The following is a 56,054-nucleotide window of genomic DNA, read 5'->3' as shown; positions in this document are numbered from 1 at the left end:
ATGCGGCGATGGCCGCGTACCGCTCGCTCGTGTACGAGACGCCCGGCTTCACCGACTACTTCTTCTCGTCCACGCCGATCACCGAAATCGCCGAGCTGAACATCGGCAGCCGGCCCGCGTCGCGCAAGCTCCAGGACCCGGCGAACCGCAAGATCGAAGATCTGCGCGCGATTCCCTGGGGCTTCTCGTGGGGCCAGTGCCGCCTGCTGCTCACGGGCTGGTACGGCTTCGGCAGCGCCGTGACGTCGTATCTGGACGCTGCGGGCAGCCAGGCCGAGCGCACGCGCCGCCTCGCGATGTTCAAGAAGATGTACAAGGACTGGCCGTTCTTCTCGAACCTGCTGTCGAACATGGACATGACGCTCGCGAAGACGGACCTCGCGGTGGCGTCGCGCTACGCGCAGCTCGTGACCGACAAGAAGTTGCGCAAGCATGTATTCGAGCGCATCGTCGCGGAATGGGAGCGCACGACGCGCGTGCTCAACGAGATCACGGGGGCAAGCGGCCGTCTCGCCGATAACCCGCTGCTCGCGCGTTCGATCAAGAACCGCTTCCCGTATCTCGATCCGCTCAATCACCTCCAGGTGGAACTGATCAAGCGCTATCGCGCGGGCGACCCGAGCCCGCGCGTGCGGCGCGGCATTCACCTGACCATCAACGGGATCGCGGCGGGCCTGCGCAATACGGGCTGAGCCCTTAAAGCCCGGCTCTCTGCGTCATGAAAAACGGCGTCGTGCCTTCGCGGGCACGACGCCGTTTTTGTCGGTACGAAACACAGAACGCCGCGATGCCTCAATCCCGCCGTGTCGCCTCGATCATCAGCGCGTCGAGCTTGAAGGAGCCATCGCCCTGCACATCGAAATAGTGGCGCACCTCATCGGGCGCGCGTTCCCACATCGAGCGGATCGCGGTGACGCGCTCGGGCGGCGTGCGCATGCGCGCGACCCAAGAATCGAATTCCAGCGCGATCCGCCAGCGCTGCGTCACGCCGGCCGCAAAGCCCGCACGATCGAGCATGGCGATCCACTCGTCGGCGCGATAGTCGCGGATATGCGATGCGTCGCGCAGCACCTCGATCGCCTGGATGTGCGTGTCGTAAAGCGGGTCGTCGATCCCCGCAATATCGATGAACTTCAGCCGCCCGCCCGGCTTGAGCACGCGATGCACCTCGGCCAGCGCGCGCGGCACGTCGCGCCAGTGATGCGCGCTCATGCGGCTGATCGCCCAGTCGAACGTGGCATCGGGAAACGGCAGCGTTTCCGCCGCGCCCTGCTGCGTGCGGATCGTGGCGAGCCCGCGCTCGCGGGCGGCGGCGGCAACCGTGTCGAGCATGGGCTGCGCGATGTCGTAGGCCACCACCTCGCGCACGTGCGGCGCCACGGCGAAGCTCGCGTGGCCCGCGCCGCAGCCCATGTCCAGCACCGTCGCGTGGCCGTTGGTCGCCGCGAACGTGGCGGCGAGATGCTCCAGATCAGCCCCGGTCGCGTGGACCTGGCTCGTGAGATAAGCGGCGGCGCTCGTGCCGAACGCGTCGGCGACCTGGTCGTGGTGCTTCATCGAATGCTCCTCATGGCTTGCGGCTGTATTGTGGGACGCCAGCGCGCGTCAGCAAGCGCGGGGACGCACGGTGGCACTCGGTGGCACCCGGCGACATCTCGCCGAGCGTCTGACGCGGCGGGCCTTTCATCACATCAGACGCTACAATAGAGGCCCGTTTGTACCAGTACAAGTTAAGCGGATATTCTGGTATCGCCAGCACCCGTTCCAGCTTATGAGTCTCGACGCCCCCGAAGCCGCCAGCAGCCGAACCCTCGACGCCACGCCCGCGCAAGCGCTCGGCGAGTTCATCCGCGCCCATCGCGAGCGCCTGTCGCCGCAGGCCGTGGGGCTGCCGCCCGGCCCGCGCCGCCGCACGCCGGGCCTGCGCCGCGAGGAAGTCGCCCAGCTGTGCGGCGTGAGTCCCACCTGGTACACGTGGATCGAGCAAGGCAGGCCCGTGTCGGCGTCGGCGGACGCGCTCGCGCGCATCGCCGTTGCGCTGCAGCTCTCGCGCGCGGAACGCGCCTATCTGTTCGAACTCGCCGCGCAGCGCGATCCCGCCGAGCCCGATCCGGCCAACGCCGCCGACGCGCCCGCCACGCTCCTGCAGACCGTTCAACTCGTGAACGCGCCCGCGTACGTGCTCGACCGCCAGTGGACGGCGCTCGCCTGGAACGGCCACGCGGCGGACCTGTTCACGGGCTGGCTCGACGGCGACCACGACCGCAACCTGCTGCGCTTCACGTTCACCGAGCCGCTCGCGCGCGAGCTGATCGTCGACTGGGCCACGCGCGCCCGGCGGCTCGCCGCCGAATTCCGCGCCGATTCGATCCGGCACCTGAACGACGCGCCCACGCACGCGCTGATCGAGTCGCTGATCGCCGCGAGCGACGAATTCTCGCGCTTCTGGGCCTCGCAGGACGTGTTCGAGCGCGAGGGCGGGCGGCGCGAGTTCAATCACCCGCGCCACGGCCGCGTCGCCTATGACCAGATCACGTTCAAGCCCGCGCACCGGGAAGATCTGAAGCTCGTGGTGCTGGTCCGGCTCTGAGCGCCGCCAGCCGGCGTCACCGGAAGCGCCAGCCGCGCCAGCGGCGCCAGTCCGTCAGCCGCCGATGGTAAAATCGCGCTTTTCCCCGCCGCGCGCCGCCGGCACGCGACAAGCCGCCACGCCGCGGGGCTCGCCATCCCACCGCTCATCGCTCAACACCATGACGTCCCAACTGCACAAAAAAGGCGAAGCCTGGTCGGCTCGCTTCTCCGAACCCATGTCGGAGCTGGTCAAGCGCTATACGTCGTCGGTCTTCTTCGACAAGCGCCTCGCGATCGTCGATATCGAGGGCTCGCTCGCGCACGCGTCGATGCTGGCCGCGCAGAAGATCATCGCCGCCGACGACCTCGCCGCGATCCAGCGCGGCATGGCGCAGATCAAGGGCGAAATCGAGCGCGGCGAGTTCGAGTGGCAACTGGACCTCGAAGACGTTCACCTGAACATCGAAGCGCGCCTGACCGCGCTGATCGGCGATGCGGGCAAGCGCCTGCACACGGGCCGCTCGCGCAACGACCAGGTCGCGACCGACATCCGCCTGTGGCTGCGCGGCGAGATCGACCGCATCGGCGGCCTGCTCGGCGACTTGCGCGCCGCCCTCCTCGACCTCGCGGAACAGCACGCGGACACGATCATGCCCGGCTTCACGCACCTCCAGGTGGCGCAGCCGGTCACGTTCGGCCATCACCTGCTCGCCTACGTCGAGATGTTCACGCGCGACAGCGAGCGCATGGTCGATTGCCGCAAACGCGTGAACCGCCTGCCGCTCGGCGCGGCGGCGCTTGCGGGCACGAGCTACCCGATCGACCGCTTCGCGGTGGCGAAGACGCTCGGCTTCGACGGCATCTGCGCGAACTCGCTCGACGCCGTTTCGGACCGCGACTTCGCGATCGAATTCACGGCTGCCGCGGCGCTCGTCATGACGCACGTCTCGCGCTTCTCGGAAGAACTCGTGCTGTGGATGAGCCCGCGCGTCGGCTTCATCGATCTGGCCGACCGCTTCTGCACCGGTTCGTCGATCATGCCGCAGAAGAAGAACCCCGATGTGCCCGAACTCGCGCGCGGCAAGACGGGCCGCGTGAACGGCCATCTGATGGCGCTCCTCACGCTGATGAAGGGCCAGCCGCTCGCCTACAACAAGGACAACCAGGAAGACAAGGAGCCGCTGTTCGATACCGTCGATACGGTCGCGGACACGCTGCGCATCTTCGCCGAAATGGTGGCGGGCATCGCCGTGAAGGCGCAGTCGATGCGCGCGGCGGCGCTGCAAGGCTTCTCGACGGCCACCGACCTCGCCGACTACCTCGTCAAGCGCGGCCTGCCGTTCCGCGACGCGCACGAAGCAGTCGCGCACGCGGTGCGCATCTGCGTGGACCGCAACTGCGATCTCGCGGACCTCACGCTCGACGAAATGCGCCGCGAGCTGCCCGCCGTGTCGCATCTGCTCGGCGACGACGTGTTCGCCGTGCTGACGCTCGACGGCTCGGTCGCGGCGCGCAACCATCCGGGCGGCACCGCGCCGGAGCAGGTCCGCGCGGCCATCGCAGCGGCGCGCGCCGCGCTCGTCAAGTGACGCGTCGAGCAACACGTCGAGCAACACGTCGAGCAACGCGTCATGTAACGCCTGCACGCCTGCGTGCATGACGCACGGCGCGGCAGCCTGTGCCGCGCCCCGTGCGTCCCGGCCGGCTCCGCCGGCCTTGTTCCCCTGCCTTTTGTTTTCCAATGATCGTCCGTCCCAACCTGCACTGGTTCAGGATGCTGCTCGCGTGGCGCGGCTCCGTGCTGCCCGAGCTGCTGCCCCGGCTCTTCCTCGTGCTGTGCGTGTCGATCGTCGCGGTGGCTTCGCACGATCACCTCATCAAAGTCACCGTCAATCTGAGCACCGTGCCCTTCTCGCTGATGGGCATCGCGCTCGCGGTGTTCCTCGGCTTTCGCAACAACGCGAGCTATGACCGCTACTGGGAAGGCCGCAAGCTCTGGGGCCTGCTCCTCAACGAGTCGCGCTCGCTCACGCGCCAGGCGCTGACGCTCGCGAACGACGAAGACCCTCGCCCGCGTACGCGCGAACTCGTCACGCTGCTCTGCGCGCTGCCGCACGCGTTGCGCCATCAATTGCGCAACACCGACCCGCATGACGATCTCAAGACGCATCTGCCGCCCGCGCTGTTCGAACGCGTGATGGCTTCGCGCTTTCGTCCGGCCACGCTGTTGATGTGCGCATCGGAATGGATGCGCCGGGAAGCGCGCGAAGGCGGTCTCGACGGCTGGGCCGTGCTCGCATTCGAGCGCAATCTGAATGCCCTTTCGGATGTGATCGGCGGCTGCGAACGCATCGCCTCGACGCCGCTGCCGTTCGCGTACACCGTGATGATCCATCGCACCGTGTACTTCTTCTGCGCGATGCTGCCGTTCGGCCTCGTGGACAGCATTGGCGCGGCGACGCCGATTTTCGCGGTGTTCGTTGCCTACGCATTCATGGCGCACGAAACGATTGCCGCGCAGATCGAAGACCCGTTCGGCACCGAAGACAACGACCTCGCGCTCACGACGATGTCGACGCAGATCGGGGTCGCGCTGCACGACCTCCTCGGCGATCCCACGACTGTGCCTGTGCGCACGCCCGAAGAATTCCTCATCGACTGAGCGCCGCGTCGGCGGCGTGCTGCCACCACAACCACCTGCTAGCGATTGCCCACGGTCTCCGAGAGCCGCTTGAGCGTCGCGAGCCGCGCCCCCAGAAAATCGAGCCGCGCGTGTTCGTCGAGGAGCGGCGTGGTCGCGTCGCTATAGGCGCGCCATGCGGCCTGCGCACGCGCGACCGTGGGCCGTCCGTGCGCGGGCATGCGAGCGTAGAGCTTGCGGTAATAGCGGTTCAGATCGTAGTTCACGTGCTCGCAGCGCGCGTCCGCCGAACACGCGCGCGCGCGCGGCATCGGCTGGCCCGCAAGCGCGCGCGCTTCGGCGCGCAGCGTGAGCGCGCGGTCGCGCACCGGCTGCAGCCGCATATCCGCTTCGTAGAGCTTGTAGGACGAGCCGCTCGACGTATCGAACGCCGCGGCGAGCATGATGTCCTCGGCGTCGCGCCACGCCACCCAGCGCGTTTCGCTCAGTTGCCAGCGCACGCGTCGCGCGGGCGGCAGCTTCGCGAGCAGTTGCATGAACGCGCTGTCGGCGGCGCTGCGCCACGCGGTGCGCGAGTCGTCCATGCACTGCACCTGCCCCGCCGCCGACGAACGGTCCGCGCGCGCAAGACACGTGCGCATGGCCGTATCGATCGGATCGGCGGCGCCCACTTCGGCATGCGCGTGGCCCGCGAAGAGCAGCCACGCCGCCATCGTCAGCGATGCAGCGCGCAAACCGGCGCCCAGCCGCGCGACGCGCATCGTCTTGCCTTTCCTCATCGCAATCAGTTGCGCACGCAATCGACGAAATACTCGATGCGCCCGTTGATCATCTCGCCGACCAGACCGTGGATGTCCGTGTGGAATCCCGGGAATCGCTCGTTGAATTCGCGCGCGAACTTCAGGTAGTTCACGATCGTCCTGTTGAAGCGCTCGCCCGGAATCAGGAGCGGAATGCCCGGCGGATACGGCGTGAGCAGGATCGACGTGACGCGGCCTTCGAGTTCGTCGATGGCCACGCGTTCCACTTCGCGGTGCGCGAGCTTCGCGAACGCGTCGGACGGCTTCATCGCGGGCTCCATGTCCGAGAGGTACATCTCGGTCGTGAGGCGCGCGATGTCGTTGGCGCGATAGACGCTGTGGATCTGCTGGCACAGGTCGCGCAGGCCGATGCGCTCGTACGCCGGATGCTGCGCGACGAACTCGGGCAGCACGCGCCAGAGCGGCTGGTTGTTGTCGTAGTCGTCCTTGAACTGCTGCAGTTCGGTGACCATCGAATTCCAGCGGCCCTTCGTGATGCCGATCGTGAACATGATGAAGAACGAGTACAGACCCGTCTTCTCCACGATGATGCCGTGCTCGGCCAGGTACTTTGTCACGATCGCGGCCGGAATGCCGGTCTCGCCGAATTCGCCGTCCACGTCGAGGCCCGGCGTGACAATGGTCGCCTTGATCGGGTCGAGCATGTTGAAGCCTTCGGCGAGCGCGCCGAAGCCATGCCAGTGATCGTTCGGGCGCAGCATCCAGTCCTCGCGCGAGCCGATGCCCTCTTCGGCCAGCTCGTCCGGGCCCCAGACCTGGAAGAACCAGTCGTCGCCGTATTCGGCGTCCACCTTGCGCATGGCGCGGCGGAAGTCGAGCGCCTCGGCGATCGATTCCTCCACGAGCGCCGGGCCGCCCGGCGGCTCCATCATCGCGGCGGCCACGTCGCACGACGCGATGATCGCGTACTGCGGGCTCGTCGACGTATGCATCAGATACGCTTCGTTGAAGCGGTGACGGTCGAACACGCTGTTCTCCGAATCCTGCACGACGATCTGCGAAGCCTGCGAAATGCCCGCGAGCAGCTTGTGCGTGGAGTGCGTCGCGAACACGAGCGCGCCCGTGCGCGGGCGGCCCGCGCCGATGGCGTGCATGTCCTGGTAGAAGTCGTGGAATTCGGCGTGCGGCAGCCATGCTTCGTCGAAGTGCAGCGTGTCGAGCATGTCGCCGAGCAGATCCTTGATCATCTCGACGTTGTAGATCACGCCGTCGTAGGTGCTCTGCGTGATCGTGAGGATGCGCGGCTTGAGATTCGGATTCTTCGCGAGCGCCTCGCGTGCGAACGGATTCGCCTCGATCTTCCGGCGGATATTTTCCGGCTTGAATTCGTCGCGCGGAATCGGACCGATGATGCCGAAGTTGTTGCGCGTCGGCGTGAGGAACACGGGGATCGCGCCCGTCATCGTGATCGAATGCAGGATCGACTTGTGGCAGTTGCGGTCCACGAGCACGACGTCGCCCGGCGCGACCGTTGCGTGCCAGACGATCTTGTTCGAGGTGGACGTGCCGTTGGTGACGAAGAACACGTGGTCCGCGCTGAAGATGCGCGCCGCGTTGCGCTCCGAGGCCGCGACCGGGCCCGTGTGGTCGAGCAGCTGGCCGAGCTCGTCGACGGCGTTGCAGACGTCGGCACGCAGCATGTTTTCGCCGAAGAACTGGTGGAACATCTGGCCGAGCGGGTTCTTCAGGAACGCCACGCCGCCCGAGTGACCCGGGCAGTGCCACGAGTACGAGCCTTCGTCCGCGTACTTGACAAGCTCCTTGAAGAACGGCGGCGCGAGCGCGTCGAGATAGACCTTCGCCTCGCGGATGATGTGGCGCGCAACGAACTCCGGCGTGTCCTCGAACATGTGGATGAAGCCGTGCAGCTCGCGCAGGATGTCGTTGGGCAGATGGCGCGAGGTGCGCGTCTCGCCGTACAGGAAGATCGGGATGTCCGCGTTGCGGCGGCGCACGGCTTCCATGAACGCGCGCAGCGCGATGATCGCGGGCGCGTGCTCGGGCGCTTCCTCGCCGCCGCCTTCGACGTACGGCAGCAATTCGTCGTCGTCGATCGACAGGATGAAGCACGAGGCACGGCTCGACTGCTGCGCGAACGACGTCAGGTCGCCATAGCTCGTCAGCCCGAGGACTTCCGCGCCCTCTTTCTCGATCGCTTCGGCGAGTGCACGGATGCCGGAACCCGAGATGTTCTCGGAGCGGAAATCTTCGTCGATGATGACGACGGGAAAACGAAACTTCATGGGCGATTCTCCAAAAGAAACGACCGCTGCATGTGTTGCACAGCGGTCCCCGTATTTCGTATGAGCGGTGAGTTCAGGCCCACATCGATGCCGGATCAGGTTTTCGGCAGCGTGACCCCGTGCTGCCCCTGGTACTTGCCGCCGCGATCCGCGTAAGACACGTCGCAGATCTCGTCGCTCTCGAAGAAGAGCACCTGCGCGACGCCCTCGTTCGCGTAGATTTTCGCAGGCAAAGGTGTCGTATTTGAGAATTCGAGCGTCACGTAGCCTTCCCATTCCGGCTCGAACGGCGTGACGTTCACGATGATCCCGCAGCGCGCGTACGTGGACTTGCCGAGGCACACGGTCAGCACGTTGCGCGGGATGCGGAAATACTCGACCGTGCGCGCGAGCGCAAACGAATTCGGCGGGATGATGCACACGTCGCCCCGGAAATCGACGAACGACTTTTCGTCGAAGTTCTTCGGGTCGACGATCGTCGAATTGATGTTCGTGAAGATCTTGAATTCGTCGGCGCAGCGAATGTCGTAGCCGTAGCTCGACGTGCCGTAGCTCACGATCTTGCGGCCGTCCTCGGACGTGCGGATCTGGTCGGGCACGAACGGCTCGATCATCTTGTGCTCTGCGGCCATGCGCCGGATCCACTTGTCGGATTTGATTGCCATATTGGGTCGCTGCGTGCCAGCTAAAAGACGAAAGGCGCTTATTTTACGCGATGTGGATTGGCATGCCGGAATGCGCGCCGGCAACGCGTGGCAGCCGTGCATCCGCGCAACACGTGCAGCCCCTGCACCCCGTGCGCACCACGCCCGGCACAGCCGTCCCAAACCTGCCCGAACCTGGTCGAAGCCCGCCCTGCCGCCGCGCCGCGGGGCGCAGCGCGACAAAAGAGCACGCTCACTGGGCGCGGATCACGCCGCATGCGAGCGCCGTGCCGGTGCCGTGCTGCGGGTAGGCGTAGGGGTCGATCGGTTCGCGGTGGACCAGCACGGCGCGCTGGAGCACCGAGCGCACGCCGTCGAGCGAAACATCGGGTGCGACGATGAAGCCGGAGGCAACGCCGTTCGAATCGGCGTGAATGTTGCCGAGATCGCCCTCCACGCGTACGCCGGGCTTCAGGCGGTCGGCGGCGGGCGCGAAGACAGGGCCCGCGCTCGATGCATCGGCGGCATTGCAGTCGCCGCGTTCGTGGACCTGCAGGGCGTGATCGCTGTTGTTCGGCAGACCGGCGAGGTTGTAATTGACCTGCACGCCGTCCGAACGTTCGACGAACGAAACCGTGCCGCGCACCTGGCTACCCATTGTGGGCAGCAGCTGCGCGGTCGCGCGCTTGTCCTGCTGCCCCATGAAACCGGCGCAGCCGCTCAGCAGCACGCAGCCGGCGACTACCGGTACGACATATGCAAAACGCGAGGCGACCCCAGCGACAAACCGCGCTGCACATCCCGCTAGCCAGTCGTTTCCTTTTCCCATGCAATCCTCCTGGCAACCGGGAGCCGCCCCTGCGGTCATCGTACCGGACCCGATGGAGCCACATGATACCCGCACGCGCGCCGAAAAGGCGCGCTCAGGCCCACGCAGCAAGGGCGCACGGGTTACGTGTTCTGCACGACGATACTCGGAAACTTCGACGTCATGTCGCGTGCGCGCTCGGCGATCTGGATTGCGACGCGCCGCGCGATGGCGCGATACGTTTCGCCGATGCGGCCATTCGGATCGGCGACGACGGTGGGGTTGCCCGAGTCGGCCTGCTCGCGGATCGCGATGTCGAGCGGCAGGCTGCCGAGCACCTCGACGCCGTATTGCTGCGCCATGCGCTCGCCGCCGCCCGCGCCGAAAACATGCTCGGCGTGCCCGCAGTTCGAGCAGACGTGCACGGCCATGTTCTCAACGATGCCGAGAATCGGAATGCCGACCTTTTCGAACATCTTGAGGCCCTTTTTGGCATCGAGCAGCGCGATGTCCTGCGGCGTCGTGACGATCACGGCGCCCGTCACGGGCACGCGCTGCGAGAGCGTGAGCTGGATGTCGCCGGTGCCCGGCGGCATGTCGACGACGAGATAGTCGAGATCGCGCCAGTTGGTCTGGCGCAGCAGCTGGTCGAGGGCCGACGTGGCCATCGGGCCGCGCCACACCATCGGGTTGTCTTCCTCGATCAGGAAGCCGATCGAGTTCGCCTGCACGCCGTGGCCTTCGAGCGGGTTCATCGACTGGCCGTCCGGAGATTCGGGGCGGCCGTGGATGCCGAGCATCATCGGCAGCGACGGGCCGTAGATATCGGCGTCGAGCACGCCCACCGAGGCGCCTTCGGCTGCGAGCGCGAGCGCGAGGTTCACGGCCGTCGTGCTCTTGCCGACACCGCCCTTGCCCGACGCGACCGCCACGATGTTCTTCACGTTCGGCAGCAGCTTCACGCCGCGCTGAACGGCGTGCGCGGCGATCTCGGTGCGCACCGCGACGCGGCTCGACCTGACGCCCGGCACGGCGGCGAGCGCCGCCTCGACCTGCGCGCGGATCGCGTCGGCCTGGCTCTTCGCCGGATAGCCGAGCACGATTTCCACGCCGACACCATCGCCCTCGACGGTGACATTACGCACGCCCTTACCCGTCGAATACGGGTGACCCGTGTTCGGATCCGTGAGGGCCGCGAGCGCGGCGTCGACCAAAGCCCGATCTATGCTCATTGCTACTCCGTGAAAACGCAGGCCGCCGCGCGTGAACCGCCTAGCCGCGCTGGCACCAAAATTCGAAAGAAATTGTTAAGCTGGATTGCGATATTTCTGCCGGCAAGGCACGCTTCGCGACGTCGGATTCGAAGCCGCGAAGCTCGCGATACAGGCCTTCAAGCCGCCATTGTAGTAGCTGCCGACTCGCGCCGCCCGAAGACCCTGACTCCAGCCGGGGCCTGCGAGCCGTCCGCCCGACGTCGGCGGCAGTCTTGTCCCACTCAAGAGAGGAATCAAAATGAACACAAGAATCATGACTCGCCTGTCCGTATTCGTCGTCGCCGGAGCACTCGTCGCCGGCTGCGCAACCCAGCAGGGCACGAACACGGCTGTCGGCACGGGCGTCGGCGCCGGTACCGGCGCGGCGCTCGGCGCCATCTTCGGCGGCGGCAAGGGGGCGGCGATCGGCGCCGGCGCCGGCGCGCTGGTCGGCGGCATCACCGGCTACAACTGGTCGGCCATCCGCAACCGGCTCTCCGGCGCGACCAAGGGCACGGGCACGCAGATCACCGAGCAGCCGGACGGCTCGCTCAAGCTCAACATCCCGAGCAACGTGACGTTCGACACGAACAGCTACGCGATCAGGCCGACGTTCGCGCCCGTGCTCGACCAGGTCGCGCAGACGCTGCAGCAGAACCCGGAAGTCGTCGCCCAGGTCGTCGGCCATACCGACAGCACGGGCCAGCCCGCGTTCAACCAGACGCTGTCGGTCAACCGTGCACAGAGCGTCGTGAATTATCTGACGTCGCGCGGCATCCCGATGCAGCGCCTCGCGGCTGAGGGCCGCGGCGACACCCAGCCGATCGCGAACAACAACACCGAGGCAGGCCGTGCAGCCAACCGGCGCGTGGAGATCTATCTGCGCGCGACGGCGCAGCATCAAGGCTAACGGCAGGACGACCGCCGGGCCGGGCGAGGCCTCGCCCGGCGGCAGCGGCGAGAGAATCGAAAAAACTTCGAACTCTCCCGCCCAACGGCGGTCTGTATTGACGGTACGTGGCTGGCGAAGCCGCCGCGTCACCATTCTCCTCTTGTCGTTGTTGCTCCGGGGCTATCGCGCCCCGGTTTTTTTTGCCCGCTGATTCTGTCGGCGGTCTGCCCGCGGGTTGTCCTCGGCCTGCCCGGACGCCGCGCGCATCACTCCCGGCCCGGAATGCGCACTCCGACAGCCCTGCTAAAATCGCAGTTTCGACCTCCCGCATCACCGGACTCCCTCCCTATGTCAGCACCCGCCACCGACCTCAGTGCCGCCGGCACACACCAGGCTCAGCAGGCCCGCCGCCAGATTCTCGTCACGTCCGCCCTGCCCTACGCCAACGGGCAAATCCACATCGGCCACCTGGTCGAGTACATCCAGACGGACATCTGGGTTCGCGCGCTGCGAATGCATGGCCACGAGGTCTACTACGTCGGTGCCGACGACACGCACGGCACGCCCGTCATGCTGCGCGCCGAGAAGGAAGGCCTCACGCCGCAGCAGCTGATCGCGCGCGTCTGGCAGGAGCACAAGCGCGACTTCGACAGCTTCGGCATTTCGTTCGACAACTACTACTCGACGGACTCCGAAGAAAACCGCGCGCTCTCCGAGTCGGTGTATCTGGCGCTCAAGGAAGCCGGTCTGATCGACACGCGCGACATCGAGCAGGCCTACGACCCGGTCAAGAACATGTTCCTGCCGGATCGCTTCATCAAGGGCGAGTGCCCGAAATGCGGCGCCAAGGACCAGTACGGCGACAGCTGCGAAGTGTGCGGCTCCACCTACGCGCCGACCGATCTGAAGAATCCGTACTCGGTCGTCTCGGGCGCGACGCCCGTGCGCAAGACCTCGACGCATTACTTCTTCCGCCTCTCCGACCCGCGCTGCGAGCAGTTCCTGCGCAGCTGGGTGAGCGGCCTCGCGCAGCCCGAAGCCACCAACAAGATGCGCGAGTGGCTGGGCGAAGCGGGCGAATCGAAGCTCGCCGACTGGGACATCTCGCGCGACGCGCCGTACTTCGGCTTCGAGATTCCGGGCGCGCCGGGCAAGTACTTCTACGTGTGGCTCGACGCGCCGATCGGCTACTACGCGAGCTTCAAGAACCTGTGCGAGCAGCGCGGCCTCGACTTCGACGCGTGGGTGAAGCCCGGCGCGAAGACCGAGCAGTATCACTTCATCGGCAAGGACATCCTGTACTTCCACACGCTGTTCTGGCCGGCGATGCTCGAATTCTCGGGCCATCGCACGCCGACCAACGTGTTCGCGCACGGCTTTCTCACGGTGGACGGCGCGAAGATGTCGAAGTCGCGCGGCACTTTCATCACGGCCGAAAGCTACGTCACGACGGGCCTGAATCCCGAGTGGCTGCGCTACTACTTCGCGGCCAAGCTCAACGGCACGATGGAAGACCTCGACCTGAACCTCGAGGACTTCCTTGCGCGCGTGAACAGCGACCTCGTCGGCAAGTACATCAACATCGCGAGCCGCGCGGCGGGCTTTCTCATCAAGCGTTTCGACGGCCGCGTGAACGACAGCGCGATGCAGCATCCGCTGGTGGCGCAACTGCGCGATGCGATCCCGCAGATCGCCGCGCACTACGAGTCGCGCGACTACGGCCGCGCGCTGCGCCACACGATGGAACTCGCCGACGCCGTCAACGCCTATGTCGATACTGCGAAGCCGTGGGAACAGGCGAAGGATCCGGCCAACTCCGCCGCGCTGCACGAAACGTGCAGCGTGAGCCTCGAAGCGTTCCGTCTGCTCTCGCTCGCGCTCAAGCCGGTGCTGCCGACGCTCGCCGCAGGCGTGGAAAGCTTCCTGTCGATCGCGCCGCTCGTCTGGGCCGACGCGACGCAGCCGCTCTCGTCGGCCAAGCCGATCAACGCGTACAAGCACCTCATGACGCGCGTCGATCCGAAGCAGATCGAAGCATTGCTCGCCGCGAACCGCGATTCGCTGCAGGCCGCCGAAGCGCCCGCCGCCGCTGCCGCTGCCGCTGCAAAGCAGAAGTCGAAGGCCTCGAAGGAAGCAGGCAAGGAAGCCGCCAGGGCCGAACCGGAAACGCCCGAAATCATCTCGATCGACGACTTCGCGAAGATCGACCTGCGCATCGCGCTGATCGTCGATTGCGCGGTTGTCGAGGGCTCGGACAAGCTCCTGCAACTGACGCTCGACGTGGGCGAAGAGCGCACGCGCAACGTGTTCTCGGGCATCCGCTCGGCCTACAAGCCGGAGGACCTCAAGGGCAAGTTCACGGTGATGGTCGCGAACCTCGCGCCGCGCAAGATGAAGTTCGGCCTGTCCGAAGGAATGGTGCTCGCGGCTTCGTCGGCCAACGAGAAGGCCGAACCCGGCCTCTACATTCTCGAGCCGCACAGCGGCGCGAAACCGGGGATGCGCGTGCGCTGACGCGCTGCGTTTCTGCCGCCACACGAGCACGCCTGCGGGCGTGCTTTTTTTTTGGTTCATCGCGGGCCCGGCGGACTACCACCGGATGCGGTCGAAGCGCCGCGTGTAATTGACATCGGAGCCATAGAACGTGCCGCCATATGCGGACACCGACCAGTAGCGCGTGAGGTTCACGGTCGCCTTGACCGCGTTCGCCGCCGACTGCAGACCCTGCTCGAAGCCGATCACGAACCATTCGTTGATCGCCTTCGCAATCATCACCACCTGCGGGTCGGTCAGGCCCACCTCGCTGCGCCCGATCGAGAATTCGTCGAGCCCCACCGACTGCGCGATGCGCTTGCCGCTCGCGCTGCCGAGCAACGCCAGCGCCGTCGTCATCGCGCTCTGCTGGCCAACGTTGTTGCCCTGGTCGGTGCCGTGGCCGAACAGCAGCCACGAGAGCTTTTCGTTGTCGACCACGTTCGGCTCGGAAACGAGCTTCACGACCGGCGCCTGGATCGTGCCCGTGACCTGCACGCCCGCCTCGACCTGCTGGTTGCGCCGCATCGCGAGGATGTTGATACCCGGATTCGCCACTGGCCCGTTGAACGTGAAAAAGCCGTTCTCGATCGCGAGCTTGCGGCCGAACGCCGTGTACGTCGAGCCTTCCGTCACGCGCACGTTGCCCACCGCGCGCAGCGGCACGGACGGCTCGCTCATCGCCGTGATCGTGCCCGCGAGGCCGAGATCCGCGCCCCGTCCGCTGAAGCGGAAGTCGTGGCCGAGGTCGATGTCGATGTGCGCGCGCGGCGCAAAACGCGGCGCGGGCCGCGTGCCGGCCTTCTGGGCCTGCGCTTCGAGCGGCGGCGGCCCGCCGCGCGTCGTGCCGTCGGGACGCAGGATCACCACGTCGTCGCCCAGTTCCGGCGCGGGCGATTCGGGCATGTCGAAGCGCGCGTGATCGACGGTGAACTTGCCGTCGATCTCCATGTCGCCGAGATGCCCGCCGTTCGCAATGCTCGCGCTGCCCGAGAGCGACAGGCGGCGATCCGGCGCGGCGAACAGTTCGAGCTTGTCGGCGACGAGGCTCGCCGTGAGATCGGGCTCGTCGTTGTCGAGGCGAACGCGGCCCGTCGCCCGCAGCGTGCCGCTCGCGCCGTGAAACTCCACCTGCTGGAATTCGACGAGGTTTTGCGAAAGCATCACCCGGATCACGCCGTCCTTGAGCTGCATGCCCTGATCGACGAGCGTCGCGGAAATCCCGTCGCCGACGAGCGGCCCCGAAACGTTCGGCCGCGCGAGCGTACCGGCGAGCGCCAGTTGCAGCGAGAGACGGCCATCGAGCAGATAGCCGGGGCCGAACAGGCCGCCGGTAGTCTTGAGCGACGGCACATTCGCCTTGATCGTGCCGCCGACCGGCGCTTCGTTGGTGAGCGTGAGGACGCCGTCGCGCGGCGTGAGCGTCGTGTACACATCGACGTCGAGCACGCCCACGCGGCTCGCCTGCGCGCGCGCCGTCACGCCGAGCCGGTTGCCGCCGCTGAAAACCGCGCGCGCATTGAGATCGCCGATGCCGAGCGATGCCACGCCGCGCCCGACCTCGGCCGTGATGTCGCCCGAGCGGCGCTTGATCTGCAGATAACCCGTCGCGCTCTGGCCAATCGAGAAGTTCCAGTCGCCGTCGAAGACCAGATCGGTCCTGAGATTCGACTGCACGCCCGTGAACTGCTGGCGCAGTTGCATCACGCGTGCGAGCGAGACGTTCGTGAGCGAGCCCGACGAGCGGATACGGCCATGATCGAAATCGAATGACTTGAGTTCGAGCGACGCGCCCACCAGCGCGAGACGCGTTGCGCCGAGCGTGAGCCTGCCCGCACCCGCGCTCACCGTGAGCGGCGACGCGAGGGCGATGTCGGGCGCGCCGCGGTTCTGCAACTGCGTGATGGTGCCATCCCAGCGGGTGCCGTCCCAGCGGGTGCCGTCGCGTGTCTCGGAGAGTCCGCCGTTCGCGGCCAGTTGCACGTCGACGGCCTGGCCCTGCACCTTGCCCTTCGCGCTCGCGGTGAGCGTGTGCTTCGCGCGCGTGCCCGTGAGGCGCGCGGTGAGCGTCGCGATATCGACGCCCGCCACGGCGATTCCGCTCGCATCGGTGCTGAATTCGAGCGCGCCGTTGGCGCCGTCGCGCAGTTCCGCATGCCCTTGCGCGTGGCCGAGCCGCGTCTGTCCGAACACGACACGCTCGGCCTTGTAATCGAGTGCGACGTCGGGGTGCGCGAAGGTGCCGGTGAGGTCGCCATTCGCCGCGATCTGCCCGGCGACGCCGAAGCCGAGCCGGTCGAGCTGCGGTGCATCCACGTTGAAGCGCAACCGGTCGCCGCGTGCACCGAAGCTGCCCTGCAACGCTACGTCGTTGCCTGCCACCGAGAGATTCGCGTGGCTCGGCAGGATGCGCGAGCCCGCGAGCTGGACGAGGCCCTCGCCCGTGAGCGGAAGGTCCGCATAAACGCTCGGGCCGAGTTTGAATTCGGCCCGGGTCGTGAACGCGGGCGCAAGCGTGCCCGTCGCGTTGAGCGTGCCGTTCACGCGTGCAGTGACGCGTTGCGGCGGCGTGCGCGCAGCGGCAGGCGACGCGGCACGCGATGTTGACTGGGGCGCTTGGGGCGCTTGGGGCGCTTGGGGCGCCTGGGTCGTCAGCGAGAGCGGATCGAAATTGGTCAGCGCCGCCTTGAGCGTGTAGGTGGAATTCGCGTCGTGCTTGATCGCGCCCGACACGTCGAGACGGCCCGCGCCCGAACTCACGCGCACGTCGTTGAACGAGAGCCGCGCGGGATCGAACGTCACCTTGCCCTGCGCACGCAGTGCAGCCTTCGGATCGGCGAGGTCGAGCGCGATGCTCTGCACGTCGCCAGCAAGGTGGATCGTGATCGGACCGGCCAGTTGCGTCGGCCGCACGCGCGCCTCGAGTGCGTTCAGGTCGAGGTTCGCCACCTTGAGGTCGAAGCGTCCGTTGCGTCCGCTGATCGTGCCGCCGCCCTTCAGCGTGGCGCCCTTTACGAGCCGCACGTCGAGGTTCGCAAGACGCTGCGTATGCGCGTCGAGCACGACGTCGCTGCGCGCCTCGACGAGCGGCAGCAGCTTCGCGTCGATCGCGCCCGGCTTCGCATTCACGATCGAGACGTTGCCTGCGACCGTGAAGCCCGCGGCGCGCACGTTTTGCTGTGCGTTCTTACCGGCCTGCGCCGCCGTTTCCGAAGCCGCCGAAGCCGCCGCATCCGGCGTGAGCGGCGCAGCGGCACCCTGCACCGGCTGAAGATCGGCGCGCACGGCGAGATCGGCGAACGGCGCGCCGGGCGAAAAAGCCTGCGGATTGACGTGATCGAACGCGAGTGTCGCGCGCCTGAGTGGCACGGCCGCAAACGGCGTCGCCTCGACATGCGCGCGGCCCGTGAGCTTCATGCCGCTCGCGTCGAGATCGGCGGTGAGCGCCGCCAGCATGCCGCCGACGCGCCCGCTCACCTGCACGCCCTCGTCGCGGACCTTGCCCGCGTAGCGGAGGTCGCCCGTGAGCGGGAACGGCTGCACGCCGTCGAGCTTCGCGCGGGCGCTCACCGCGCCGTACGGCGTGTCGAGCTGCTCGACCACGGCCTCGTGATGCCGCCCGTCGCTGCGCCCGTGAAACACGAAGCGCGCGAATTCCGTCGTCGAAGCGCCTTCGTGCAGCGTGAGCTTCGCCACGCGCAGATCGCGAATGTCGAGCGCGAGCGGCAATTGCAGATCGCCGGGCAGCGACATCGGCGTGGACGGCTCGGCGGACGGCACGAGGCGCAGATCGACATCGCCGATGTCCAGATAATCCACGACGAAGCGCCATGGCCGCGCCGAGAGCGCCCACTTGCCGCTCACGCGATCGACAGCAAAGGTCGCGCCTTGCGCGTCGTGCCAGCGCACATCGCGCATTCGCAGGCCCGTTGCGAGCGTGCCGCCCTCCAGCGTGCCCGCAAGCTGCCCGCCGAGCACGCTCACCGCCGCGCGCCACGCGAGCGCCGTGCCGCGCTCGGTCGTCGCCGCGCCGTAAAGCAGTCCCGCCACGAGCGCGACGATCAGCACGGGCACCGCGATTGTCCACGCGAGCGCGCGCACGATCCTGCGCGGCGGCGGTGACGGCGGTTCAGCGCCCTGGCCGGACGGCGGCTCCCCGGGCGGTGCGCCGCCGCCCGCCGCACCGTCTGCGCCGAATCGATCGAGCGCAGCCATGGCAGGCATGATCCAGCCGACGACAAAACGCGCGCTCATACGGCGGCTCCCGCAGCGGCTCCAGCGACGGGCAGCAGCGCCGAAACGAAGCGCGAGGTCGTCATCGTCGTCATCAGAAAGCAATCCCGAGCGTCAGATAGGGCCGCACGCTGCGGTTGCGAAAACCATACGCGAGATCGAGGTTCACAGGGCCGACCGGGCTGCGCCAGCGCGCGCCCACCCCGGCGCCCGTGTCGAACACCTTCTCGCCCCACGCATCGGTGGCGGTGCCGACGTCGAAGAACGCCGCGCCGCCCCAATCGTGGCTGAACCAGTGCTGATATTCCGCCGATCCCGTCGCGAGATACTTGGTCGGCAGGATCGAACCGGCAACATCGTTACCGAGGCTCTCGAAGCTGTAGCCGCGCACCGAATTCGAGCCGCCCGCGCGAAACAGCAGCGAGGCCGGCACGTTGCGCGACCCGGAGCCCGTGAATACGCCGCCGAGTTCCGCACGAAACAGCACGAGGTCGCTGTGGCCGATCGGCAGGTATTGCTGGCCGCGCATGTAGCCGCGAATGAAGGTCGCGTCGGAGACGACGTCCTTCACGGCGAAGCCCGCCTCCATGCGGATCAGGTTGCCCGAGCGCGGGAACAGCGGATCGTCGACGTTGCGGCGCGTCCAGCCCCACGACGGCACCAGCGCGCGGGCCATCGTGGGCCCTCCGGTGTTCTGATACAGCCGGTCCTGGTAGTAGAGCAGCGCGTACGAGTAATCGATGTTCTGCGAGGTGCGCGTGCGCTGCAAGCCCGAGCGGAAGCTGTAGATGCGCGTATCGGACACATCGGTGGTCGTGTACGAGATGAGCGCGCTGTTGGTCCAGGCGCGTGGGCCGGGCGGCATCGAGAGCGTCACCTGGCCGAACTGCTGGATCTGGTCGAGCCGCCCCTGGAACTGGAGCGGCCACGCGGCGCCGAACGTGTTGAGATACGTGTACGAGCCCTGCACGTGCGCGCCGGTATCGGTCGAATAGCCGACGCTGCCGCGGAAATTGTTGTACGGGAACTCGCTCACCTTGGCGTGCAGCGGCGTGAGCAGCGGCTTCTGGGTGTCGTTGTCGACGTCGATGGCCACGCTGGCGAAATACGGCGTGTTCTGCAACTGGCGATGCAGTTCCGTCACGCGGCTGACGTCGTAGTACTCGCCCGGCGAAATCGGGTTGACGTTGTTCACGATCCAGGCCGGATAACGCCGCGTGCCCGATACGTCGAGCGGCCCCATCGTGAAGGTGGGGCCGCTGTCGAGGGTGAGCGTCAGTTGCGCGTCGTGCCGCAGCGGATCGATGCGCGCCTCCGACTGCACGATTCTCGCGCCGAGGTAGCGCCGCGACTGCAGCGCCTTGAGCGACGCGTTCTTGGCGTCGTCCCAGCCCGACTGCGTGAACGGATCGCCGCCGTGCAGCGAGAACGCGAAGCGGGCGGCGTTCTCCTGCTTCTTGTCTTCGGTGAGCACCGGGCCGCGAAACGTCAGCGTCACCGACGAGATCATGGTGCGCTGCCCCGGATCGACACTCACGCGCACGCGCCGCCTGCCGTTCACGGTATCGGTGTCGGTGCGCACGACCGCGGAGAAATAGCCGTCGGTGGAGGCAAGGTCGCGCACCTGCTGCGGCGTGGCGGTCACGAGGAACTCGAACTGATCGTCGCTGACGTCGTTGCGCGTCGAGAAGCGCGCGATGTCGAGGTGCGTTTCGAGCAGCTTGCGCAGCTCGCGCGGTTTGGCGTCGATCTCGACATCGTAGTAGGTGCGCGCGCGCAGCCACGGCAGCAGGTTGTCGAGCGCGGCGAACGCGGGCGTCGCGGCGAGCAGGCCGGCGACGAGCCACGCGGCGAGCAACCCGGCAAACGATGCGGCAAGCGACGCGGCAAAACGGCCGGCAGCCGCCACGCCGCAGCGGGCGCGCGGCACGCTGCCAGCCGCCGCTGCGGCTGGCGTTGCGTGCAACGGCCGCGCAGCCCGTAAAGGATGCCGCCACGCGCGCCACGCTTCGATCACCCTTCCCGCCAAACAAGACCTCCGGCCTTCGTAGAACTGGTCGCCACCGCTGGTCGCCACCGTTTTTGCCGCGCGCCGCGCGCACCATGGCGGCGTGCGCGTCGCGGCGCGAACGTGTTATTTCACCACATCGGCGCGCCCGCACTCCGTAACGCGGCGCAAAAAGGGCCGCAAGCGCCCATCCAGGTCCGCCGCGGCGGGCCGTGCCTGCCTTGGCGCCCGCTGTGTCACCCGCTGTGTCACCCGCTTCGGCACCCGTTTTGGTGACTGCTCTGGCGACTGCTCTGGCACGCATTGCAGGTGCATCCAGTGCAGCCCGCAGACCCGATACACCGCCCGGCCGCATGTTCCGCACGCTGCGCTTGCTGTAAAATTGCCGGCGACATAAACAGAGGCGGGCTCGCAATGGTGCGATCCCGCCATTTTTCACGGACGTCGGCCATGTATCAGTCGGACATCACGCAGTTCCTGAACCAGTTGAAGCAGAAGCACCCGCAACTCGAAGAGCAGCAACGCCAGGGCCGCGCGCTCCTGTGGGACAAGCAGCCGCTCGATCTCGACGAACGCGAGCGCCAGCAGGCATCGCGCGTCAAGCAGACGGCCTACGTCTACTACCAGAACTTCTGATGGCCGAGGCCGACGGGGCCGGAACACCCAAGACGGGACACGTCGCGGGCGCACCGGCGCACAGTCCGGCGGACGAGGCGCTGGCCGCGCCCGCAACGGATTCGACGCCCGATACGGTTGACGGCGTCGCATTCGCACGCCTGTACGGCGAGCCGCTCTTCAAGCTGCCGCAGGACCTGTACATCCCCCCGGATGCGCTCGAAGTCTTTCTCGAGACCTTCGAAGGCCCCCTCGACCTGCTGCTCTACCTGATCCGCAAGCAGAACTTCAACGTCCTCGACATCCCGATGGCGGATGTCACGACGCAATACCTCGGCTACGTCGAGCAGCTGCGCAAGACCAATCTGGAACTCGCAGCCGAATATCTGCTGATGGCCGCGATGCTCATCGAGATCAAGTCGCGCATGCTCTTGCCGGTCAGGAAGGCCGACACCGGCGAGGAAGCCGAAGATCCGCGCGCCGAACTCGTGCGCCGCCTGCTCGAATACGAGCAGATGAAGCTCGCCGCGCAGCGCCTCGACCAGCTCCCGCAGCTCGGGCGCGACTTCCTGCGCGCCGAGGTCTACATCGAGCAGAGCGTCACGCCGCGCTTTCCCGACGTCGACAGCAACGACCTGCGCGCCGCATGGGCCGACGTCATCAAGCGCGCGAAGCTCGTGCAGCACCACAAGATCTCGCGCGAGGAACTCTCGGTGCGCGAGCACATGAGCGTGATCCTGCGCAGGCTCCAGAATGCGCGCTTCATGGAGTTTTCCGAGCTTTTCGACGTCTCGCGCGGCGTGCCGGTCGTGGTCGTGAACTTCATCGCCATGCTCGAACTGTCGCGCGAGTCGTTGATCGAGATCACCCAGGCGGAGCCCTTCGCCCCGATCTACGTGCGGCTCGCCTACCTGCCGGCCTGAGCGCCCCTGAACACCCCACGACGCTCGATCCCGCGCCGCGCAGCTGCCGCGCGGACTGCCCGTCCGCGGCCAAGCGCCGCCCTCTGAACACCCGCGCCCGTGGTCGGCGGCAGCGTTCACGCCCCCGATTCCGGCGGTTGCGTCCAGCGCCTCGCCGCATGCCCCTTCCGTCAGGAGCGGCTGCGCGACGCGCTCAAATCCTCTACAATCGCCGGCGCCTGCCTTGCCGTCAGCGGACAGAACGTCCGCCGCTCCAACCGGCTCCCCGAACTGGCCCGCCGCATCCGGCGGCCGGTGGCTGCAACCCCGTCTTGCCCCGCGCGAGGCATAACGCATCCGATCATGAAAGTCATCAGCTCGATTCAGGAACTGCGCGACCAGTTGCGCGGCCAAAACCGCACCGCGTTCGTGCCGACCATGGGCAACCTTCACGAAGGCCATCTGTCGCTGATGCGGCTTGCGCGCCAGCACGGCGACCCGGTTGTGGCGAGCATCTTCGTCAACCGGCTCCAGTTTGGTCCGAACGAGGACTTCGACAAGTACCCGCGCACGCTCCAGGACGATATCGAGAAGCTGCAGAAAGAGAACGTCTACGTGCTGTTCGCACCGACCGAGCACGACATGTACCCGCAGCCGCAGGAATATCGCGTTCATCCGCCTCACAACCTCGGCGACATCCTCGAAGGCGAATTCCGCCCCGGCTTCTTCGAAGGCGTGTGCACGGTCGTGATGAAGCTGATGTCGTGCGTGCAGCCGCGCGTCGCCGTGTTCGGCAAGAAGGACTATCAGCAGCTGATGATCGTGCGCGCGATGTGCCAGCAGTTCGCGCTGCCGACCGAAGTGATCGCCGCCGAAACGGTGCGCGACGCCGACGGGCTGGCGCTCAGTTCGCGCAACCGCTATCTGACGCAGGCGGAGCGCGCCGAGGCGCCGCAACTGGCCGGCGTGCTGCGCGCGATTCGCGAGTCGATCCTGTCGGGCCGGCACGACTTCCAGCAGCTCGAACTCGACGCGATGGCCACGCTCGCCGCGCGCGGCTGGAAACCCGACTACATCGCGATCCGCAAGCGCGCGGATCTGCTGGCGCCCGCTCCGGGCGTGGCAGCCGACGCCCATGCGCCGCTCGTCGTGCTGGCTGCGGCGAAGATCGGCGCGACGCGCCTGATCGACAATCTGGAAATCTGATCCGGCTTTTAATCCCCGCTTATTTTCCACGCTTATTTTCCACGCGTTTATCCGTGCTTCACGGGCGGCCGCCGCGCCGCCCCGAGCCAGACCAGCGGCGGGCCGAACGCCCGTCCGCGAGAGGAGCCTCCCCATGCAACGCCACATGCTCAAGTCGAAGATCCACCGCGCCACCGTCACGCACTGCGAACTGCATTACGAAGGCTCGTGCGCCATCGACGAAAACCTGCTCGAAGCGGCGAACATCGTCGAAAACGAGCGTATCGACATCTGGAACGTCAACAACGGCGAGCGTTTCTCGACCTACGCGATCAAGGGCGAGCGCGGCAGCGGCATGATTTCGCTCAACGGCTCGGCGGCACGACGCGCGCAACTGGGCGACCTCGTGATCATCGCGGCCTTCGCGAACGTGGATGAGGCGGAATTGAAGGCCGGCTGGAAGCCGGACCTGGTCTTCGTCGACGAAAACAACCGCATCAAGGGCAGCCGCGACCACGTGCCGACCCAGAACTGGACCTGAAGTCCGGTTTCGCGGGGCGTGCGTTCGCGCGCCCCGCGCGCAGTGGCTCATTTGCGGCTCATTCGGCACTCATTTGCCGCTTATTTGCCATTCACCCAGGCAAGGATCGACTGCCACTGCTCCAGATCCTTCTCCACCCGGCTTTTCGCGACATCCCACAGCGTGAGGCCGTGCGCGGCGAGCTGCACGTAGTTCTGCGTATCGCGCAGATAGCCGAGCACCGGCAGATTCAGTCCCTCGACAAAGCGCTGCAACTGTTCCGCCGAGCGCGTGCGCGCGTCCACCCGCATGCCGACCACGCCGACCTGGATCATCCCCTTGCGGACAGCCTTCTCCTTCGCCAGCCGGTCGAGGAAGTCCTGGGTCGCGAGAATGTCGAACATCGACGGCTGCAGCGGCACGATCACCTTGTCCGCCAGTTCGATGATCGCGCCGAGCCGGTTGCCGTGCAGGCCCGCGGGCGTGTCGATGACCGCGTGTTCGAGCCCTTGCGGCGGCTTCTGCGGCTTGTCGACATCGACGCCCCAGCTTTCGATGGCCGGCAGCGTTGCGGGCCGCAGATCGAGCCACGAATGCGCGGATTGCTGCCGGTCGAGGTCGGCGAGCGCCACCCACTCGCCCTGCGCGGCGAAAAAGCCTGCCAGATTGGTGGACAGCGTGCTTTTGCCCACGCCGCCCTTCGGATTCGCCACCACGATTACCGTCATGAATACTCCTGTCAGGATGGCTGACGCGCCTGCCAGCCGGATTGCCAAGGTATCTGCCTGGCTGCGGGTCGGCGGCCGGAGCGCGCGCCGGACGCAAAAACAGCACAACCCGCGCAAAACCCGCATTATCCCATCGCACCGCAACCGCACCGGTACAATCACGCGATGATTTCGCGCGACCTCACCTTCATCGTCGGTGGCGCGCGCTCGGGCAAGAGCGCGTACGCCGAACGCCTCGCCCGCGAAAGCGGGCTGCCTGTCACCTACATCGCCACGGCGCGCGTCGCGGACGACGAGCTTGCCGAGCGCGTCGCGCATCACCGTACACGACGGCCCGCGCACTGGGCGCTGGTCGAAGCGCCGCTCGATCTCACGGCCGCGCTCGACACGGCTGCGTCGAATGGCCAGTGCGTGCTGATCGACTGCCTCACGCTCTGGCTCGCCAACCTGCTGTGTCCGCCCGGCTCCGAAACCCCGCTGCCCGACTGGTCCGCGCGCGTCGACGCCTTCGCCGCCGCCTGCGCGCGCGCGCACGGCACGGTGCTGGTCGTGAGCAACGAGATCGGCATGGGCGTCGTGCCGCTCGGCGCGGCCACGCGCCTTTACGTCGATGAACTCGGCCGGCTGAACCAGCGCATTGCCGCGATTGCCGACCGCGCGACGTTCATCGCCGCCGGATTGCCGCTTTCGCTCAAGACGCCATGATGCCGCGCATCCTCACCCTGCCCCGCACGGCGGCTTCGTCATGACGCAACGCCGTTTCGCTGCGCTGGCGCTCGGTGCAGCCGTGGCGCTTACCACGTTTACTGCGCTCACCACGCGCGCCGCATCGGCAGCGGTCAGCGTCGTCGACGATGCCGGGCGCACCGTCACGCTCGCCGCACCCGCGCGGCGCGTGATCAGCCTCTCGCCCCACGGCACCGAACTGATCTACGCGGCGGGCGGCGGCGCACGGCTCGTCGGCACGGTCAGCTACAGCGACTACCCAAGCGCGGCCAGGCGCGTGCCGCGCATCGGCGACGCCCTCGTGCTCGACCTCGAACGCATCGCCGCGCTCAAGCCCGACCTCATCGTCGTCTGGTGGCAAGGCAACGCGCAGCCGCAGATCGACCGCCTGCGCGATCTGCACATTCCACTGTTTTTCAGCGCGCCCCGCCGCCTCGACGACGTCGCGACATCGCTTACGCGCCTCGGCGTGCTGTTCGATACGCCGGACACCGCGCAGGCCGCTGCCGCGGATTTTCGCCGCGACGTCGCGCAACTGCGCGCGCGCTACGCGGGCCGTCCGCCTGTGAGCGTGTTTTACGAAGCGTGGGATCGGCCGCTGATGACGCTCAACGGCGAGAGCATGATCAGCGACGTGATCACGCTATGCGGCGGACGCAACATATTCGCGGGCTTGAAACCGCTCGTGCCGACGGTTTCGACGGAAGCCGTGCTCGCCGCCGATCCCGATGCGATCGTGACGTCCGCGCAAGGCGCGACCGCCTCCGATCAACCGTTGCCCGCACTCGAAAGCTGGCGCGCGTGGCCGATGTTGACGGCGGTCAGGCGCGGCAACCTCTTCGCCATCGACGGCGATCTGCTCACGCGCCCCGCTCCGCGCATCGCCCAGGGCGCGGCACAGCTCTGCAAGGATCTGGATCAGGCGCGCGCGCGTGACGCCGGCATGAACCGTTGATTCGCATTGATTCGGGATTCGAATTAATTCAGACGTTCCAGCGGACCAGCGACCACTGTCCGCTCGCCGCATCGCGCCGCAACCAGACGAGCGCGGCCATTTCCAGCGGCCAGCGCACGCAGCGCGAGATCGGCAGATCGAGCGCGCGCGCCGTGAGCGCGCGAATCACGCCCGCGTGCGTCACGACCCAGGCTGTGTCGCCTGTATCTGCTTCGTCGGCTTCACGTGCAACGCGCGCTTCATCTAGCCAGTCGCCGACACGTGCGTCGAACTGCGCAACGCTCTCGCCGCCATGCATGCGGGCGTGCTCGAAATCCGCGGCCCAGGCGTCGATCTGCGCGCGCTCGATCGCATCCCAACGCCGCATTTCCCACGCGCCGAAATCCATCTCCGCGAGCCGCTCATCGACGCACGGCGCAAGACCGTGCGCCGATGCGAGCGCATGCGCGATCCGCGCGCAGCGCGTGAGCGGGCTCGACTCGACACGCAACGGCGCACGCGCGCCGAGCGCGTCGAGCCGCTGCGCAAGCCGTGCGGCCTCGTGCGCCGCGTCGCCCGCCAGCGGCACGTCGCTGCTGCCATAGCAGACACCCGGCTCGACGGCCACAGCCGGATGCCGGATCAGAACGAGATCCACGCGAGCCCCACGAGATAGATCGCGAGTTCAAACACCTGTTGCGCAAAGCCGAGACAGTCGCCGGTATAACCGCCGATGCGCTTCGCGAAGTAGCGCCCGAGCGCGAAGCGCAGTCCGGCGAGCACCACGAGCGTAGCGATGCCCGCACGCCAGTCGTGCCCGTCGGGCCATGCAGGCCAGAAGAGCCAGGGCAGGCCGAACAGGCAGGCGAAGAGCAACGCCGCAACGCTCATGCGCTGGGCGACCGGCTTCGCCTTGCCTTCGGCGCGCACGTAGTCGAGCGAGACGAGATAGCTGATCGCGCACGCGCGGCTCGCGGCGTGACCCGCGATCATGAGCATCGCGGCGCGCATGGGCGGCAGCGCGGCGAGCACCTGCCACTTCAACGCGAGCGCGACGACAACGCCGATCGCGCCGAACGCGCCGATCCGCGAATCGTGCATGATGCGCAGCACGTCCTCGCGTGTGTAGCCGCCGCCGAACGCATCGCAGCAATCGGCGAGCCCATCCTCATGGAAGGCGCCGGTCGCGACGAGCGTCGCCGTCATCGAGAGCAGCACCGCCACGCCGGGCGGAAAGACGCGTAGCGCCGCGAGATACACGAGCGCTGCAAACGCGCCCACCACCGCGCCCACGAGCGGGAAATAGCGCGCGGCGGCGTTGAGCCATGCGGGTTCGAAGCCCACCCAGCGCGGCACCGGCACGCGCGTGAAGTAGCCGAGCGCCGTGAAGAAATAGCGCAGTTCCGCAAGCGGATTCATCGCCGATGCCTCACGTGCACGCCGCCTCCCGCGTCCCGAGCGAGCGCATCACGCACCCGCCGCGCCGTCGCCGCCGCGGTTGGCGACGCCCGCCGACTCGAAGCTCGCCATCTCGTTCAGGAACGCGCACGCCGCGCGCAGCAGCGGCACCGCGAGCGCCGCGCCCGTGCCCTCGCCGAGCCGCAGATCGAGCGCGAGCAGTTCGCGCGCGCCGAAGTGATCGAGCATGCGACGGTGACCCGCTTCGTTCGATGCATGCGCAAACACACAGAAATCGCGCACGCCGGACGCAAGCGCATCGGCCACGAGCAGCGCCGACGTGGCGATGAAACCATCGACCAGAATCGTCATGCGCAAGCGCGCCGCTTCGATGCAGGCGCCCGCCATCATCGCGATCTCGAAGCCGCCGAACGTGGCGAGGACGTCGAGCGGCTCGCGCACGTCCGCGTGACGCGCGAGCGCCGCCGCCAGCACGTTGCGCTTCTTCGCGAGGCCCGCATTGTCGAGACCGGTGCCGCGGCCGACGCACTCGTCGATCGGCACATTGCACAGACGGCTCATCAGGCACGCAGCCGACGACGTGTTCGCGATGCCCATTTCGCCGAAGCCGATCACGTTGGTGCCGAGCGCCGCATGATGACGCACGCGCGCCGCGCCCGCTTCGAGCGCGGCGATGGCCTGCTCGCGCGTCATGGCGCTTTCGTGCGCGAAGTTGCGCGTGCCGCGTGCGATGGCCACGTCGACGAGCGACGGCGACGACGGCAGCGCCGTCGCGATACCGGCATCGACGATCTCCAGCGTGAGCCCTGCGACGCCGCTGAACGCATTGATCGCCGCGCCGCCCGCGAGGAAATTCGCGACCATCTGCACGGTCACGGCCTGCGGATACGGACTCACGCCTTCATTGGCGATGCCGTGATCGCCGGCAAAGACGATCATCGCGGGCCGCTCGACGACGGGATGCGTCGTCTGCTGGATCATGCCGAGCTGGCGCGCCAGCGCCTCGAGCCGGCCGAGGCTGCCAGGCGGCTTGGTTTTCGTATCGATCAGATGCTGCAGCTCGTCGCGCAGCGAAAGATCCAGCGGCTCGATGTCCAGCAGTTGGGAAAGAGTCGACGTCATGTTCGGGTCAAAGGGTTGAAGTTCACATTGGATGAAGCGGTATTCAGGTCGAGCGACGCGGCGCAGCTTCAGGCGACGGCTCGCGCGAAAGCGCGGGAACGAGCGCCTCGTGCGCGCCTTCGCGGATCAGCACGAGCGGATGGCCGAACGCATCGCTGGCGCGGTCCGGCGTCAAGACTTCGCCCACCGGTCCCGCGTAAAAGCCGCCACGGCTATCGAGCAGCAGCGCATGCGTTGCATAGCGCCGCGCGAGATTGAGATCGTGGCAGGAAAAAACAATCGTGCGCACCTCGACGCGCACCCAGCGCACCAGCGCTTCGAGGCAGGCAATCTGGTGATGCAGATCCAGATGCGAGAGCGGCTCGTCGAGCAGCAGAAGCGGCGCATCCTGACACAGCACGGCGGCAAGCGCGACGCGTTGCCGTTCGCCGCCGGACAGCGAAAGAACGTCGCGCGCCGCGAGTGCTTCGAGGCCGAGCGCGGCCAGCGCCGCATGCGCTGCCGTGCGGTCCTCGTCGCGCTCCCAGCCCCAGCCCGCCAGATGCGGATAGCGGTTGAGCAGCACGATGTCGAGCACGCTCGCGTTGAACGCATCGTGCACGTCCTGCGGCATCAGTGCGCGACGCTGCGCAAGCTTGACGGGCGCCCAGTCGGCCAGCGCGCAGCCGTCGATTTCGACGTGGCCTGCCGCGCTCGTGCGCAGTCCGGCCAGCGCACCGATCAGCGTCGTCTTGCCTGCGCCGTTCGCACCGGCGACACACCAGATTTCACCCGCGCCGCAGGACAGCGTGAGCGATTCGACGAGCGTGCGCGCGCCCGCGCGCAAGGTCAGCGCGTGAGCGGCCAGGATCGGTGTGCCATGGGTCGCGTGATTCGTTGCGTGATTCATCGCGTGATTCATCGCGAGCGCCTGTGCAGCAGCATCCAGAGAAACACGGGCACGCCCGCGAGCGCGGTCACGACACCGACCGGCAACTGCGCTGGCGCGGCCACGGTGCGCGCGGCGAGATCGGCGCCCATCACGGCGAGTCCGCCCGCGAGCGCGGCGGCGGGCAGCAACATGCGCTGGTCGTTGCCGAACGCGAGCCGCAGCATGTGCGGCACGACAAGCCCGACGAAGCCGATGGTGCCGCCCGTCGTCACGGCCGCCGCTGCCGCGAGCGACGCCACAAGATAGACGCGCACGCGCAGCCGCAGCACCGGCACGCCGAGCGCCTGCGCTGCCGCGTCGCCACGCAGCAGCACGTTCAGTTGCGGGGCGACCGGCGCGATGGCCGCGAGCACGAGCACGAGCGCACCGAGCGCTGCCCATGGCATGCTCGCGCCGTTGAGATCGCCCGTGAGCCAGAACAGCATGCCGCGCAGTTGCGCATCGGGCGCGAGCGTGAGCAGCAGCGTGATGAGCGCGCCCCACCCCGCGGCCGTTACGGCGCCGGTAAGCAGCAAACGCGGTGAGCTGTCCTGCGGCTCGCCGCGCCACAATTCACGGCGTGCGAGGCCGAGCACGAGCAGGATCGATGCGAATGCGCCCGCACATGCGCTCGCCTGCACCGCCCACGAAGCCAGGCCGACGATCATCGCGACGAGCGCAAACGCGGCTGCGCCGCCCGATACGCCGAGCACATACGGCTCGGCGAGCGGATTGCGCAGCAGCACCTGCAACAACGCCCCGGCAAGCGCGAGCAGCGCGCCGCATGCGAAGCCGCCGAGCGCGCGCGGCAGACGCAGCGTGCGAACGATTTCAGCGGCCATGTCCGTGTTCGTGTGGGATGGCGACAATGCAGCCAGTGCCTGCGCGAGCGTGACCGGCACGCTGCCGATCACAAGCGATGCCGCGAACACAATGAGCGCGGCGAGCGCCAGCGCAAGCCAGATGACGCACGCGCGCCGCGCGCTCATCGACGCCCGGAACCTGGGCCCGCTCACGGCAGGCATGTGATTGCGATCGGCAGTTCGCATCGTGCGGGTCGAAGGGGTGCGTTGTCGTTATCGAAAGGAAGGGAATCAGGCGCTCTGCCGCGTGGCGTGCGAAACACGCGAACACGAACACGAACACGAACGATGCGCGCGCATCGTTCGCGCAGGCATGCGCCGGTCACGAATGCTCGATAAAAAACGGGCGCAGCCTGGTTCAGCGATTTCACCTGCATCATGCTGTTCATGAGGTGCCCCATGAAACGCAACGAGGCACGCGCACCCGCTTTGCAGCGGCGCAAAGCGCCAGGCTGCAGATCGCGCACAATCGCGCAGCAGGTATGTGAATCTTTGCGCAGTGGCCATGGATGCACGCAGAAATCGCGCGCCGGGATCGAGTTGCGCGCGAACGTCTTGCAAGAAGCGCGCGCGGTCGCGGTACCGTTGCACAGAGCAGCAAAGGATGGCGTATGTCCGGGGCCGGACTTCGCTCCCTGTTTCCCGCCTGGTTTCCCGCTCAGTTTCCCGCTCAGTTTCCCGTTTAACTGCGCATTTCAGGCGCGGGCACCAGAGTGCGGCAAGTGTAGGAGCGGCCCGTCTGGACGTCAAGAAAAGCGTCCGCGCCATGGTGGTGTTGTCGCATGCACGGCGGCAAAATGCATTCCCGCTGAGCAGACTCGGAGACGTTACCTGCACGAAGCAGGGATGTTACGTCTGGAAACGACACAATTATCGGAATACGCGGTAATCCGCGCTAGAATGCCTGTCTTTAGAGGACGCAGCACATGCTCAACGAACTCGAAACACTCTCACAGAACATCGGGCGGCTGATCGAGATCAATCGGCGCCATCACGAGGCGCGCCAGGCACTCGAAGCACAAGTCGCGCAATTGCAGTCGCAATGCGATGCAACGCGCGCCGAACTCGAGCAGGTGCGCGAAGAGCGCAACGCACTTCAGGCGGAGCGCGATGCGCTGTCCGCGAAGATCGACGACGCCCAGGTGCGCCTGAACGCAATTCTCGAAAAATTGCCGCGCGCTCGTGTGCAAGGCGAGCCTGACAACCAGCTCGATCTGCTCGAACAGTCGCCGTCCGCCGCCGACAGCAACGCGGCCCGCCACGGAGAAAACGCATGACCACCAAGCAGATCGAAGCGACGATTCTCGGCCAGACCTATCGCCTCGCCTGTTCACCCGAAACCGAAGGCGCGCTGCTCGAAGCCGTGGCGCGCGTGGATGCGGAAATGTCGAAAATCCGCACGCACAGCAACGTGCGCGGCATGGATCGAATCGCAGTCATGGCGGCACTCTCGCTCGCGTCGGAACTGCTGCGACTGCAGACGAGTGTGCGGCACGGTGAGGCATTCCCAGCCGAAGAAATCCGTCGTACAATGCGCTCAATGAATGAACAACTTGGCGCCGTGATTCAGCAGTACAGCGGCGTCCAGTAATACGTTTTAAAAGGTTTAGTTAGCTTCCCTGCCTGGTTTGCCAAGGTCATATATTCCTTGAACCAATGCCATGTGCACGGTTGTGGAAATTTGTAGCACGGGTGTGCGCGTCACTCTGTCTGATGTACCCGAAGTGCTGCTAACTGCGACCAATTCTGAACCCTCGGTTCAGGATGCCGGCCTAGCGGCTATGGCGGGGACCAATTCAAACGGCATCGGACTCACGTTCGATGCCGTTTTTCATTGTTGTTTTCAATTCAGCCGTCGAAGCGTCTATTCTGGCATCTGTGCTTTTTAGTGCGGCGCTCCAGCGCCAATATCCATAGCGTCATACCGCCCGTGCCCGCCTGCGCTTCGCGCGCACGTTCCCCGCTCTCTTTCGACGTGACCTCCGACTCATGCGCTACTGGCTGATGAAGTCCGAACCCGACGAAGCAAGTATCGACGATCTCGCTCACGCACCGCATCGCACACTGCCCTGGACCGGTGTCCGCAATTACCAGGCACGCAATTTCATGCGCGACACGATGCAAGCCGGCGACGGCGTGCTGTTCTATCACTCCAGTTGTCCCGAGCCTGGCATCGCGGGAATCGCACAGGTCTCGTCGACGGCCTATCCCGACCCCACGCAGTTCGATCCGAAGAGCCCTTATTACGACGCGAAATCGACGCACGAGAATCCGCGCTGGATACTCGTCGACGTCGTCTTCAAGAAGAAGTGCGCGTTGATTCCACTCGCGACGCTGCGCGAGCACGAAGCGCTCGCGAACATGCGCGTGCTCGCGAAAGGCAACCGGCTTTCGATCACGCCTGTCACCGAAGCCGAGTGGGCGTTCATCACGAAACATCTGATGTGATGTGAAGCGCGCGCGCCGCACGCTCGCCAACGCACAGCCGATCTGGCGCGCTTGCGTATCGAACAAATCCGTTCTGCAAGGAGTCGACGATGAAGAGAAAAACTGCCGCCGCGCTCGCCGCAGCGCTCACCATTACTGCACCGCTCATGTTTGCGACCGCGCTCGCGCCCCGCACCGCGTTCGCACAGAGCGATGCGCGCTTTCAGCCGGCAGGCGTGCTGTCGCTCTCCGCGCAGGCGAGCGCAGAAGTGCCGCAGGACGTCGTCACGATCACGCTGTTCTACGAGCAGGAAGCGAGCGATCCGGCCTCGCTCACCGCCACGCTGAACCAGCGCACCGACGCCGCGATGCAGAAAGCGAGAGGCGTGCCCGGTGTGAGCGCGCGCTCGGGCCAGTTCTCGATCTTTCCGTCCACCGACCGCGATGGCCGCATTTCGGCATGGCGCGGCCGCACGGAAGTCGTGCTCGAATCGCACGACTTCACCGCCGCGTCGAAACTCGCAGGCGACATCGCGTCGATCATGCAGGTCGGCAACGTGCAGTTCTCGCTCTCGCCCGAAGCGCAGCGCACTGCCGAGAAGAAACTCTCCGGTGAGGCGATCTCGTCGTTCCGCGATCAGGCCACAGCCGCGGCGCGCGCGTTCGGCTACGGCAGCTACACGATCCGCGAAGTCAATGTGGGTCACATGGGCGTGATGCCGCGCCCGGTCATGATGATGAACGCACGTGCGATGGCCGCCGACGCGAAGGTCGCGCCGCCGATGTCGTTCGAAGGCGGCACGTCGACGGTCACCGTCAACGTGTCGGGGTCCGTGCAGATGCGGTGACGCTCACTGCGCACGCAGCAAAACGCAACGCAGCGCACATGAGCAAGAAAGCAGGAAGCCCCGCATTGGCGGGGCTTCCTGCATGAAACGAACGACCTGCGTTCAGCTATTCGCGCCGAGTGCGCGCGTGCCGTTGCGGCGCGCTCGCCGGTACGACCACACGAGCAGGCCCACGCCCGCGACGATCATCGGCAGCGACAGCCACTGGCCCATCGACAGGCCGAGTGCAAGCAGGCCGAGGAAGTCATCGGGCTCGCGCGCGAACTCGACAGTAAAGCGCGCAAGACCATAGCCGATCAGGAACATCGCCGATATCGCGCCCATCGGGCGCTCCTTGCGCGAGAAGAAAATCAGCAGCAGGAACAGCGCAAGACCTTCGAGCGCGATCTCGTAGAGTTCGGACGGGTGGCGCGGCAGCAGATGATATTGCGCGAAGACATCGCTGAGATGCCACTGCGCAGCCCGTTGCGGATGCGCAGTGAGCCACGCAGCATCGTCGTTGGCCGCGCCCGGGAACGCCATCGCCCACGGCGCATCGGGCGACGTCACACGGCCCCACAACTCGCCGTTGATGAAGTTGCCGAGGCGCCCGGCGGCAAGGCCCGTCGGCACCAGCGGCGCCACGAAGTCGGTGACCTGCAGCCACGTGCGGCCGCGCTGCCACGCGAACAGGACCATCGCGAACGTCACGCCGAGGAAGCCGCCGTGAAACGACATGCCGCCTTCCCACACCTTGAAGATGTCGAGCGGATGCGCGAAATACCAGCTGGCCTTGTAGAACAGCACGTAACCGAGGCGCCCGCCGAGGATCGTGCCGAGCACGCCGTAGAACAGCATGTCGTCGATGTCCTTCACGGTCCAGCCTTGTGCCGCGACGAACGGCAGCCGCAGACGCAGACGGCCGATCACGATCGCAAGAATGAAACCAACGAGATACATCAGGCCGTACCAGCGCACGGCGAGCGGCCCCAGATGAATGGCGACGGGGTCGAAGTTCGGGTGAATGAGCATCGTGAAGTCAGTTCTTGTCGGCGAAGAGTGTCATCAGGGCGGCGCAGTGCGCCGCGAGCGTTGGACGGTTCCGGCGCGCTGCGGTTCGCGGCGCGAGCATTATCGCCGAGTCGGCGCGGCATACGCTGTTTTCGACGCTGAAAACGCGCAAGCCGGGCATTCAGTCCGCCACGCCGATAGCGGCCGCATGCGCGCGCACGATCTCGATAAAGGCCGCCAGCACCGGGCTCACCTCCGCCGCGCGCCAGACGAGACCCGTTTCGATGGTGGGCACCGCCTGCGCGAACGGGCGGTAGGCCACGCCCGTGCGCCGCAGGTGGCGCAGCGATTGCGGCACCAGTGCGACGCCCATGCCCGCCGAGACGAGGCTCACGATCGTCTGCATCTGGATCGCCTCCTGCCCCACGCGTGGAACGAGCCCCGCGGCGCCGTAGCAGTCCATGATGATGTCATAAAAACCCGGGGCCAGATGGCGCGGGAAGACGACGAGCGGCGTATCGGCGAGATCGCGCAGGCTCACGGGCGTATCGCACCAGTCGTCGGCGGGCACGCCGCCCGTGCGTGCCGACAGGTCTCGCGGCATCGCGATCACGAGCGGCTCGCGCGCGATCGGCAGATACGAGAGCTGCGCCGCGTGACGCGGCGGCAAGGGCGCGATGACGAGGCCCGCGTCGATGCGCCCTGCCGCCAGTTCGTCCAGCTGCACGTCGCTCGTGGCCTCTGTCAGTTGCAGGCGTACGCGCGGATAGCGCGCGCCGAATTCGCGCAGCAGGAGCGGCAGAAGGCCGTAGTCGGCGGTCGAGACGAAGGCGAGCCCGAGCACGCCCGCCTCGCCGCGCGCGAGGCTCTGTGCGAGCGGGCGCAGCGCCTGTGCTGCTGCGAGCAGGCGACGCACCTCGGGCAGCAGATCGGCGCCCACGGGCGTCAACTCGACCGAACGGCGCGTGCGTGCGAACAGCTCGACGCCGAGCGTCTCTTCGAGCGCGCGGATTGCCTGCGACAGCGGCGGCTGCGTCATCGACAGGCGCGCAGCAGCGCGGCCGAAGTGCTGCTCTTCGGCCACGGCCACGAAATAGCGCAGCTGGCGCAGATCCGGAATCGTCGAACTCATGCGTGCATCCTGTATTGATATATTTTTCGACCCAATAAGCGACGAATAATATACTGGACATTCCGCTCGCGAAATCGCATGCTTCATCGACACGCCGACGCGGCACGACGAAACCACGCAGAAACACGCCCCGGCACGGCATTCGAGACCACTCCCACAGGAGCCGCCCCATGTCGCACAACCGTCGTTCGAAGAACATCACGCAAGGTGTGGCGCGCTCGCCGAACCGCTCGATGTTTTATGCCCTCGGCTATGAAAAGGCCGACTTCGACAAGCCGATGATCGGCATCGCCAACGGCCACTCCACGATCACACCCTGCAACGCGGGCCTGCAGCGCCTCGCCGATGCCGCCGTCGCCGCCATCAAGGACGCCGGCGCGAACCCGCAGACCTTCGGCACGCCCACGATTTCGGACGGCATGTCGATGGGCACCGAGGGCATGAAATACTCGCTCGTCTCGCGCGAAGTGATCGCCGACTGTATCGAGACCTGCGTGCAGGGCCAATGGATGGACGGCGTGGTCGTGATCGGCGGCTGCGACAAGAACATGCCCGGCGGCATGATCGCGCTCGCGCGCATGAACGTGCCCGGCATCTACGTCTACGGCGGCACGATCCGTCCGGGCAACTGGAAGGGCCATGACCTGACGATCGTATCGGCGTTCGAGGCCGTCGGCGAATACACGGCGGGCCGCCTGTCCGAAGAGGACTTCGAAGGAATCGAGCAGCACGCGTGCCCGTCCACGGGTTCGTGCGGCGGCATGTATACGGCAAACACGATGAGCTCGTCGTTCGAAGCGCTCGGCATGTCGTTGCTGTACTCGTCGACGATGGCCAATCCCGACGACGAAAAAGTCGATTCGGCGGCCGAATCGGCGCGCGTGCTCATCGAAGCGGTCAAGCAGGACCTCAAGCCGCGCGACATCATCACGAAGCAGTCGATCGAGAACGCCGTGGCGCTCATCATGGCGACGGGCGGCTCGACCAACGCCGTGCTGCACTATCTCGCCATCGCGCACGCGGCGCAAATCGAGTGGAGCATCGACGACTTCGAACGCATGCGCAAGAAAGTGCCCGTGATCTGCGACCTGAAGCCGTCGGGCCAGTACGTCGCAACCGATCTGCACGCGGCAGGCGGCATTCCGCAGGTGCTCAAGATCCTGCTCGACGCAGGCCTCCTGCACGGCGACTGCATGACGATCACGGGCAAGACCCTCGCCGAAGCATTGAAGGACGTGCCTTCGGTGCCGCGCGCCGATCAAAAGGTCATCTTTCCCATCCACGAGGCGCTGTACAGGGAAGGCCACCTCGCCATTCTCAAGGGCAATCTCGCAACCGAAGGTGCGGTCGCGAAGATCACAGGGCTGAAGAACCCGGTCATCACGGGTCCGGCGCGTGTATTCGACGACGAACAAAGCGCGATGCAAGCGATCCTCGCGGACCAGATCAAGGCCGGCGACGTCGTCGTGCTGCGCTACCTCGGTCCGAAGGGCGGCCCCGGCATGCCGGAAATGCTTGCGCCGACTTCCGCGATCATCGGCAAGGGGCTCGGCGAATCGGTCGGCCTCATCACCGATGGGCGTTTCTCGGGCGGCACATGGGGCATGGTCGTTGGCCACGTCGCGCCGGAAGCGTTCGAGGGCGGCACGATCGCGCTCGTGCACGAAGGCGACTCGATCACCATCGACGCGCATAAGCTGCTGCTGCAACTGAACGTGGACGATGCAGAACTCGCGCGCCGCCGCGCCGCATGGAAACAACCGGCGCCGCGCTACACGCGCGGCGTGCTCGCGAAGTACGCAGCGCTCGCGCGTCCGGCTAACCAGGGTGCGGTAACGGGCTGAGCGCTTCGGTATTCAGCTGGTGTTCCGCTATCGCGGAACGCGTGTCGAATGAGGGCGCACGCAAGGTCGTGCGCCCTTTGCTTTTATAATGCGGCCACATAACAGCCTGCCCCAAGGCCGGCGGAGACCAGCATGAATCTGAAGTCGCAAGTGATCAGGAACATAGCGACACTCGCCGCAGCGCTCCCGCTGGCGCTCGCCGCCGGGCCGGCCAGCGCCCAGGACGGACCGACGGGACTCGCGCTCGCCCAGCAGGAGAATTGCATGAGCTGCCATTCGGTGACCCACACGTTGATGGGGCCAGCGCTGCACGAGATCGCGTTGAAATACGCAGCGAAGCCGGATGCGCAGGCCTATCTCGCCCACAAGATCGTGGAAGGCAGCAGCGGCGTGTGGGGTAACGTGCCGATGCCCGCGAACACGCAGTTGAACGCCGTCCAGGCGGCCGCGCTCGCGAACTGGATACTCACGCTCAAATAACGGCGGGCCGTGACCGGCGCACGCCGCATCGTGCTTTCACGTCACGGCTCAGACGCCGCCCGACGACGGCCCACGCCCGGCGCGCGCCGCCAGTTCTTCGTTCACAGCCGCTTTCACCCAGCCTGCCAGTTGAGCTTCGAGCGCAAGGCCGATTTCACGCGACACCTGCCCCACGAGCCAATGCGAATGCTCCTGCACCGCGGCGGCGCAACGCGCCTCGATGACGCTGCGGCCTTCGCCAGTGAGCCAGGTCATGCAGCGCCCGCGCATGCGCTCGACAAGCGCATCGGCATCGAGCGCATCCAGCGTATGGGAGCCTGGCGCGCCTGCGGCCATGGCAGCGGGCGCGGCTGCCGATGCAGCCGCTGCGGCCATCGTGCCTTGAGCACCGGCGCGTGCGAGGAGCGCATTGCCCGGCACGAGCGTATCGGTCAGGAGAGGAATGGAAGCATCACCTGCATCATGCACGTCCGACACGAGAACCTCCTTCAATCAGTAGAGCCTGCGCCACCTGCAAGCGCGCGTAGTCAGCCGCCCTGCTTGTAGTTGTTCAGCGCGTAGCCGCGGTCGCGATAGAAGCGATAGCGCTCGCGGCCCGCCGCGAGTTCGTCGGGCGCATCGCCGATCACTTCGAGCAGGCGCTCGAAGCGTGCGAACTGCGGCGGCACGGCAGCGCCGAGATTGAGCAGCACGCGATAATGCGGCGCGCGTTCGAGACTCGCCGCGAGCACGACGGGCGTCGCGCCCGCGAGCTCGCTGTCCGCCATGCAATGCGGCACGAACTCGAGCGGCGAAAAGGTCCACAGCATCTCGTCGAACGCACGCAGGCGGGCGGGTTCGGCGAGAACGACGGCCTGTTCGCCCGCCAGATACGCCTTGCGCACGAGCCGGCACGCGTACATCAGCGAGTTGCCGACGTTGGTGTGAAAGTCGATCCGCATCATGGCGCGCACCTGTCGACCGGAGTTAGTGCCTTGGCGCTTACTCCGGTCCCATGCAGAGCGTCGATCAGAGTCAACGTCTCCGCCCTTCCTTCGATCCCCCACACGCCCACAGCCGCTCCACCCAAACTCATTGCGCCGCGCGGTCGATCAGGAACTGCGCAAGCAGCGGCACCGGACGGCCCGTCGCCCCCTTCGCCGCACCGCTCTTCCAGGCCGTGCCCGCGATATCGAGGTGCGCCCACGAATAGCGTTCCGTGAAGCGCGACAGGAAGCACGCCGCGGTCACGCTGCCCGCCGGACGCCCGCCGATGTTGGCGAGGTCGGCGAAATTCGACTTCAACTGATCCTGATACTCGTCGTCGAGCGGCAGGCGCCAGGCCGGGTCGTCCGCCTCGCGCGACGCATCGAGCAACTCGCCCGCAAGCGCATCGTCCTTCGAGAACAGGCCGCTGTTGTGATGGCCGAGCGCGATGATGCACGCACCGGTCAGCGTGGCGATGTCGATCACAGCGGCCGGCTTGAAGCGCTCGGCATAAGTCAGTGCATCGCACAGGATCAGGCGGCCTTCTGCGTCGGTGTTGAGCACCTCGACGGTCAAGCCCGCCATTGTCGTGACGACGTCGCCTGGCTTGGTCGCGAGACCCGAGGGCATGTTCTCGCAGGTCGGGATGATGGCGATCACATTGAGTTTCAGGCCCATTTCAGCTACCGCACGGATCGTGCCCAGCACCGAGCCCGCGCCGCACATGTCGTACTTCATCTCGTCCATGCCTTCGCCGGGCTTGAGCGAAATGCCGCCCGTATCGAACGTGATGCCCTTGCCGACCAGCACGACCGGCGCGGCCTTCGCGCTCGCGCCCTGATAGCGCAGCACGATGAACTGCGGCGGCTCGACCGTTCCTTTCGTCACCGAAAGGAACGCGCCCATCTTGAGCGCCTCGATCTGGCGCTGGCCGAGCACTTCGACCTTGAGCGTCCAGTCGCGCGCGAGCTTCTTCGCGGTGGCCGCGAGATAAGTCGGCGTGCAGACATTGCCCGGCAGGTTGCCGAGGTCGCGCGTGAGGTCCATGCCGTTCGCAATTGCCGTGCCCTGCTTCGCGGCGAGGCGCGCGGGCTTGTCGTCGGCGGCGTCGACGCTGAACACAACGCGCTTGAGCGAGCGCACCGTCGTATCCGGCTTGCTCTTCATCTGCGTGAAGCGATAGGACTCGCTGCGCAGTGCGAGGATCGCGGCGCGCACCGCCCAGTCGCTCGCACGCTCCTTGACCGGCAGTTGCGCAAGCGTGAACGTGGCCTGAGCAATTTTGGTTCCGAGGATGGCGCGCCAGGCCGCCTTGACGGCCTCGCCGTAGGCTTTCTGGCCGAAAGCGTCCTGCTTGCCGAGGCCGACGAGCAGCACCCGCGAGGCGCCGATCCCCCCCACTTCGGGCAGGAACAGCGTGGAGCCGGCTTTGCCGTCCATATCGCCGGCCTTGATGACGCGCGAAATCGTGCCGCCGATCGCGTTGTCGATGGTGAACGCCGCGCCCGTTAGGGTTTGCGCCTCGAACACGCCTATCACGACGCAATCCGATTTGCCGGTCAGGAACGACGCCTCTGTGCCTTTGCTCCAATCACAGGCTTTTATGCTAAAGTCCATCGCGCTTGTCCTCGGATAAAATCTGGGCTTAGGATGAAAGCCGCAATTATCCGCTATTTTTCCCGCGACGGCTCCTCGCCGGGTGTGCCTGGGGTAAGCCGGGTCAGCACCGTCCGGCGCTGACCGACCGCTGTGTCCTTCTAGAATGATCTTCGAACGTTCCCTGCAGCGCGAACTCGCGTACACGGCCGGCGCCGTGTTCATGGTTCTGCTCACGATCATGCTGACGACGATGATGATCCGCATCGTCGGCTTCGCCGCGTCCGGCCAGATCGACCCGCGCGACGTGCTCGTCCTGATCGGGTTGACCGTGATCGGCTACCTGGCCGTGATGCTCATCGTCACGTTGTTCGTGTCGATCCTCTTCGTGCTCACCCGCTGGTACAAAGATTCGGAAATGGTCGTGTGGCTCTCCTCCGGGGTGAGCCTCACGCGCCTCATCAAGCCTGTCGCCACGTTCGCCGCGCCGATCGTCATCCTGATCGTGTTCTTCGCCTTCGTCGGCTGGCCGTGGTCGAACGCCCAGAGCAAGCTGATTCGCGCACGTTTTCAGCAGCGCGACGAAGTGTCGCTGCTCGCGCCCGGCCAGTTCCGCGAGTCGCCCACCACGCATCGCGTGTTCTTCATCGAGAACATGAGCCCCGACCAGGGGCGCGTCGAAAACGTGTTCGTCACGAGCACGGAAAACGGCAAGGTCAACGTCATCGTCTCGCGCACCGGCCACACCGAAACCTTCAAGAACGGCGACCGCTTCGTGGTGCTCGAAAACGGCCGCCGCTACGACGGCGAACCGGGCCATCCCGACTTTCGCATTACGGAGTTCCAGCGCTACGGCGTGAAGATCCAGAGCCAGCCCGTGGTCTCGGCGCCCTCGGCGAGCACGACGTCGACGCTCGGCTTGCTGCGCCATCCGACCGCCTCCAACCTCGGCGAACTCGCCTGGCGCGCCGGCCTGCCGCTCATCGCGATCAACCTGATGCTGCTCGCCATTCCGCTCGCTTACCAGAATCCGCGCCGCAGCCGCACGATCAACCTCGTGATGGCCGTGCTGATCTACCTGACCTATTCGAACCTGCTCAACGTCGTGCAGTCGCAGATCGAGCAGGGCAAGATGTCGTTCGGCTTCGGGCTCGTAGCGCTGCATATCGTCGTGCTCGCGCTCGTCGTGTTCATCTTCTGGCTGCGCGTGCGCAACCGGCCGCTCTTCACACGCGCGATGTTCCGGCGCGCCACCCAGGAGAGCTGACCGATGCGCATCTACGAAAAGTATTTCGCGCGGCAGGTCTATCTGTCGTTCATCTTCATCCTGTTCGCGTTCTCGGGCCTGTTCTTCTTCTTCGACCTGATCAACGAGCTCAATACGGTCGGCCAGGGCAACTACAAGTTCAGCTACGCCGTGCTGCGCGTCGCGCTGCAGTCGCCGTCGCGCTTCTACGAGATCATTCCGGTCGCGGCGCTCATCAGCGCGATCTACGTGTTCGCGCAGATGGCCGCGAACTCCGAATACACGATCTTCCGCGTATCGGGTCTCGCGACGGGCCAGGCGCTCCGCTCGCTGCTCAAGATCGGCATTCCGCTCGTATTCCTGACCTATCTGATCGGCGAAGTGGTCGGGCCGTACACGGATCAGCTTTCGGAACGCGTGCGCCTCGAAGCGCTGGGCTCGGCGGTATCCAGCGACTTCAAGTCGGGCGTCTGGGTCAAGGACACGCTGACTGCGCGCGCCGATGGCGAGCAGGTCACGCGCTTCGTGAATGTCGGCGAGCTGCAGCCCGACGCGACGATCACCAACGTGCGCATCTACGAATTCGACTCGCAGTTCCGGCTCTCGAACGTGCGGCTCGCGAAGTCGGGCACCTATCAGCCGCCGGGTCACTGGCTGCTCAGGGACGTTACCGACACGCAGCTCATCGGCGTGCCGCCGCCGGCCAACGTGCCCGCCGACGCGCTCAATCCGGTCTATCGCGCCGAACAGTCCACGGTGCCCGAGTATTCGCTGCGCTCGGAGCTGACGCCGCAGATCCTCTCGGTGCTGCTCGTATCGCCGGATCGCATGTCGATGTTCAACCTGTTCCGCTACATCCAGCATTTGAGCGAGAACCGTCAGGACACGCAGCGCTATGAGATCGCGTTCTGGCGCAAGCTGCTCTACCCGTTCGCCGTGTTCGTGATGCTCGTGCTGTCGCTTCCGTTCGCGTATCTGCATACGCGCGCAGGCGTGGTGGGCGTGAAAGTGTTCGGCGGGATCATGCTCGGCATGAGCTTCCAGCTCATCAATACGCTGTTCTCGCACGTGGGTACACTGAACACGTGGCCCGCGCCGCTCACGGCGGCGACACCCGGCCTCATCTATCTCGCGCTCGGGCTCATCGGCCTGAAATGGGTCGACCGGCACTGACGCCGGCGCGGCTTTTCGTTGCGCCGGGCGCGTCGTTATTGAAACTCCGCTGAAACTTCCCTAAGGCTTCGCGACGATGGACAAGCACGGCATGATCCTCTTCGGCCACGGCGCGCGCGATGCGCGCTGGAAAGAGCCGTTCACGCGGCTCGCCGCGAAGCTCGCCGCCGCGCGCGGCGACGCAGGCCCGGTCGGCCTCGCCTTCCTCGAACTCATGACACCCGATCTTCCGGCCGCCGTCGCGGCGCAGGCCGCTGCGGGTTGCGCATCGATCCTGGTCGTGCCGGTGTTCTTCGGTCAGGGCGGACATGTGCGGCGCGATCTGCCCGAGATCGTCGCGCGCTGCCAGGCCGCGCATCCCGAGGTGCAGTTGCGCTGCGCCGACGCGGTCGGCGAGGACGACGTCGTGCTGGATGCGGTGGTGCGGTATTGTCTGGCGGCCGAGGCCGCTCCGGATTGAGCACTACGCGCCTCGGCGCAGCACAATGAAGAAGGGGCGCATGATGCGCCCCCTGTAATTTACCTGCGATTTCCTTGCGATTTCCTTGCGACTTATGCAGCCGCGCGACGGCCTTGCGTGTGCCCGGCCGTGAGTCCGGCTGTAAGTCCAGTTTCGCCAGCCTGCCCGGCCCGTGCCGCAAACGCTTCGCCGATCATCAACAGACTCGGCTGTGACGCGTCGAGCCAGTCCTGCGCTTCGCCCGCCGCCAGCGCCGCGAGCGTGAGCGTGAGCGTGCGCTCGCGCGGCGTGCTGCACGCTTCGACGATCCCCACGGGCGTCGAGCCCGCGCGGCCCGCCTCGATCAGTTCGCGCGCGATGTCCGGCGCACTGTCGCGGCCCATATAGAACACGAGCGAATCGGCATTGACCCGCTCGCGGATTTCAGCGGAATCGGGTGCGCGCGAGTACGTTGCGAGCGCAACGCTGCGCGCGACGCCGCGCAGCGTGAGCGAACGGCGCAGCGCCGCCGCGCTCGCGAGCGCCGCCGTGATGCCCGGCACGATCTCGTACTCGACGCCCGCCGCTTCCAGCGCGCGCATCTCTTCGTCCGCACGGCCGAACAGCATCGGATCGCCGCCCTTCAGGCGCACGACCACGGCGTGCGTACGCGCCGCATCGACAAGCTGTTTGTTGATGAAATGCTGCGCCGTGGAGCGCTGTCTGCAGCGCTTGCCCACCGCGATGAACTTCGCCTCTTTCGGCGCGAGTTCGAGCATCTCCGGCTCGACGAGCGCGTCGTGCAGCACGACGTCCGCCACGGCGAGCAGCCGCGCGCCGCGCACCGTGATGAGGTCCGCCGCGCCGGGCCCTGCTCCGATCAGATAAACCTTGCCCATGAGCTTCGTGTCTCCCGTTGACGCGTTTGCGCGCCTCCGTGCAACTCAGTCCGAGAATGCCCTGATCATACCTGCGGCCACGGTATGGTGCGTGGCTTCGTCAATAAGGACGAAGGCGCCCGTGCCGGGATGCGTGTCATACGGGTCGCACACGAGCGGCTTTTGCAGCGTGAGCGCGACGCGGCCGATGTCGTTCATCGACAGACCGTGACGGTCGGTCGCGTGCGAGAGCGTGTGCACGTCGAGCACCTGCTTGATCGCACCGATCTTCGCGAACACGGTGTTCGTGGTCTGCTTGAGCAGGTACTTGCGCTGCGTCGAAAGCGGCTCGTCGTCGAACCAGCAGAGGTCGGCTTCGACCTTCTTCGCCGGCTGGACGGCGTCGGTGGCCGTCACGAAGGTGTCGCCGCGCGAAACGTCCACGTCTTCGCCAAGGCGCAGCGTGACCGTCTGGCCCGCAAACGCGCGGTCGACCTGCGCCGTGCCGCCCGGCACCAGCGCGATGATCTCGACGACCGTGGCCTGGCGGCCCGCCGGCAGCACGGTGATCGCGTCGCCGAGCTTCACTTCGCCCGCTTCGATACGGCCCATGTAGCCGCGGAAGTCGTCGGCACTCGAACCATCCTGGCGCGCGACCCACTGCACCGGAAAGCGCAGTGCGTCGCCCGCGGCCTGGCCGACCGGCAGCGATTCCAGCACGTCGAGAAGCGGCGCTTCCGCGTACCACGGCATGCGCTCGCTCGCGAGGACGATGTTGTCGCCCTTGAGCGCCGACACCGGCACGAAGCGCACGTTGTCGAGGCCGAGCTGCTGCGCGAGCGCGACGTAGGCTTCGCGGATCTGGTTGAACACCGCTTCGCTGTAGTCGACGAGGTCCATCTTGTTGATCGCGACGATCACATGCTGCAGGCCGAGCAGCTTCACGATCGCGCTGTGGCGCTTGGTCTGCGGCAGCAGTTGCGTGACGCCGTTCTCGACCGTCACGCGCGTGGCGTCGATCAGGACGATCGCCGCGTGCGCCGTCGAGGCACCCGTCACCATGTTGCGCGTGTACTGCTCGTGGCCCGGCGTGTCGGCGATGATGAACTTGCGCCGCGCCGTGGCGAAATAGCGGTACGCCACGTCGATCGTGATGCCCTGCTCACGCTCGGCTTCGAGGCCGTCGGTGAGCAGCGACAGATCGATCTCGTCGCCGACGGTGCGCTTGTTCTTCGCGCGCGAGAGCGCCGAAAGCTGGTCCGAAAGCACTGCCTTGCTGTCGTACAGCAGGCGGCCGATGAGCGTGCTCTTGCCGTCGTCGACGCTGCCTGCGGTAATGAAGCGCAGCACGCCGAGGTCTTCTGGTTGATGCGCGGGTTGTTCGATGCGTCCCATGTGATCTGTCCTCGTCCTATGCGTACACTTCGTGCTTAGAAATAACCTTGCTTCTTGCGCTGTTCCATCGCGGCCTCGGACGCCTGATCGTCCATGCGCGTCGCGCCGCGCTCCGTGATTTCCGTCACGGCCGTTTCGGCGATGATCTTCTCGACGTCGTCCGCGTCGCTTTCGACCGGGCACGTGCAGCTGATGTCGCCGACCGTGCGAAAGCGCACGCGCGCCGTTTCGCTCGTTTCGCCTTCCTTCATCGGCGTGAGCGGCGTGACCGGCACGAGCAGGCCGTTGCGGCGCACGATCTCGCGATCATGTGCGTAGTAGATCGACGGCAGTTCGAGGTTCTCGCGCGCGATGTATTGCCAGATGTCCAGTTCGGTCCAGTTCGAAATCGGGAACACGCGCAGGTGCTCGCCCTTGTGCAGGCGCGCGTTGTAGAGGCTCCAGAGTTCCGGGCGCTGCGCTTTCGGGTCCCACTGGCCGAATTCGTCGCGAAACGAGAAGATGCGCTCCTTCGCACGGGCCTTTTCTTCGTCGCGGCGCGCGCCGCCGATCATCGCCGTGTAGCCGTGCTGCTCGATCGTTTCGAGCAGCGTGACCGCTTGCGCGGCGTTGCGCGAATCCGTTTCGCGGCGCAGGCGCACGGTGCCGCGCTTGATCGAATCTTCGACGTGGCCGACCACGAGTTGCGCGCCGATTTCGGCGGCACGGCGGTCGCGGAAGTCGATCACTTCGTCATAGTTGTGGCCCGTGTCGATATGCACGAGCGGAAACGGCAGCGAAGTCTTGCGGTTCGCGCCGAGGCCGAACGCCTTCAATGCGAGTGCAAGCACGACAACCGAATCCTTGCCGCCCGAAAAGAGCAGCGCCGGCTTGCTGCATTCGGCGACCAGTTCGCGCAGGATGTGGATCGACTCGGCTTCGAGCCAGTCGAGATGGTCCATGCGGTTAGCGGTGACTTTAAGCGGCGCGTTCACGGTGGAATCGAGCGTCGTGCTCATGGTGAGATCCTTCGATTATCGCGCCACAAAAAATTCGGCGCGCACTTCTTGCTTTTCGACGACGCACCCTGAGGCGCGCCAGCTTTTGGCATTGCTTTTGAAATCAGCCCGCACGTTCGACGGGCGGCGCGGCCACGACCGGAATCGCGGAAACCGACGTGATGTGCAGCCCGCACTCCTTCGTATCGCGCGACTCCCACCACCAGCGGCCCGCGCGGCTGTCTTCGCCCGGGCGCACCGCACGCGTACACGGCTCGCAGCCGATGCTCGGGTAGCCGCGCGCATGCAGCGGATTTTCGGGCACGTCGAACGCGCGCACATAGGCCCAGACTTCGGCTTCGCTCCAGTCCGCAAGCGGATTGAATTTGGCGATGCCGCGTGCGTTGTCCTGCTCTTCTTCGTGCAGCTCGGCGCGCGTGACCGACTGTTCGCGGCGCTGGCCCGTGACCCACGCGGAAACGTCCGCGAGCGCGCGGTTCAGCGGCTCGACCTTGCGGATCTCGCAGCAGCGCTTACGTAGCTCGACGCTCTCATAGAACGCGTTCAGGCCATGCTTCGCGACGTATTCGTCGACCGCGTCCGGCTGCGGGTGAAACTGCTCGATCTCGTAGCCGTAGCGCTCGCGCACGCGGTCGATCATGCCGAGCGTTTCTGCATGCAGGCGGCCCGTATTCAGCGAGAAGATGCCGATCTTCACGCCGCGCGAAAGAATTGCGTGCGTGAGCAACATGTCCTCGGCGGCGAGGCTGCTCGCGAGCTTCACATTCGCATGGCGCGCCGCGATCGAATCGAGCAGCGCATCGAGCCGCTCGATTTTTGCCTGCAGTTCAGGCGTGATTTCCCTGGAGACGGTACTCATGCCGCGCCACCCTGTTGTGCCGCTTGTGCCTGTAATGCAGCGCGACGGCGAAAGAGCGGCGACGGCTCGTCGAACGCGCCCTGATACTGCACGGTGAATTCGGTGAACGCCTTCAGCGCGTCGTGGATGTCCTTGTCCGCGCGCACGGCGTACGCATCGAAGCCGCAGCGCTCGTGAAAGCGCAACTGGTCGCGCAGCACGTCGCCGATCGCGCGCAGTTCGCCCTTGTAGCCGAAGCGCTCGCGCAAGAGACGACCGATCGAGAAGCCGCGGCCATCGCGGAACACCGGAAAATCGACGGCGATCAGCGCAAGCTCGCCGAAATCGGCGGCAATGTCAGCCGGTTCGTTATTCGCCGCGAGCCACACGCCGAGTTCGTCGCGCGACTTCGCGGCGACGAGCGCAGCGCGCTCGGCCTGCCACAACGCCAGCGGCACGATGACCTTGCCCGCGGGCAATGCGTCGACTGCGGGCAGCGTGCCGTCTTCGGCGGGGCGCACGACGTTCCAGTCGTCCTCGACAATCGCGCGGTTCTTGATGATCAGATTCATGAAACTCAATCCTCGCTGCTTGCGGTTCAGGCGTGGGCTGGCTGGTGCGATGCGTACACGCGCGCCTTGAAGGGCGCGATGCCGATGCGGTCGAAGGTGTCGCTGAAACGCTCGCCGTCGATGCGGTTCTCAACGAACGTATCGATGATTCTCTGCACGACGTCCGGCATTTCCTCCGCCGAAAACGACGGGCCGATCACGCGGCCAAGGCGCGCGCCCATGCCCTGCTCGCCGCCGAGCGAAACCTGGTACCACTCGGCTCCGTCCTTGTCGACGCCGAGAATGCCGATGTTGGCGACGTGATGGTGACCGCACGAGTTGATGCAGCCCGAGATGTTCAGCGACAGGTCGCCGAGGTCGTAGACGTAGTCGAGATCGTCGAAGCGGTCCTGGATCGCCAGCGCGATCGGGATCGACTTCGCATTCGCGAGCGAGCAGAAATCGCCGCCCGGGCACGCGATGATGTCGGTCAGCAAACCGATGGTCGGCGTCGCGAAGCGCGCCGCCTTCGCCTTTTCCCAGACCGCGAAGAGGTCGCGCTTCTTGACGTCGGCGAGAATCAGGTTCTGCTCGTGCGACACGCGGATCTCGCCGAACGAGTATTCATCGGCCCAGTCGGCCACGGCTTCCATCTGCTTGTCGGTGGCGTCGCCCGGCGCGACGCCGGGGAACTTGAGCGACAGCGTCACCGAGGCGTAGCCCGCCACGCGGTGCGTGCGCACGTTGCGCTCGACCCAGCGCGCGAAACCGCGGTTCTCCAGCAGATGCTTTTCGTAGGAAGCGTCGGTATCGGCGAGCTTTTCATACGCGGGCGGCACGAAGTATTGCGACACGCGGTCGAGTTCGGCCTGCGTGAGCGTCGACGGGCCGTCCTTCAGGTGCTGCCATTCCTCTTCCACCTGCTCCGCGAATTTCGCGGGCGAGAGCGACTTCACGAGAATCTTGATGCGCGCCTTGAACATGTTGTCGCGGCGGCCATAGCGGTTGTACACGCGCAGCACGGCTTCGCAGTAGGTCAGCAGATGCTGCCACGGCAGACCGCGCTTGATGATCTTGCCGACGATCGGCGTGCGGCCCAGGCCGCCGCCCGCGAGGATGCTCGCGACGACTTCGCCGTTCGCGTCGCGATCGAGATACACGCCGAGGTCGTGGATCTGCACGGCGATGCGGTCTTCCTTCGAGCCGCACACGGCGATCTTGAACTTGCGCGGCAGCCACGAGAATTCGGGGTGGAACGTCGACCACTGGCGCAGGATTTCGGCCCACGGACGCGGGTCGACGATCTCGTCGGGCGCGACGCCGGCGAACTGGTCGGCGGTGGTGTTGCGGATGTCGTTGCCGGAGGTCTGGATCGCGTGCATCTGCACCGAAGCGAGCTTCGCGAGAATCTCCGGCGTTTCTTCGAGCTTGATCCAGTTGTACTGGACATTCGTGCGTGTCGTGAAGTGTCCGTAGCCGCGGTCGTGCTCGCGGGCGATGCGCGCGAGCATGCGCAACTGGTCGCTGCGCAGGTTGCCGTACGGCACGGCGATGCGGTGCATGTACGCGTGACGCTGCATGTAAAGGCCGTTCTGCAGACGCAGCGGACGGAATTCTTCTTCGCTCAATTCGCCCGACAGGCGGCGGCGGACCTGATCGCGATACTGCTCAACGCGTTCGTCGACGATGGTCTGGTCGTACTGGTCGTATTGGTACATACGGAGATCCCAAGGTTGTCGCAATCGCGGCGTTGCGCTGGTGCCGCGCGCTCAGGCTTCGACGCTGGTTCTGTCCTGGCTCAAAGCGGCTGCTAATGACCAAAACAGCTACCCAAATTGGAAAAGTTGGGAAAATCGTAATAAACTCGCCTTATATTTCAAACGACTTAAAAATTAGGTTGATATTCCAAGGGGTTATATATGAACCTGCATCAGTTCCGGTTCGTACGCGAAGCTGTCCGGCAGAATTTCAATCTCACGGAGGCCGCCAAGGCGCTGTATACGAGCCAGCCGGGCGTATCGAAAGCGATCATCGAGCTGGAGGACGAGCTTGGGGTCGAAATCTTCACGCGCCACGGCAAGCGCGTGCGCTCGCTCACGGAGCCGGGCCGGATCATCCTCGCCTCGGTCGAGCGCATTCTTCAGGAAGTGGAAAGCCTCAAGCGCGTCGGCAAGGACTACGCCGCGCAGGATCAGGGCAACCTGACCATCGCCGCCACGCACACCCAGGCGCGCTACTCGCTGCCCGCCGCCATCGCTGAATTCAAGCGGCGTTTTCCGAAGGTCCACCTGTCGATCCTGCAAGGCAGCCCGACCCAGGTCGCGGAAATGGTGCTCCACGACCAGGCCGATCTCGCGGTCGCAACCGAAGCGGTCGGCGGCTACAAGGACCTCGTGTCGCTGCCCTGCTTCGCGTGGCACCACGTGGCCGTGATGCCGGCCGATCACCCGCTGCTCGAGCGCAAGCCGCTGTCGCTCGACGATCTGGCGCAATTTCCGCTGATCACCTACGACAATGCATTTGCGGGCCGCGCCAAGGTCAATGAAGCGTTCCGCCTGCGCGGCCTCACGCCCGACATCGTGCTGGAAGCCATCGACGCCGACGTCATCAAGACCTACGTCGAACTGGGTCTTGGCGTGGGCATCATGGCCGATATCGCGTTCAACGCCGAACGCGACCGCCATCTGCGCGCGGTGCCCGTCGGGCACCTGTTCGGCAGCAACGTCACGCGCGTCGCGCTCAAGCAGGGCGCGTATCTGCGCAGTTACGTCTACACGCTGGTCGAGCTGCTCTCGCCGAGCCTGACCCGCAAGCTGATCGAGCAGGCGCTCAAGGGCGAACACGAGAGCTACGAGCTGTAGCGCCGCCTATCGCCACCATGGCGCCGCAGCGGCCTGCGGCACAAACGGCCGCAGTTGCGGCTGGCGCGGCGCCCCGACAGAGCGCTTTGGTACAATCTCGCGATTGCCCGTCACCTGCTCCGGCGGCGTCGCGAACGCCGCGCATCAGTCGCACAGGCCGGGCCACCTGTTCCGAATCCAACCCATAACGCCGACCACCATGAACATCGAACAAGCGCGTTTCAATATGATCGAACAGCAGATCCGCCCCTGGGACGTGCTGGACCTGGACGTCCTGAGCCTGCTTTCGATCGTCAAGCGCGAGCAATTCGTCCCGGCTGTCTACGCGGACATCGCCTTCGCCGATCTCGAGATCCCGCTGCCCAACGGCCAGCACATGATGGCGCCGCGCGTCGAAGCGCGCATCCTGCAGGAACTCGCGGTGAAGAAGCACGAGAACGTGCTGGAAATCGGCACGGGTTCGGGTTACATGGCGGCACTGCTCGCGAATCGCGCACTGCAGGTGCTGACGGTCGAAATCGACCCGGAACTGGCCGAATTCGCCCGCGCGAACTTCACGAAGAACGGCGTGCTGAACGCCGAAGTCAAGCTCGGCGACGGCGCACGCGGCTGGGCCGCCAACGCGCCCTACGACGTGATCTGCGTCTCGGGCGGCCTGCCGGTCGTGCCGCAGGAACTGCTCGAACAACTGAAGGTGGGCGGACGCCTCGCGGCATTCGTCGGCACCGCGCCGGTGATGGAAGCGCAGATCATCACGCGCGTCGACGAAAAGCAATACCGCATCGCCTGCGTGTTCGAAACCTACGTCGAAGCGCTGCAGAACGCCATCCAGCCTTCGCGCTTCAAGTTCTAAGGCACAATGCGCCGCGCCGCCGGGTCTCACGGCCCGCGCGGCCCGCTGCAGCGCTCGCATCCACGTGTTTCCCATGCAAAACCTGAACGCTCCTGACCTCGCCGCCTGGCTCGCCGACCCGTCGCGCGCCGCCCCCGTGCTGCTCGACGTGCGCGAGCCGTGGGAGATCGAGACCGCGCAAATCGCGGGCTGCGTGTGGATTCCGATGAACGAGATCCCCGCGCGCAGCGAAGAACTCGACGACGAGGCGCCGGTCGTCTGCGTCTGCCATCACGGCAGGCGTAGCGCTTCGGTCGCGATGTTCCTCGAATCGCGCGGCTTCACGAAGGTGTTCAACCTGCAGGGCGGCATCGACGCGTGGTCGCGCGAAGTCGACCCCAAGGTGCCGGCTTACTGATGTATTGACAGCGGCGGCGGGCCTTCGCCCGCCAGGCTGTCCACGAAGGGCGCGGCGCTTGCTGCGCCCTTTTTCGTATCGGCTGCGACCGCGCGAGCACGCCCTTCCGGTCGCAGCGTGGCAGCGCGCGAACGCCGCGCAGGCGTGCGCCGCGCCAGCCGCGGGTTCAGAGATCGAGCGACGTGACCGAAGAGGCGCGCTCGGGCAGTAACGTCGTCAGGACGTCGACCGTGCGCGCCGTCGCCCCGCGATGACGCGCCGCAAATGCAGCGCCCGCCGCGCCCATCGCCACGCGGCGCGGCTTGTCGTCGAAGAGTTCATGGAGCGCCTGCGCGAGGCCCACAGGATCCTGCACCTGCAGCGCCGCGCCGGCTGCGACCGCATCGGCCGTGGCCTGCGCGAAGTTGAACACGTGCGGGCCGATCAGCACGGGCACGCCCACGGCGCACGCCTCGATCAGGTTCTGCCCGCCGAGCGGCAACAGGCTCCCGCCGATGAACGCAAGATCGGCAGCCGCGTAATACGCGCCCATCTCGCCCATCGAATCGCCGAGCAGCACGTTCACGTCCTGCGGCAGCGCGCGCGGCGCGCCGTGCGCCGACGCTTCCGCTGGCGCTTCGCTAGCCGCCCATTGCGAGCGCCGCACGAGCTTGAGGTTCTTGCGCGCGACGAGCGCCGCGACTTCATCGAAACGCTGCGGATGGCGCGGCACGAGAATCAGCAGCGCGTTGTCGATGCCGAGTGCCGCGAACGCCTGCAGCACGCGCTCTTCCTCGCCTTCACGCGTGCTCGCCGCGACCCACACGGGCCGCGTGCCGATCGCGCGGCGCCATTCGCGTCCGCGCGCGATGAGCCCGGGCGGGCTCGCCATGTCGAACTTCAGGTTGCCGAGCACCGCGACATTGCGCGCACCGAGCGTCGTGAGGCGCTCCGCATCCGCCGGGCTCTGCGCGAGCACGCGCGCAAAGCCGCCGAACACCTCTTTCACCGCCGCGCCGAATTTCGCGGCTCGCTTGAACGAGCGCGCGGACATGCGCGCATTGGTGAGCACGAGCGGCACGTCGGCGCGGCGGCATTCGTCGATGAGCGTGGGCCAGACCTCGGTTTCCATCACGATGCCGAGCGACGGACGCCACGCGCGCAGAAAGCGCCGCACGGTATGGGGCATGTCGTACGGCAGATAGCAGCGCGCTACGCGCTCGCCGAACAGTTGCACGCCCGCCGCGCGCCCGCCTGGCGTCATGTGCGTGAGCAAGATGCGCGCGTCGGGACGCGCGGCGAGGAGCGCATCGACGAGCGGCTGCGCCGCACGCGTCTCGCCCACCGAAACGGCGTGGACCCAGATGAGCGGCGCGTCATCCTCGGGCAGCCGTCCGGCCGAGCAGCCAAAGCGTTCGCCGATATGTTCGCGATAGCCGCGCTCGCGGCGCGAACGAATCAAAAGACGCAACACCGCGAGCGGCGCAACGAGCCACCAGGCAGCGCGATAGACGGCTCTCAGCATCGTGCCTCCGGCCGCGTGCAAGGCAATGCGACGCAATACCCCACGAAATACGCGCTCAAACCAGTTCCTTGCCCTTGAGGCGTTCGAGAATGCCGAGCGGCGCCCAGTCCGGATGCACCATGTCCTTCGCGGGCAGGAAGAAGGTCTGCTCCATCATGAACTGGCCGGACATCACCGCATGCGACGCGTGATCGGAGAAGCACACCCACACGCTGCCAGGCGGAAAGCTGATGCTTTCCTGCGGCGACGCCTTCTGATAATCGAGATCGGCCTTCATACCGTCGTGCAGATTCAGCATCAGGTGATCGTACGCACTGCGCGGCGACTTCGTGATGTGCAGCAGATGCTGCAGCCACGCCGAGCCCGGCACCTGCGGCCTGATTTTCGGCAAGAAGCGCTTTGCCATGTCTTCGAACGGCTCGCCCACGCGCCACACGCGCGGCACGCCGTCGGGATTCACGTTCGTGAAGACGCGCAGGATGCGCTCGCCGTAGTTCGGACGCGACGGAAACGCGTCGACATGCAGACGCGAATCGTCCTTGCGCCACGACGTCTGGCGCGTTTCCACCCGATGCAGGCGCAGGCTCGTCGGCGCGACGCGCAGCTTGCCGGCGTACTCGGGAAAGAGACCGTCGACGAGCGTGCGCGCGCAAGCCTGGTAACGCGCGATCAGCGCGCGTGCCGCAGACTGCATGGCCGCTTCGCCCAGCACGCCGTGCAGCGCGCCGCCGTTCGGGTCGAGGCTGATGTTCTTGCGCTTGGGGTCGGCAATGGCCGGATCGAGCAGAGCACGCTCACTACCGTCGAGCGCAAACGCCAGGTTCGGGAAGTACAGCACCTTGCCGTGCTCGACGGCGTCGAGCAGCATTTCGCGCGGCTGCGAAAGGTGCTGGCCGCGCCAGTCGGCGGAAGCGATTTCGACAATCTGCGATTCTTCTTTCATGTCGCCCCTCGAAGTGATGGATCGGGTTGCACGACGGTGACGGCCGGGGTTGCACGGCGATGTCAGCCGGGCTAAATGACGATGCGAGCGCGCCTCATGCGCCTCGCAAAAGCGCGTTGCAGGAGACCGCTCGCGAGGGCGCCGCGCGCACGTCGGGCACGTCGGGCACGTCGGGCACGTTGCACGCGTCGGGCACGAACCCTCATGCGCCCGTTGCGCGGAGGAAGCGCGCGAACGCACGCCCTGAGCCGCGAACGCCCGGCCACGGCTCGCCCGCACGGTGCGGGCTACAGCAGCCCGAAGCCCGCCAGCGCGGCCTTGACCTGAGCGAGCGTCGGCGGCTGCCCGGCCGTGCCGAGATTGACAACGTTCGACGACCAGTAGCCGCCCGTGCGCCACGCGGTGGCGAAATTGTACAACTCGATGGTCGGCCGCTTCAGCGCCGCCGCGATATGCACGAGGCCCGTATCGACGCCCACGGTCGCCGCCGCGCCGTCGATCAGCCCCACGACCGCCGCCAGCCCGAGCTTCGGCGGCACGATGGCCGCAGCGCCGAATTCGCGCGCAAGACGCTCGCTCGTCGCGCGCTCCGCGTCGCTGCCCCACGGCATCACGAGCGACACGCCGCGCCGCACCAGCGCCTGGCCCAGCTCGATCCAGTGCGCGTCGGGCCATTGCTTGTCGGCACGCGACGTGGCGTGGACGAACACGACGTAAGGCACCGGCAGGTTCAGCCCGACGCCCGCGAGCGCCTGCGCGGCGCGCCCGGTATCGAGTCCGAAGTCGATTGCGTCCGCAGGCAGCGGCGCCGGCTCGTTCAGTGCGGCCGCAACCAGTTGCCGCGAGCGCTCGACGACATGCGTGCGCGGCTCGATATGCACGGAGCGGTCGTAGAAGAAGCGCACGGGCCATTCGTAGCCTGCGCCGTCCGTGCGGTTGCCGAGGCCGACGAGCGGCCCGTGCGCCCAGCGCCCCACCCAGGCAGTCTTGATGAGGCCCTGGCAGTCGATCACGAGGTCGTACTTTTCGGCGGCGAGCGTGCGGCGGAACGCGCCGATTTCGCGCCAGTTCGCGGGCGACAGGATGCGCTTGCGCCAGCGGCGCAGCGAGAACGGGATCGCACGG

52 protein-coding genes and 1 other RNA gene (2 of these 53 cut by a window edge) are annotated in these 56,054 nt (G+C 66.4%); 25 read left to right on the top strand and 28 right to left on the bottom strand.

The genetic code is table 11. The features are described from left to right. Positions 1–692 carry the 3' portion of a phosphoenolpyruvate carboxylase gene (gene ppc, locus EPN59_RS03555; protein WP_293038559.1) on the top strand. 2,422 nt of this gene lie to the left of the window's left edge, so only the last 692 of its 3,114 coding nucleotides appear in the window; its start codon lies off the left edge, out of view; it ends in the stop codon at positions 690–692. A 100-nt stretch (positions 693–792) separates the two neighbouring features. Here ppc and EPN59_RS03550 read toward each other — a convergent pair whose 3' ends face one another. Next, positions 793–1,557, bottom strand: coding sequence for a class I SAM-dependent methyltransferase (locus tag EPN59_RS03550; protein WP_293038556.1), 765 nt, complete (start codon positions 1,555–1,557; stop codon positions 793–795). A gap of 214 nt (positions 1,558–1,771) precedes the next feature. On the opposite strand from EPN59_RS03550, the gene EPN59_RS03545 reads away from it, so the two are divergent. The 3 genes from EPN59_RS03545 (at position 1,772) to EPN59_RS03535 (ending at position 5,233) form a co-directional block, all read left to right on the top strand. Continuing rightward, on the top strand, positions 1,772–2,590 hold the full coding sequence (locus EPN59_RS03545) for a helix-turn-helix transcriptional regulator (protein ID WP_293038554.1): 819 nt from the start codon (positions 1,772–1,774) through the stop codon (positions 2,588–2,590). A 160-nt stretch (positions 2,591–2,750) separates the two neighbouring features. Continuing rightward, a complete protein-coding gene (gene argH, locus EPN59_RS03540) occupies positions 2,751–4,160 on the top strand; it encodes an argininosuccinate lyase (RefSeq protein ID WP_293038551.1) in 1,410 nt (469 codons plus the stop codon). Between the two features lie 152 nt (positions 4,161–4,312). Next, the gene (locus EPN59_RS03535; RefSeq protein WP_293038547.1) at positions 4,313–5,233 is read left to right on the top strand and encodes a bestrophin family ion channel; all 921 of its coding nucleotides are present in this window, start codon (positions 4,313–4,315) and stop codon (positions 5,231–5,233) included. 38 nt (positions 5,234–5,271) lie between these two features. On the opposite strand, the gene EPN59_RS03530 is transcribed toward EPN59_RS03535, so the two are convergent. From EPN59_RS03530 to apbC, 5 genes are all read right to left on the bottom strand, one after another. Continuing rightward, positions 5,272–5,991, bottom strand: a complete 720-nt coding sequence (locus EPN59_RS03530; RefSeq protein ID WP_293045559.1) for a lysozyme inhibitor LprI family protein — start codon at positions 5,989–5,991, stop codon at positions 5,272–5,274. A gap of 5 nt (positions 5,992–5,996) precedes the next feature. Then, positions 5,997–8,276 (bottom strand): arginine/lysine/ornithine decarboxylase, encoded by a 2,280-nt coding sequence (locus EPN59_RS03525; RefSeq protein WP_293045556.1) that lies wholly within the window; start codon positions 8,274–8,276, stop codon positions 5,997–5,999. 95 nt (positions 8,277–8,371) lie between these two features. After that, positions 8,372–8,941: a dCTP deaminase gene (gene dcd, locus EPN59_RS03520; RefSeq protein ID WP_293034664.1), complete on the bottom strand. Its 570-nt coding sequence runs from the start codon at positions 8,939–8,941 to the stop codon at positions 8,372–8,374. Between the two features lie 232 nt (positions 8,942–9,173). Further along, complete coding sequence (locus EPN59_RS03515; protein ID WP_293036913.1) at positions 9,174–9,749, bottom strand: superoxide dismutase family protein; 576 nt, start codon at positions 9,747–9,749, stop codon at positions 9,174–9,176. Positions 9,750–9,871: 122 nt separating this feature from the next. Further along, positions 9,872–10,960, bottom strand: a complete 1,089-nt coding sequence (apbC, locus tag EPN59_RS03510) for an iron-sulfur cluster carrier protein ApbC (protein ID WP_293036911.1) — start codon at positions 10,958–10,960, stop codon at positions 9,872–9,874. 280 nt (positions 10,961–11,240) lie between these two features. On the opposite strand from apbC, the gene EPN59_RS03505 reads away from it, so the two are divergent. Then, positions 11,241–11,891 carry an OmpA family protein gene (locus tag EPN59_RS03505; RefSeq protein ID WP_293036909.1) on the top strand — a complete coding sequence of 217 codons (651 nt, stop codon included), beginning with the start codon at positions 11,241–11,243 and terminating at the stop codon, positions 11,889–11,891. A gap of 330 nt (positions 11,892–12,221) precedes the next feature. Beyond that, the gene (gene metG / locus EPN59_RS03500) at positions 12,222–14,387 is read left to right on the top strand and encodes a methionine--tRNA ligase (RefSeq protein ID WP_293036907.1); all 2,166 of its coding nucleotides are present in this window, start codon (positions 12,222–12,224) and stop codon (positions 14,385–14,387) included. Between the two features lie 75 nt (positions 14,388–14,462). Here metG and EPN59_RS03495 read toward each other — a convergent pair whose 3' ends face one another. Then, positions 14,463–18,620, bottom strand: coding sequence for a translocation/assembly module TamB domain-containing protein (locus EPN59_RS03495; protein ID WP_293045575.1), 4,158 nt, complete (start codon positions 18,618–18,620; stop codon positions 14,463–14,465). A gap of 112 nt (positions 18,621–18,732) precedes the next feature. Next, positions 18,733–20,430, bottom strand: coding sequence for an autotransporter assembly complex family protein (locus EPN59_RS03490; protein WP_293045572.1), 1,698 nt, complete (start codon positions 20,428–20,430; stop codon positions 18,733–18,735). 666 nt (positions 20,431–21,096) lie between these two features. Here EPN59_RS03490 and EPN59_RS03485 point away from each other — a divergent pair. From EPN59_RS03485 to panD, 4 genes are all read left to right on the top strand, one after another. Further along, entirely contained in the window at positions 21,097–21,282 is a 186-nt protein-coding gene (locus EPN59_RS03485; protein ID WP_293035622.1) for a DUF3460 family protein, read from the top strand. Then, a complete protein-coding gene (locus EPN59_RS03480) occupies positions 21,282–22,184 on the top strand; it encodes a ScpA family protein (RefSeq protein ID WP_293035619.1) in 903 nt (300 codons plus the stop codon). Before EPN59_RS03485 ends, EPN59_RS03480 begins: the two co-directional genes overlap by 1 nt. Before the next feature lie 342 nt (positions 22,185–22,526). Continuing rightward, positions 22,527–23,369, top strand: coding sequence for a pantoate--beta-alanine ligase (gene panC, locus EPN59_RS03475; protein WP_293035616.1), 843 nt, complete (start codon positions 22,527–22,529; stop codon positions 23,367–23,369). A gap of 133 nt (positions 23,370–23,502) precedes the next feature. Then, the gene (gene panD, locus EPN59_RS03470) at positions 23,503–23,889 is read left to right on the top strand and encodes an aspartate 1-decarboxylase (protein WP_293035614.1); all 387 of its coding nucleotides are present in this window, start codon (positions 23,503–23,505) and stop codon (positions 23,887–23,889) included. A gap of 80 nt (positions 23,890–23,969) precedes the next feature. Here panD and EPN59_RS03465 read toward each other — a convergent pair whose 3' ends face one another. Then, positions 23,970–24,596, bottom strand: a complete 627-nt coding sequence (locus tag EPN59_RS03465; RefSeq protein WP_293035612.1) for a ParA family protein — start codon at positions 24,594–24,596, stop codon at positions 23,970–23,972. Positions 24,597–24,761: 165 nt separating this feature from the next. Here EPN59_RS03465 and cobU point away from each other — a divergent pair, with 165 nt between their 5' ends. Beyond that, on the top strand, positions 24,762–25,301 hold the full coding sequence (gene cobU / locus EPN59_RS03460) for a bifunctional adenosylcobinamide kinase/adenosylcobinamide-phosphate guanylyltransferase (RefSeq protein ID WP_293035610.1): 540 nt from the start codon (positions 24,762–24,764) through the stop codon (positions 25,299–25,301). 40 nt (positions 25,302–25,341) lie between these two features. After that, positions 25,342–26,277 (top strand): cobalamin-binding protein, encoded by a 936-nt coding sequence (locus EPN59_RS03455; RefSeq protein ID WP_293035608.1) that lies wholly within the window; start codon positions 25,342–25,344, stop codon positions 26,275–26,277. 28 nt (positions 26,278–26,305) lie between these two features. On the opposite strand, the gene cobC is transcribed toward EPN59_RS03455, so the two are convergent. The 5 genes from cobC to EPN59_RS03430 are packed head-to-tail and all read right to left on the bottom strand — an operon-like array spanning position 26,306 to position 30,756. Further along, positions 26,306–26,914, bottom strand: a complete 609-nt coding sequence (gene cobC / locus EPN59_RS03450; protein ID WP_293035606.1) for an alpha-ribazole phosphatase — start codon at positions 26,912–26,914, stop codon at positions 26,306–26,308. Further along, positions 26,899–27,675 (bottom strand): adenosylcobinamide-GDP ribazoletransferase, encoded by a 777-nt coding sequence (locus EPN59_RS03445; protein WP_293035604.1) that lies wholly within the window; start codon positions 27,673–27,675, stop codon positions 26,899–26,901. The genes cobC and EPN59_RS03445 overlap by 16 nt, the downstream gene beginning before the upstream one ends. A gap of 48 nt (positions 27,676–27,723) precedes the next feature. Beyond that, on the bottom strand, positions 27,724–28,797 hold the full coding sequence (gene cobT, locus EPN59_RS03440; RefSeq protein WP_293035602.1) for a nicotinate-nucleotide--dimethylbenzimidazole phosphoribosyltransferase: 1,074 nt from the start codon (positions 28,795–28,797) through the stop codon (positions 27,724–27,726). A 43-nt stretch (positions 28,798–28,840) separates the two neighbouring features. Beyond that, positions 28,841–29,686, bottom strand: a complete 846-nt coding sequence (locus EPN59_RS03435) for an ABC transporter ATP-binding protein (RefSeq protein WP_293035600.1) — start codon at positions 29,684–29,686, stop codon at positions 28,841–28,843. Between the two features lie 8 nt (positions 29,687–29,694). Beyond that, complete coding sequence (locus EPN59_RS03430; RefSeq protein ID WP_293035598.1) at positions 29,695–30,756, bottom strand: iron ABC transporter permease; 1,062 nt, start codon at positions 30,754–30,756, stop codon at positions 29,695–29,697. Between the two features lie 740 nt (positions 30,757–31,496). Here EPN59_RS03430 and EPN59_RS03425 point away from each other — a divergent pair. The 5 genes from EPN59_RS03425 (at position 31,497) to EPN59_RS03405 (ending at position 33,845) form a co-directional block, all read left to right on the top strand. Beyond that, positions 31,497–31,847 (top strand): ATPase, encoded by a 351-nt coding sequence (locus EPN59_RS03425; RefSeq protein WP_293035596.1) that lies wholly within the window; start codon positions 31,497–31,499, stop codon positions 31,845–31,847. After that, positions 31,844–32,161 carry a cell division protein ZapA gene (locus EPN59_RS03420; RefSeq protein WP_293035594.1) on the top strand — a complete coding sequence of 106 codons (318 nt, stop codon included), beginning with the start codon at positions 31,844–31,846 and terminating at the stop codon, positions 32,159–32,161. The genes EPN59_RS03425 and EPN59_RS03420 overlap by 4 nt, the downstream gene beginning before the upstream one ends. 22 nt (positions 32,162–32,183) lie before the next feature. After that, positions 32,184–32,365: non-coding RNA, 6S RNA (ssrS, locus tag EPN59_RS03415), on the top strand. Between the two features lie 194 nt (positions 32,366–32,559). Further along, the gene (locus tag EPN59_RS03410; RefSeq protein WP_293035592.1) at positions 32,560–33,018 is read left to right on the top strand and encodes an EVE domain-containing protein; all 459 of its coding nucleotides are present in this window, start codon (positions 32,560–32,562) and stop codon (positions 33,016–33,018) included. A gap of 89 nt (positions 33,019–33,107) precedes the next feature. Next, positions 33,108–33,845: an SIMPL domain-containing protein gene (locus EPN59_RS03405; protein ID WP_293035590.1), complete on the top strand. Its 738-nt coding sequence runs from the start codon at positions 33,108–33,110 to the stop codon at positions 33,843–33,845. Positions 33,846–33,947: 102 nt separating this feature from the next. Here EPN59_RS03405 and lgt read toward each other — a convergent pair whose 3' ends face one another. Together lgt and EPN59_RS03395 are read right to left on the bottom strand one after the other, a co-directional pair. Further along, positions 33,948–34,856: a prolipoprotein diacylglyceryl transferase gene (lgt, locus tag EPN59_RS03400; RefSeq protein ID WP_293035588.1), complete on the bottom strand. Its 909-nt coding sequence runs from the start codon at positions 34,854–34,856 to the stop codon at positions 33,948–33,950. Positions 34,857–35,016: 160 nt separating this feature from the next. Continuing rightward, positions 35,017–35,967 (bottom strand): LysR family transcriptional regulator, encoded by a 951-nt coding sequence (locus tag EPN59_RS03395; RefSeq protein WP_293035586.1) that lies wholly within the window; start codon positions 35,965–35,967, stop codon positions 35,017–35,019. Between the two features lie 170 nt (positions 35,968–36,137). Between EPN59_RS03395 and ilvD the strand changes: the two genes are divergently transcribed. Together ilvD and EPN59_RS03385 are read left to right on the top strand one after the other, a co-directional pair. After that, positions 36,138–37,811 (top strand): dihydroxy-acid dehydratase, encoded by a 1,674-nt coding sequence (ilvD, locus tag EPN59_RS03390; protein ID WP_293035584.1) that lies wholly within the window; start codon positions 36,138–36,140, stop codon positions 37,809–37,811. A gap of 132 nt (positions 37,812–37,943) precedes the next feature. After that, entirely contained in the window at positions 37,944–38,291 is a 348-nt protein-coding gene (locus EPN59_RS03385) for a c-type cytochrome (RefSeq protein WP_293035582.1), read from the top strand. A gap of 48 nt (positions 38,292–38,339) precedes the next feature. On the opposite strand, the gene EPN59_RS03380 is transcribed toward EPN59_RS03385, so the two are convergent. The 3 genes from EPN59_RS03380 to EPN59_RS03370 all read right to left on the bottom strand — a co-directional run bounded on the left by EPN59_RS03380 (position 38,340) and on the right by EPN59_RS03370 (position 40,874). Next, on the bottom strand, positions 38,340–38,768 hold the full coding sequence (locus tag EPN59_RS03380; RefSeq protein WP_293035581.1) for a DUF2486 family protein: 429 nt from the start codon (positions 38,766–38,768) through the stop codon (positions 38,340–38,342). Positions 38,769–38,818: 50 nt separating this feature from the next. Continuing rightward, positions 38,819–39,235 (bottom strand): DNA polymerase III subunit chi, encoded by a 417-nt coding sequence (locus tag EPN59_RS03375; RefSeq protein ID WP_293045553.1) that lies wholly within the window; start codon positions 39,233–39,235, stop codon positions 38,819–38,821. A 127-nt stretch (positions 39,236–39,362) separates the two neighbouring features. Next, positions 39,363–40,874, bottom strand: coding sequence for a leucyl aminopeptidase (locus tag EPN59_RS03370; RefSeq protein ID WP_293035579.1), 1,512 nt, complete (start codon positions 40,872–40,874; stop codon positions 39,363–39,365). 145 nt (positions 40,875–41,019) lie between these two features. On the opposite strand from EPN59_RS03370, the gene lptF reads away from it, so the two are divergent. From lptF to EPN59_RS03355, 3 genes are all read left to right on the top strand, one after another. Then, on the top strand, positions 41,020–42,120 hold the full coding sequence (gene lptF / locus EPN59_RS03365) for an LPS export ABC transporter permease LptF (RefSeq protein WP_293035578.1): 1,101 nt from the start codon (positions 41,020–41,022) through the stop codon (positions 42,118–42,120). Between the two features lie 3 nt (positions 42,121–42,123). After that, a complete protein-coding gene (lptG, locus tag EPN59_RS03360) occupies positions 42,124–43,272 on the top strand; it encodes an LPS export ABC transporter permease LptG (RefSeq protein WP_293045550.1) in 1,149 nt (382 codons plus the stop codon). A 76-nt stretch (positions 43,273–43,348) separates the two neighbouring features. Next, complete coding sequence (locus tag EPN59_RS03355) at positions 43,349–43,732, top strand: CbiX/SirB N-terminal domain-containing protein (protein WP_293035576.1); 384 nt, start codon at positions 43,349–43,351, stop codon at positions 43,730–43,732. Between the two features lie 92 nt (positions 43,733–43,824). Here the strand turns inward: EPN59_RS03355 and cobA are convergent, their stop codons facing one another. From cobA to EPN59_RS03325, 6 genes are all read right to left on the bottom strand, one after another. Beyond that, positions 43,825–44,610, bottom strand: a complete 786-nt coding sequence (cobA, locus tag EPN59_RS03350) for a uroporphyrinogen-III C-methyltransferase (RefSeq protein ID WP_293035575.1) — start codon at positions 44,608–44,610, stop codon at positions 43,825–43,827. Positions 44,611–44,655: 45 nt separating this feature from the next. Continuing rightward, positions 44,656–45,984, bottom strand: a complete 1,329-nt coding sequence (locus EPN59_RS03345) for a GTP-binding protein (protein ID WP_293035574.1) — start codon at positions 45,982–45,984, stop codon at positions 44,656–44,658. Between the two features lie 35 nt (positions 45,985–46,019). Next, on the bottom strand, positions 46,020–46,982 hold the full coding sequence (gene cysD / locus EPN59_RS03340; protein ID WP_293045547.1) for a sulfate adenylyltransferase subunit CysD: 963 nt from the start codon (positions 46,980–46,982) through the stop codon (positions 46,020–46,022). Positions 46,983–47,085: 103 nt separating this feature from the next. Continuing rightward, positions 47,086–47,841, bottom strand: coding sequence for a phosphoadenylyl-sulfate reductase (locus tag EPN59_RS03335; RefSeq protein WP_293034119.1), 756 nt, complete (start codon positions 47,839–47,841; stop codon positions 47,086–47,088). Further along, a complete protein-coding gene (locus EPN59_RS03330) occupies positions 47,838–48,392 on the bottom strand; it encodes a DUF934 domain-containing protein (RefSeq protein WP_293034120.1) in 555 nt (184 codons plus the stop codon). The genes EPN59_RS03335 and EPN59_RS03330 overlap by 4 nt, the downstream gene beginning before the upstream one ends. A gap of 26 nt (positions 48,393–48,418) precedes the next feature. Then, the gene (locus EPN59_RS03325) at positions 48,419–50,089 is read right to left on the bottom strand and encodes a nitrite/sulfite reductase (RefSeq protein WP_293034121.1); all 1,671 of its coding nucleotides are present in this window, start codon (positions 50,087–50,089) and stop codon (positions 48,419–48,421) included. 201 nt (positions 50,090–50,290) lie between these two features. On the opposite strand from EPN59_RS03325, the gene EPN59_RS03320 reads away from it, so the two are divergent. From EPN59_RS03320 to EPN59_RS03310, 3 genes are all read left to right on the top strand, one after another. Next, a complete protein-coding gene (locus tag EPN59_RS03320) occupies positions 50,291–51,232 on the top strand; it encodes a CysB family HTH-type transcriptional regulator (RefSeq protein WP_293034122.1) in 942 nt (313 codons plus the stop codon). 199 nt (positions 51,233–51,431) lie between these two features. Further along, positions 51,432–52,085 (top strand): protein-L-isoaspartate O-methyltransferase, encoded by a 654-nt coding sequence (locus tag EPN59_RS03315; protein ID WP_293034123.1) that lies wholly within the window; start codon positions 51,432–51,434, stop codon positions 52,083–52,085. 73 nt (positions 52,086–52,158) lie between these two features. Beyond that, a complete protein-coding gene (locus EPN59_RS03310) occupies positions 52,159–52,482 on the top strand; it encodes a rhodanese-like domain-containing protein (RefSeq protein ID WP_293034124.1) in 324 nt (107 codons plus the stop codon). 166 nt (positions 52,483–52,648) lie between these two features. On the opposite strand, the gene waaA is transcribed toward EPN59_RS03310, so the two are convergent. The 3 genes from waaA to waaC all read right to left on the bottom strand — a co-directional run. Then, entirely contained in the window at positions 52,649–53,986 is a 1,338-nt protein-coding gene (waaA, locus tag EPN59_RS03305; protein ID WP_293034125.1) for a lipid IV(A) 3-deoxy-D-manno-octulosonic acid transferase, read from the bottom strand. Between the two features lie 55 nt (positions 53,987–54,041). Further along, on the bottom strand, positions 54,042–54,929 hold the full coding sequence (locus EPN59_RS03300; RefSeq protein ID WP_293034126.1) for a Kdo hydroxylase family protein: 888 nt from the start codon (positions 54,927–54,929) through the stop codon (positions 54,042–54,044). 287 nt (positions 54,930–55,216) lie between these two features. After that, positions 55,217–56,054 carry the 3' portion of a lipopolysaccharide heptosyltransferase I gene (gene waaC / locus EPN59_RS03295; RefSeq protein WP_363928537.1) on the bottom strand. It continues 164 nt past the right edge of the window, so 838 of the gene's 1,002 nt are visible here — the last part of the coding sequence; its start codon lies off the right edge, out of view — the gene reads right to left on this strand; its stop codon occupies positions 55,217–55,219.

It is taken from the genome of Paraburkholderia sp. (genome assembly GCF_004298475.1).
GTDB lineage: Bacteria > Pseudomonadota > Gammaproteobacteria > Burkholderiales > Burkholderiaceae > Paraburkholderia > Paraburkholderia denitrificans.
Note: the sequence above shows the minus strand (reverse complement) of the source record. Positions and strands in the feature narration are given on the sequence as shown.

What these genes read in the sequence shown, in the direction of transcription:
- EPN59_RS03550 (WP_293038556.1), bottom strand. Translation starts at nt 1,557, where the DNA reads ATGAAGCACCACGACCAGGTCGCCGACGCGTTCGGCACGAGCGCCGCC.
- EPN59_RS03545 (WP_293038554.1), top strand. Translation starts at nt 1,772, where the DNA reads ATGAGTCTCGACGCCCCCGAAGCCGCCAGCAGCCGAACCCTCGACGCC.
- argH (WP_293038551.1), top strand. Translation starts at nt 2,751, where the DNA reads ATGACGTCCCAACTGCACAAAAAAGGCGAAGCCTGGTCGGCTCGCTTC.
- EPN59_RS03535 (WP_293038547.1), top strand. Translation starts at nt 4,313, where the DNA reads ATGATCGTCCGTCCCAACCTGCACTGGTTCAGGATGCTGCTCGCGTGG.
- EPN59_RS03530 (WP_293045559.1), bottom strand. Translation starts at nt 5,991, where the DNA reads ATGAGGAAAGGCAAGACGATGCGCGTCGCGCGGCTGGGCGCCGGTTTG.
- EPN59_RS03525 (WP_293045556.1), bottom strand. Translation starts at nt 8,276, where the DNA reads ATGAAGTTTCGTTTTCCCGTCGTCATCATCGACGAAGATTTCCGCTCC.
- dcd (WP_293034664.1), bottom strand. Translation starts at nt 8,941, where the DNA reads ATGGCAATCAAATCCGACAAGTGGATCCGGCGCATGGCCGCAGAGCAC.
- EPN59_RS03515 (WP_293036913.1), bottom strand. Translation starts at nt 9,749, where the DNA reads ATGGGAAAAGGAAACGACTGGCTAGCGGGATGTGCAGCGCGGTTTGTC.
- apbC (WP_293036911.1), bottom strand. Translation starts at nt 10,960, where the DNA reads ATGAGCATAGATCGGGCTTTGGTCGACGCCGCGCTCGCGGCCCTCACG.
- EPN59_RS03505 (WP_293036909.1), top strand. Translation starts at nt 11,241, where the DNA reads ATGAACACAAGAATCATGACTCGCCTGTCCGTATTCGTCGTCGCCGGA.
- metG (WP_293036907.1), top strand. Translation starts at nt 12,222, where the DNA reads ATGTCAGCACCCGCCACCGACCTCAGTGCCGCCGGCACACACCAGGCT.
- EPN59_RS03495 (WP_293045575.1), bottom strand. Translation starts at nt 18,620, where the DNA reads ATGGCTGCGCTCGATCGATTCGGCGCAGACGGTGCGGCGGGCGGCGGC.
- EPN59_RS03485 (WP_293035622.1), top strand. Translation starts at nt 21,097, where the DNA reads ATGTATCAGTCGGACATCACGCAGTTCCTGAACCAGTTGAAGCAGAAG.
- EPN59_RS03480 (WP_293035619.1), top strand. Translation starts at nt 21,282, where the DNA reads ATGGCCGAGGCCGACGGGGCCGGAACACCCAAGACGGGACACGTCGCG.
- panC (WP_293035616.1), top strand. Translation starts at nt 22,527, where the DNA reads ATGAAAGTCATCAGCTCGATTCAGGAACTGCGCGACCAGTTGCGCGGC.
- panD (WP_293035614.1), top strand. Translation starts at nt 23,503, where the DNA reads ATGCAACGCCACATGCTCAAGTCGAAGATCCACCGCGCCACCGTCACG.
- EPN59_RS03465 (WP_293035612.1), bottom strand. Translation starts at nt 24,596, where the DNA reads ATGACGGTAATCGTGGTGGCGAATCCGAAGGGCGGCGTGGGCAAAAGC.
- cobU (WP_293035610.1), top strand. Translation starts at nt 24,762, where the DNA reads ATGATTTCGCGCGACCTCACCTTCATCGTCGGTGGCGCGCGCTCGGGC.
- EPN59_RS03455 (WP_293035608.1), top strand. Translation starts at nt 25,342, where the DNA reads ATGACGCAACGCCGTTTCGCTGCGCTGGCGCTCGGTGCAGCCGTGGCG.
- EPN59_RS03445 (WP_293035604.1), bottom strand. Translation starts at nt 27,675, where the DNA reads ATGAATCCGCTTGCGGAACTGCGCTATTTCTTCACGGCGCTCGGCTAC.
- cobT (WP_293035602.1), bottom strand. Translation starts at nt 28,797, where the DNA reads ATGACGTCGACTCTTTCCCAACTGCTGGACATCGAGCCGCTGGATCTT.
- EPN59_RS03435 (WP_293035600.1), bottom strand. Translation starts at nt 29,686, where the DNA reads ATGAATCACGCAACGAATCACGCGACCCATGGCACACCGATCCTGGCC.
- EPN59_RS03430 (WP_293035598.1), bottom strand. Translation starts at nt 30,756, where the DNA reads ATGCGAACTGCCGATCGCAATCACATGCCTGCCGTGAGCGGGCCCAGG.
- EPN59_RS03425 (WP_293035596.1), top strand. Translation starts at nt 31,497, where the DNA reads ATGCTCAACGAACTCGAAACACTCTCACAGAACATCGGGCGGCTGATC.
- EPN59_RS03420 (WP_293035594.1), top strand. Translation starts at nt 31,844, where the DNA reads ATGACCACCAAGCAGATCGAAGCGACGATTCTCGGCCAGACCTATCGC.
- EPN59_RS03410 (WP_293035592.1), top strand. Translation starts at nt 32,560, where the DNA reads ATGCGCTACTGGCTGATGAAGTCCGAACCCGACGAAGCAAGTATCGAC.
- EPN59_RS03405 (WP_293035590.1), top strand. Translation starts at nt 33,108, where the DNA reads ATGAAGAGAAAAACTGCCGCCGCGCTCGCCGCAGCGCTCACCATTACT.
- lgt (WP_293035588.1), bottom strand. Translation starts at nt 34,856, where the DNA reads ATGCTCATTCACCCGAACTTCGACCCCGTCGCCATTCATCTGGGGCCG.
- EPN59_RS03395 (WP_293035586.1), bottom strand. Translation starts at nt 35,967, where the DNA reads ATGAGTTCGACGATTCCGGATCTGCGCCAGCTGCGCTATTTCGTGGCC.
- ilvD (WP_293035584.1), top strand. Translation starts at nt 36,138, where the DNA reads ATGTCGCACAACCGTCGTTCGAAGAACATCACGCAAGGTGTGGCGCGC.
- EPN59_RS03385 (WP_293035582.1), top strand. Translation starts at nt 37,944, where the DNA reads ATGAATCTGAAGTCGCAAGTGATCAGGAACATAGCGACACTCGCCGCA.
- EPN59_RS03375 (WP_293045553.1), bottom strand. Translation starts at nt 39,235, where the DNA reads ATGATGCGGATCGACTTTCACACCAACGTCGGCAACTCGCTGATGTAC.
- EPN59_RS03370 (WP_293035579.1), bottom strand. Translation starts at nt 40,874, where the DNA reads ATGGACTTTAGCATAAAAGCCTGTGATTGGAGCAAAGGCACAGAGGCG.
- lptF (WP_293035578.1), top strand. Translation starts at nt 41,020, where the DNA reads ATGATCTTCGAACGTTCCCTGCAGCGCGAACTCGCGTACACGGCCGGC.
- lptG (WP_293045550.1), top strand. Translation starts at nt 42,124, where the DNA reads ATGCGCATCTACGAAAAGTATTTCGCGCGGCAGGTCTATCTGTCGTTC.
- EPN59_RS03355 (WP_293035576.1), top strand. Translation starts at nt 43,349, where the DNA reads ATGGACAAGCACGGCATGATCCTCTTCGGCCACGGCGCGCGCGATGCG.
- cobA (WP_293035575.1), bottom strand. Translation starts at nt 44,610, where the DNA reads ATGGGCAAGGTTTATCTGATCGGAGCAGGGCCCGGCGCGGCGGACCTC.
- EPN59_RS03345 (WP_293035574.1), bottom strand. Translation starts at nt 45,984, where the DNA reads ATGGGACGCATCGAACAACCCGCGCATCAACCAGAAGACCTCGGCGTG.
- cysD (WP_293045547.1), bottom strand. Translation starts at nt 46,982, where the DNA reads ATGAGCACGACGCTCGATTCCACCGTGAACGCGCCGCTTAAAGTCACC.
- EPN59_RS03335 (WP_293034119.1), bottom strand. Translation starts at nt 47,841, where the DNA reads ATGAGTACCGTCTCCAGGGAAATCACGCCTGAACTGCAGGCAAAAATC.
- EPN59_RS03330 (WP_293034120.1), bottom strand. Translation starts at nt 48,392, where the DNA reads ATGAATCTGATCATCAAGAACCGCGCGATTGTCGAGGACGACTGGAAC.
- EPN59_RS03325 (WP_293034121.1), bottom strand. Translation starts at nt 50,089, where the DNA reads ATGTACCAATACGACCAGTACGACCAGACCATCGTCGACGAACGCGTT.
- EPN59_RS03320 (WP_293034122.1), top strand. Translation starts at nt 50,291, where the DNA reads ATGAACCTGCATCAGTTCCGGTTCGTACGCGAAGCTGTCCGGCAGAAT.
- EPN59_RS03315 (WP_293034123.1), top strand. Translation starts at nt 51,432, where the DNA reads ATGAACATCGAACAAGCGCGTTTCAATATGATCGAACAGCAGATCCGC.
- EPN59_RS03310 (WP_293034124.1), top strand. Translation starts at nt 52,159, where the DNA reads ATGCAAAACCTGAACGCTCCTGACCTCGCCGCCTGGCTCGCCGACCCG.
- waaA (WP_293034125.1), bottom strand. Translation starts at nt 53,986, where the DNA reads ATGCTGAGAGCCGTCTATCGCGCTGCCTGGTGGCTCGTTGCGCCGCTC.
- EPN59_RS03300 (WP_293034126.1), bottom strand. Translation starts at nt 54,929, where the DNA reads ATGAAAGAAGAATCGCAGATTGTCGAAATCGCTTCCGCCGACTGGCGC.